Annotated in this window: 40 protein-coding genes and 2 tRNA genes (1 of these 42 only partly in view); 22 read left to right on the forward strand and 20 right to left on the reverse strand. The window is 46.4% G+C overall.

Annotated features, from left to right (window positions below; all coding sequences use genetic code 11):
• Positions 1–851 precede the first annotated feature (851 nt).
• From HMPREF9140_RS06445 to HMPREF9140_RS06460, 4 genes are all read right to left on the reverse strand, one after another.
• A complete protein-coding gene (locus tag HMPREF9140_RS06445; RefSeq protein WP_006952766.1) occupies positions 852–1,958 on the reverse strand; it encodes a UDP-N-acetyl glucosamine 2-epimerase in 1,107 nt (368 codons plus the stop codon).
• A gap of 3 nt (positions 1,959–1,961) precedes the next feature.
• Positions 1,962–2,918, reverse strand: coding sequence for an SPFH domain-containing protein (locus HMPREF9140_RS06450; protein ID WP_026253228.1), 957 nt, complete (start codon positions 2,916–2,918; stop codon positions 1,962–1,964).
• 58 nt (positions 2,919–2,976) lie between these two features.
• Positions 2,977–3,426, reverse strand: a complete 450-nt coding sequence (locus HMPREF9140_RS06455) for an NfeD family protein (protein WP_006952768.1) — start codon at positions 3,424–3,426, stop codon at positions 2,977–2,979.
• 168 nt (positions 3,427–3,594) lie between these two features.
• Complete coding sequence (locus HMPREF9140_RS06460) at positions 3,595–6,477, reverse strand: choice-of-anchor J domain-containing protein (protein WP_006952771.1); 2,883 nt, start codon at positions 6,475–6,477, stop codon at positions 3,595–3,597.
• A gap of 524 nt (positions 6,478–7,001) precedes the next feature.
• Between HMPREF9140_RS06460 and HMPREF9140_RS06465 the strand changes: the two genes are divergently transcribed.
• Positions 7,002–7,088, forward strand: a tRNA-Ser gene (locus HMPREF9140_RS06465).
• Between the two features lie 45 nt (positions 7,089–7,133).
• Positions 7,134–7,205: transfer RNA gene (locus tag HMPREF9140_RS06470), tRNA-Glu, on the forward strand.
• Between the two features lie 283 nt (positions 7,206–7,488).
• Here HMPREF9140_RS06470 and HMPREF9140_RS06475 read toward each other — a convergent pair.
• The 7 genes from HMPREF9140_RS06475 to serS all read right to left on the reverse strand — a co-directional run bounded on the left by HMPREF9140_RS06475 (position 7,489) and on the right by serS (position 15,668).
• A complete protein-coding gene (locus HMPREF9140_RS06475) occupies positions 7,489–7,965 on the reverse strand; it encodes an Lrp/AsnC family transcriptional regulator (RefSeq protein WP_006952773.1) in 477 nt (158 codons plus the stop codon).
• Between the two features lie 98 nt (positions 7,966–8,063).
• Complete coding sequence (locus HMPREF9140_RS06480) at positions 8,064–8,531, reverse strand: ExbD/TolR family protein (protein ID WP_006952774.1); 468 nt, start codon at positions 8,529–8,531, stop codon at positions 8,064–8,066.
• Entirely contained in the window at positions 8,528–9,076 is a 549-nt protein-coding gene (locus HMPREF9140_RS06485) for an ExbD/TolR family protein (protein ID WP_006952777.1), read from the reverse strand. Before HMPREF9140_RS06485 ends, HMPREF9140_RS06480 begins: the two co-directional genes overlap by 4 nt.
• 7 nt (positions 9,077–9,083) lie before the next feature.
• Positions 9,084–9,584 carry a hypothetical protein gene (locus HMPREF9140_RS06490; RefSeq protein WP_006952779.1) on the reverse strand — a complete coding sequence of 167 codons (501 nt, stop codon included), beginning with the start codon at positions 9,582–9,584 and terminating at the stop codon, positions 9,084–9,086.
• A gap of 2 nt (positions 9,585–9,586) precedes the next feature.
• A complete protein-coding gene (locus HMPREF9140_RS06495; protein WP_025073385.1) occupies positions 9,587–10,417 on the reverse strand; it encodes a MotA/TolQ/ExbB proton channel family protein in 831 nt (276 codons plus the stop codon).
• 1,535 nt (positions 10,418–11,952) lie between these two features.
• Positions 11,953–14,304, reverse strand: a complete 2,352-nt coding sequence (locus tag HMPREF9140_RS06505; protein ID WP_018571868.1) for a bifunctional dihydroorotate dehydrogenase B NAD binding subunit/NADPH-dependent glutamate synthase — start codon at positions 14,302–14,304, stop codon at positions 11,953–11,955.
• Positions 14,305–14,378: 74 nt separating this feature from the next.
• Positions 14,379–15,668 carry a serine--tRNA ligase gene (serS, locus tag HMPREF9140_RS06510; protein ID WP_006952783.1) on the reverse strand — a complete coding sequence of 430 codons (1,290 nt, stop codon included), beginning with the start codon at positions 15,666–15,668 and terminating at the stop codon, positions 14,379–14,381.
• A gap of 209 nt (positions 15,669–15,877) precedes the next feature.
• Here serS and HMPREF9140_RS06515 point away from each other — a divergent pair, with 209 nt between their 5' ends.
• The 12 genes from HMPREF9140_RS06515 to HMPREF9140_RS06575 all read left to right on the forward strand — a co-directional run bounded on the left by HMPREF9140_RS06515 (position 15,878) and on the right by HMPREF9140_RS06575 (position 33,647).
• Positions 15,878–16,360 (forward strand): Dps family protein, encoded by a 483-nt coding sequence (locus HMPREF9140_RS06515; protein WP_006952795.1) that lies wholly within the window; start codon positions 15,878–15,880, stop codon positions 16,358–16,360.
• A 113-nt stretch (positions 16,361–16,473) separates the two neighbouring features.
• Positions 16,474–16,695, forward strand: a complete 222-nt coding sequence (locus HMPREF9140_RS06520; protein ID WP_006952798.1) for a DUF4492 domain-containing protein — start codon at positions 16,474–16,476, stop codon at positions 16,693–16,695.
• 13 nt (positions 16,696–16,708) lie between these two features.
• Complete coding sequence (locus HMPREF9140_RS06525; RefSeq protein WP_006952799.1) at positions 16,709–18,244, forward strand: cytochrome ubiquinol oxidase subunit I; 1,536 nt, start codon at positions 16,709–16,711, stop codon at positions 18,242–18,244.
• A complete protein-coding gene (locus HMPREF9140_RS06530; protein WP_006952801.1) occupies positions 18,241–19,380 on the forward strand; it encodes a cytochrome d ubiquinol oxidase subunit II in 1,140 nt (379 codons plus the stop codon). The genes HMPREF9140_RS06525 and HMPREF9140_RS06530 overlap by 4 nt, the downstream gene beginning before the upstream one ends.
• An 11-nt stretch (positions 19,381–19,391) precedes the next feature.
• Complete coding sequence (uvrA, locus tag HMPREF9140_RS06535; RefSeq protein ID WP_006952803.1) at positions 19,392–22,211, forward strand: excinuclease ABC subunit UvrA; 2,820 nt, start codon at positions 19,392–19,394, stop codon at positions 22,209–22,211.
• A 427-nt stretch (positions 22,212–22,638) separates the two neighbouring features.
• Positions 22,639–24,417 (forward strand): signal peptide peptidase SppA, encoded by a 1,779-nt coding sequence (gene sppA / locus HMPREF9140_RS06545; protein ID WP_006952805.1) that lies wholly within the window; start codon positions 22,639–22,641, stop codon positions 24,415–24,417.
• 8 nt (positions 24,418–24,425) lie between these two features.
• Positions 24,426–25,601: a tetraacyldisaccharide 4'-kinase gene (lpxK, locus tag HMPREF9140_RS06550; RefSeq protein ID WP_006952806.1), complete on the forward strand. Its 1,176-nt coding sequence runs from the start codon at positions 24,426–24,428 to the stop codon at positions 25,599–25,601.
• Complete coding sequence (locus HMPREF9140_RS06555; RefSeq protein WP_081474521.1) at positions 25,486–26,295, forward strand: purine-nucleoside phosphorylase; 810 nt, start codon at positions 25,486–25,488, stop codon at positions 26,293–26,295. The genes lpxK and HMPREF9140_RS06555 overlap by 116 nt, the downstream gene beginning before the upstream one ends.
• Positions 26,296–27,393: 1,098 nt before the next feature.
• Positions 27,394–29,979, forward strand: a complete 2,586-nt coding sequence (gene gyrA, locus HMPREF9140_RS06560; RefSeq protein ID WP_006952809.1) for a DNA gyrase subunit A — start codon at positions 27,394–27,396, stop codon at positions 29,977–29,979.
• A 27-nt stretch (positions 29,980–30,006) separates the two neighbouring features.
• Positions 30,007–31,266: a tetratricopeptide repeat protein gene (locus HMPREF9140_RS06565; RefSeq protein ID WP_025073435.1), complete on the forward strand. Its 1,260-nt coding sequence runs from the start codon at positions 30,007–30,009 to the stop codon at positions 31,264–31,266.
• 654 nt (positions 31,267–31,920) lie between these two features.
• Positions 31,921–32,124 carry a hypothetical protein gene (locus HMPREF9140_RS06570; RefSeq protein WP_006952813.1) on the forward strand — a complete coding sequence of 68 codons (204 nt, stop codon included), beginning with the start codon at positions 31,921–31,923 and terminating at the stop codon, positions 32,122–32,124.
• Positions 32,124–33,647 (forward strand): hypothetical protein, encoded by a 1,524-nt coding sequence (locus HMPREF9140_RS06575; RefSeq protein ID WP_018571864.1) that lies wholly within the window; start codon positions 32,124–32,126, stop codon positions 33,645–33,647. Before HMPREF9140_RS06570 ends, HMPREF9140_RS06575 begins: the two co-directional genes overlap by 1 nt.
• Positions 33,648–33,794: 147 nt before the next feature.
• On the opposite strand, the gene HMPREF9140_RS06580 is transcribed toward HMPREF9140_RS06575, so the two are convergent.
• The 3 genes from HMPREF9140_RS06580 to HMPREF9140_RS06595 all read right to left on the reverse strand — a co-directional run bounded on the left by HMPREF9140_RS06580 (position 33,795) and on the right by HMPREF9140_RS06595 (position 41,038).
• Positions 33,795–37,280, reverse strand: coding sequence for a glycosyl hydrolase 2 galactose-binding domain-containing protein (locus HMPREF9140_RS06580; protein ID WP_006952817.1), 3,486 nt, complete (start codon positions 37,278–37,280; stop codon positions 33,795–33,797).
• A 1,588-nt stretch (positions 37,281–38,868) separates the two neighbouring features.
• Complete coding sequence (locus tag HMPREF9140_RS06590) at positions 38,869–40,440, reverse strand: Rne/Rng family ribonuclease (protein WP_006952825.1); 1,572 nt, start codon at positions 40,438–40,440, stop codon at positions 38,869–38,871.
• A 319-nt stretch (positions 40,441–40,759) separates the two neighbouring features.
• Positions 40,760–41,038 (reverse strand): HU family DNA-binding protein, encoded by a 279-nt coding sequence (locus HMPREF9140_RS06595; protein ID WP_006952833.1) that lies wholly within the window; start codon positions 41,036–41,038, stop codon positions 40,760–40,762.
• Positions 41,039–41,215: 177 nt separating this feature from the next.
• On the opposite strand from HMPREF9140_RS06595, the gene coaW reads away from it, so the two are divergent.
• The 5 genes from coaW (at position 41,216) to HMPREF9140_RS06620 (ending at position 47,316) form a co-directional block, all read left to right on the forward strand.
• The gene (gene coaW, locus HMPREF9140_RS06600) at positions 41,216–42,037 is read left to right on the forward strand and encodes a type II pantothenate kinase (protein WP_006952835.1); all 822 of its coding nucleotides are present in this window, start codon (positions 41,216–41,218) and stop codon (positions 42,035–42,037) included.
• 4 nt (positions 42,038–42,041) lie between these two features.
• Positions 42,042–43,457, forward strand: a complete 1,416-nt coding sequence (locus tag HMPREF9140_RS06605; RefSeq protein WP_006952837.1) for a sodium:solute symporter — start codon at positions 42,042–42,044, stop codon at positions 43,455–43,457.
• A 187-nt stretch (positions 43,458–43,644) separates the two neighbouring features.
• A complete protein-coding gene (gene ahpC, locus HMPREF9140_RS06610) occupies positions 43,645–44,211 on the forward strand; it encodes an alkyl hydroperoxide reductase subunit C (protein WP_006952839.1) in 567 nt (188 codons plus the stop codon).
• A gap of 127 nt (positions 44,212–44,338) precedes the next feature.
• Positions 44,339–45,901 (forward strand): alkyl hydroperoxide reductase subunit F, encoded by a 1,563-nt coding sequence (ahpF, locus tag HMPREF9140_RS06615; RefSeq protein ID WP_006952840.1) that lies wholly within the window; start codon positions 44,339–44,341, stop codon positions 45,899–45,901.
• Positions 45,902–47,121: 1,220 nt separating this feature from the next.
• Positions 47,122–47,316: a hypothetical protein gene (locus HMPREF9140_RS06620; RefSeq protein WP_244858984.1), complete on the forward strand. Its 195-nt coding sequence runs from the start codon at positions 47,122–47,124 to the stop codon at positions 47,314–47,316.
• A gap of 69 nt (positions 47,317–47,385) precedes the next feature.
• On the opposite strand, the gene HMPREF9140_RS06625 is transcribed toward HMPREF9140_RS06620, so the two are convergent.
• The 6 genes from HMPREF9140_RS06625 to HMPREF9140_RS06650 are packed head-to-tail and all read right to left on the reverse strand — an operon-like array spanning position 47,386 to position 53,548.
• Complete coding sequence (locus tag HMPREF9140_RS06625) at positions 47,386–48,699, reverse strand: DUF58 domain-containing protein (protein ID WP_006952851.1); 1,314 nt, start codon at positions 48,697–48,699, stop codon at positions 47,386–47,388.
• Position 48,700: 1 nt separating this feature from the next.
• Positions 48,701–49,663, reverse strand: coding sequence for an AAA family ATPase (locus HMPREF9140_RS06630; protein WP_006952854.1), 963 nt, complete (start codon positions 49,661–49,663; stop codon positions 48,701–48,703).
• A 23-nt stretch (positions 49,664–49,686) separates the two neighbouring features.
• Positions 49,687–50,997, reverse strand: coding sequence for a DUF4350 domain-containing protein (locus tag HMPREF9140_RS06635; RefSeq protein ID WP_006952856.1), 1,311 nt, complete (start codon positions 50,995–50,997; stop codon positions 49,687–49,689).
• On the reverse strand, positions 50,994–51,605 hold the full coding sequence (locus HMPREF9140_RS06640) for a DUF4129 domain-containing protein (protein WP_006952857.1): 612 nt from the start codon (positions 51,603–51,605) through the stop codon (positions 50,994–50,996). The genes HMPREF9140_RS06635 and HMPREF9140_RS06640 overlap by 4 nt, the downstream gene beginning before the upstream one ends.
• A 13-nt stretch (positions 51,606–51,618) precedes the next feature.
• Entirely contained in the window at positions 51,619–52,602 is a 984-nt protein-coding gene (locus HMPREF9140_RS06645; RefSeq protein WP_006952859.1) for a hypothetical protein, read from the reverse strand.
• A complete protein-coding gene (locus tag HMPREF9140_RS06650) occupies positions 52,550–53,548 on the reverse strand; it encodes a stage II sporulation protein M (RefSeq protein ID WP_026253225.1) in 999 nt (332 codons plus the stop codon). Before HMPREF9140_RS06650 ends, HMPREF9140_RS06645 begins: the two co-directional genes overlap by 53 nt.
• 108 nt (positions 53,549–53,656) lie before the next feature.
• Here HMPREF9140_RS06650 and HMPREF9140_RS06655 point away from each other — a divergent pair, with 108 nt between their 5' ends.
• From HMPREF9140_RS06655 to HMPREF9140_RS06665, 3 genes are all read left to right on the forward strand, one after another.
• Positions 53,657–54,376: an RDD family protein gene (locus HMPREF9140_RS06655; RefSeq protein ID WP_006952863.1), complete on the forward strand. Its 720-nt coding sequence runs from the start codon at positions 53,657–53,659 to the stop codon at positions 54,374–54,376.
• A gap of 1,064 nt (positions 54,377–55,440) precedes the next feature.
• On the forward strand, positions 55,441–56,724 hold the full coding sequence (locus HMPREF9140_RS06660; RefSeq protein WP_018571860.1) for an acetylxylan esterase: 1,284 nt from the start codon (positions 55,441–55,443) through the stop codon (positions 56,722–56,724).
• A 24-nt stretch (positions 56,725–56,748) separates the two neighbouring features.
• Positions 56,749–57,671 carry the 5' portion of a glycoside hydrolase family 130 protein gene (locus HMPREF9140_RS06665; RefSeq protein ID WP_006952867.1) on the forward strand. It continues 244 nt past the right edge of the window, so 923 of the gene's 1,167 nt are visible here — the first part of the coding sequence; it begins with the start codon at positions 56,749–56,751; its stop codon lies off the right edge, out of view.

A 57,671-nucleotide genomic window follows, 5' to 3' on the forward strand; every position in this document is an offset into this window, starting at 1 on the left:
TTTTTTATACTCCTATATGCCAACTAATATTATTCTTAAACTCATATATCCTATAAAGATTATAAACATACATATATTTCTTATTCGCAGAGATTCGGTAAACATTAAACATATATACGTTTTTAAATTAAAGACACTATATACATGATAACTATATATATTGTTTTAAACCGAAGAAGTTATTTGAATTATAAACACAGGTATGTTTTGCATTAAAGAATATCCTAAATGTTAAAACTGACATATGTTTTTATATCGCAGAGACTCTCCAGATACTAAACGCACATAAGTTTTACACCAAAGAGCCTCTTTAATATTAAATCGTACATATGTTTTTATATCACCGAGGCTCAACGATTGATAAACATACGTGCGTTTTAACCCAAAGAGTTTCTTGAAATGGAAAACGCACATATGTTTTAATATTCCAGAGACTCATTGATACTGAAACACACATGCGATTTAACACTAAAGAGACTCTTCGATGCAAAACACATATCAGTTTTATATTCAAAGAGTCTCTGGAGTTAAAAACACATGTGTGTTTTACTGCCAAATGGATTACATAAGTTAAAACATACATATGTTTATAATTCAAAGAATCGAAATGAACCATAAACATATGCTTGATTATATACTTAAATTATCTGGCACATGATTATACAAATCATGCTATAATTCAAAGTTTGAATTATATAAAAATCGCCTGTATATTTAGTTACTAAATAAATTATTCGGTCTATAGAGCTTTATTAATGGCCTATCTAATAATATCATTAATAATAAAAAGCGGCAGAACAACAATTCCGGATGTGTTCTGCCGCTTTTAAATATGATTGTCTCTTGAGTACTCAAACTCGGTGATGCTCAATTAGAATACTTATAATACGTTCAGCGCTTCTACCATCCCATCTGTCTGGAAGAGAAGATATCTTCCACTCTCCGGAAACCATTTTTCTAAGTTCGGAAGCGAGCTTTTCCGGCGATTCACCAACAAGAACATTAGTGCCTTGCTTCACCGTTTCTATATGCTCGGTATAACTATTTAACGTTATACATGGAACACCATTAAAGGTTGCTTCTTCGGCTACATTTCCCGAATCGGTGACTATCCCGAGTGCATGTTCGGTGATATAACCGAACTCCAAATAGCTTAGCGGATTGATAAATTTAAATCTGTCGCCGAGCTCAATGTCTAACGACTTGATGGTTCGCACAGCTTCTCCACGCAATGGAGCAATTACGATAGTATCGCCCGTAGAGCTAATAAGCGCTGTTAGCATTCGAGTCAGATTTTCCTTGTCGCTTAGTAGCGCTTTGCGGTTTAGGGTGAAAACAATATATCGGTGAGCCTGTAGATTGAGGTGTTTGGTTTCCGTTATGACGTCGAACGACAAATGTTCGCGCCTGCTCTTATTGTATCTAATGTTGTCGATGAGGATGTTTCCTACCATATAAACCTTAGATAACTCTGCGCCCTCCTTGTTAGCGATGCTATTATTGCTGAATCCGGCTGTGAAAAGAATGTCCGACAGTCCGTCAATAACAAGTCTGTTGATTTCTTTAGGCATATTGATATCGAAGGAGCGAGTTCCGGCCGAAATATGAGCCAAAGTTATTGATTGCTTCTTGGTTACGATTGCGGCGGCCATCGTCGAGGCTAAATCATCTACAACTATAACCGTGTCTGTCGGGTGATTTTGCAAATAGAGTTCAAACTTCGACATCACCTGCCCTGTAAGCTCATTGAGGTTCTCGCATTCCACCCCTAGGAAAGTATTCGGAGGAGCAATTTGGAGGTCGTCGAAAAGTTCGGGCTCGAGCGTAGGGTCGGATTGAGTTCCGGCATACACCAGGGAGTAGTGTATGCCGGAGTTTTGCTTGCCTTCGATGGCTCTGATGATAGGCGCAACCTTCATGAAGTTAGGGCGTGCGCCGCAGAAGACACATATATTCATGCTTTACTTGGTTTCTTTGAACATTTCTTTTATCCCGCCGACCGAACCAAGGAGGGATGAGGCCTCGAAAGGAAGGTAAACGGTTTTTTGATTGTTGTTTTTAGCCAATTCAGCAAGCATTTGGATGTATTTCTGTGCGATTAGATAGTTGGCCGGGTTAGTACTTTGCCCAACGGCTTGCGTAATCTTGTCGATTGCCACTGCCTCAGCCTCGGCCTTTCGTATCCTTGCCTGCGCTTGCCCTTCGGCGATAAGAATTTGTTGCTGTTTGTCGGCTTCGGCGCGATTTATCGTGGATGCTTTTTCTCCTTCTGACTTGAGGATGGCAGCTTGCTTCTCTCCTTCACTGGTAAGAATAGTTGCTCTTTTGTTTCGTTCGGCCTGCATCTGCTTCTCCATGGCCTGCGACACGCTTTCCGGAGGGGTGATGTCTTGCAGCTCAACGCGATTCACCTTTATCCCCCATTTGTTGGTTGCATCATCTAGCACGGCGCGGAGCTTAGTGTTGATTGTGTCGCGAGAAGTTAGCGTTTGATCGAGTTCCATCTCCCCGATGATGTTTCGCAGAGTTGTTTGTGTGAGCTTCTCAATAGCATTGGGTAGGTTATTGATTTCATACACGGCCTTGAAAGGGTCAACGATCTGGAAATACAGCAGTGCGTTTATCTGCATCTGTATGTTGTCCTTTGTAATGACGTTCTGCCGGTCGAAATCATAGACCTGCTCTCGTAAATCAATCGTATTTGTGTATGTGTATCGTCCGTTCTTCATCGCCACAATTGTTTTTGCGCGGTCCATAAACGGAATGATTAGATTCACACCCGGTTGCAGGGTTGCATGATAGCGACCAAGTCGCTCAATGATTCTCGTTTCGCTCTGCGAGATGATGACAAGTGCTTTTTTCGCGAAAATAATCACTAAAAGAATGATTGTGATTAGAATAATTGTTGTTACTGGCATTTGAATATGATGTTTGATGCATGGATTCAACAGCGAAACCATGCGATTAATAAATTTGCTATTCTTTTTCAACGGTGAGGATGATTGAATCTATTCGGAGAACGCGAACTTTAGCTCCGACATCGATTCCGTTGTTACCGGAAGCCTGGGCCTTCCATGAATCACCATCTATTTGGACACGTCCAAAGCCGTCGGCGGCAATGGCTTCTGTTACAACCCCTGTTCGACCGACAATCGCATCTGCGTTACTCAATCGTTTATTAACATCGCGATGGAAAAACTTTAGCGCCATAGGTCGAACGTAAAAAACGCTAACTAGCGAAACTATGGCGAAAACTATAACTTGAATTACTATGCTGTCACTGAATGCAGAGGCTATCGCACCACCTACACAACCAGCTCCGAGACTGATGATGAAGAAGTCGCCACTTGTAAGCTCGAGAACCAAGCATAATAAACTAATCAAAGCCCAAATGAGCCACACGTTGTCGGATATGAAACCTATCATATTGTATGTATAAAAGGTGAATTTTGCGGATGTAAAGGTAAGTAGATGTTCGTAATTAATAGCTCCTAAATTTATATGCTTTCCCTAGTAATACTGATACCGGGAATAACAAAAAAAGAGCTCGGCAATTGGGCCGGGCTCTTTTGGATTTATTACAATTACATAGTATCATCGGTTGATGATTACCTTCTTTCCACCTTTTATATATACACCCTTGCGAGGATTGATAACCCGACGTCCTGATAGGTCGTAAATTCGGTCATCGGTTGCCGGATTATTGGCAGATTGAATCTCTTCAATTCCATTGACAACGTTTATCTCAACTTCCTCCGTGCCGCGCGACTCGCCCTTATCATAAACAGCCGTGACCAAGTATCGGTGTTTGCCTACGGCTTGAATATCACGATAATTTGTTTGAGTAATAGGGACGGCGTTAAGCTTCTGGCCGTCACGATAGATGTTATATCCCTTGAGAACTATGTGTTGTTCCGCCAGCGAGTCGGGTACGAATGTTATTTCGTCGAGTAAAGTTGCAAATCCGTCTTCGGATGTGGAAACGATGGCGAAATATTTGGTTCCGTCGGGCAGAGCATATTGTGCCTGACTCCATACAGCGGGTACAACGTGATTTGATTCAAGGATTGTGAAATCTTTTCTTTCGAATCCTGTTGTGGAATACATCACATTGTAGGTTTCGTTCTTGGAGCCTTTGAATGATTTCTCCCAAAGCGTGATAGATTGTTCTGTGCCGGGAAGTTCGGGCGAAACTAGCCAGTTCTCATTGATGCTGTAAGTACCTCCAAAGCTAACAAGGACTTTATTTCCGTCGTAACCCTTCCAAGCTGGATTGCAAGCAGGGGTGGTGGCTGAGTAGTCGAAAACAGTCCATGCCTGTGCTTGTCCCATACCTGGGAAGTCGGTGTTATTGAGTCCGTACACGCTGTGGTTATCTACATCGTAAGTTATCCAATCACCGAATCCTCTAGTTATGAAATTATCGTATTGTTCAAAACTTTCCGTGACTTGTTCGTCGGCTGCCCGTGGTGCTAGAGGGGCTTTCCAGGTAATTATAGTACCCGAGGTATTGTCAGTTCCTAATTCTCGTGGAGCCGGATATGCAGGGTATTTCACAGTCAGCATGATGGTGTCGCTAGTGTTATTAGCTATGTTTTCATCCTTATCGTAGTTGAGTATAAGTGCAACAGGTATCTGAGGTTTGGCGGTGATAGATGGAGTGAACGATATGGCCACACTAGATGTCTCTCCGGCCTCTATGGATGGTCCCTGGATAGATGCCATTTTAGTTTGCCCGCTGTGTAGCTCGAGTGTATAATCAGTAGCACGCTCGGAGCCGTAGTTGGTTATTTTGGCATTAAAGGTCACGGGCTGACCAGTACGCAGACGGACAGGGAATTCTGTCGATTTGAGTTCCAGATCACTACTTTTTCTATCGTATACTCTGATATTATCAATATAGATATTACTGTTTTTGTCAGTTCCCTTATAGTCGAAACTGACTTGGATGAACTTGCTACCTTTATAGTTAGTGAGAGGTATCTCGACTTTTATCCACTGTTTCAGTTTATCGACATCGTCAATATTGATTATTCGTACTTCTTCAGGTGAAGCATATTCCTTGGAGACCATAATTTTAAAGATGTCGGACGTTGGCGTATGTGTACGATAGTAGAATGAAAGAATGGGCTCTGTAGCATTACCTAGATTGATTAGTCCACTTTGTAAGGTGGACCATTCACCAGCTTTCATAGGAGTAAATCCGACGAATCCCTTATCGTTATCCTGTGCAAATTTGGCCGCATCAGATGATACAGTCCAACGGCTTAAGTTATCGTAATCTACCCACCAGAACTTCGACATCTTTCCTCCCTTAAAGGATTCATAAAATGGGAGCGTATAGGGTTTTCCCGTTACAACAACATTAGATGATGTTCGCTTACTATCGCCACCCAAATTGGTTGCATAAACATTATACCAAAGCAGGGTTTGTTCTTCGCCTACGGTTGGAGTATCTTCATAGCTTGTTGCGAACAGATTGCCTGCTATGACTCCTTCTTTATTGCGTTGCAGCGAATAGGTTATCGCAGTAGGGTCTATATAGTTACCAGTTTCACCGGTTGTTACTTTATCCCATGACAGAATAGCTTTCTGTCCGTTATAAACAAGATTCAGACTGTTCACAGCACTAGGTGTATCTACTCCAACAAACAGATCGACACTCATAGCTGTTCCATCACCCGCGGTGTTATATGGAGTTATGATATATGTGTGCTTGCCATTGGCTGGAGAATTATCCACGTAACTTAGTTCCTGTCCCGGTGTCGGTGTCGTAAAAGTATGAATGAGGATACTGTCACGCACAAGTTCGATTTTATCGAGCGATGACAAAGTATGACCAGTCTGGGTCTTTGTTGGTGCCTTAAAACTGATTGTTGCTTGCAGTGCCCCACCACTGGCAGCAACCGCAGTCAAGTCGGTCACCCCCATTGGAGACTGTTTATCATGTCCTTGGGTAACCTTTATATCATAGATTGCTAACGCTCCTGTATTAAGCTCCGAAGTAGTTTTATAGTGCCAACCGATATAGTAATCCCCGTTACGTGTCACGGTGAACGTTTTTTTTATTGTCTGTTCGCTCCCCGATTCCCCCGGTGCAGTTTCTTCACCTACAATTTCCTTAAGCATTCCTGCAACAGTATTCGTAAGCCCCATCTTCACCTCATATTTCTCTTGAACAGATGCAGAATAACCACTTATCGTATAAGTCAGCTCATAAGTCTTTCCAGCCTTTAAAGGCAGTGCGGGAGTAATCAACCAATCGTTTGCATCTTGCGAACGCTCACAATTGGCTGCCTTAAACAATTGGTCTAATGTAAATGTTTCAGAATCTCCATTGTCATCGATAACTGTAAATCTGCTGAAGCCCTCTTCCGTATCGAAGGTCTCCTCGAATGGTAGTTGCACATTTTGTGCATAACTATACATCGGCAATGTCAATAATATTGTCGACAATAATCTTGAAAATGATTTCATATCATGCTTGTTATATTTGAAATTATATTTAGGGTTCTCACTAACATTCTTATCGTGTTTTTTGATGTCGCGCAAAGGTATATTCAAATATCTAGAATTTCAAACTTTTTGTAATTCTTATTCCAAAGAACAAAATGGGATGCTTCTCCAAAAACTTTGAGAAGCATCCCTTAAAACTGCAAAGACATTTTTGTAAAAATATGAGTCAGACCATCTTTGCAGTAGATTTAATCGTTTTATCGATGTCAAAGTTAAGGAAAGTAGTTGTGATATTTATCGGCAATCAGAACGTAAAAACAATTTATACCAATTGTTAAGCCTATACTTGAAAAAAGGCGCCTCTATATCAACAATTCAAAAGTACGGCCGAAAAGATAACATCTCCAATTTGTAAAAAAAGTTACACATACCGCATATAGGTGTACTTTCCGTGTTTTTAAATAAAAACTTGTGAGAACAAACCTAATACTCTACCTTTGCATCGTGTTTGAGTCAGGTTATTCCTAATAACCATATTTTCCTTTGGAAGGATGGGTGAGTGGCTGAAACCAGCAGTTTGCTAAACTGCCGTACGTGTTAACGTACCGGGGGTTCGAATCCCCCTCCTTCCGCTCTTTGAAACTTAATCAAACGCAATGATTTCTTTAAGAATAAATGGTCGGTTCATCTAACGGTTAGGATACAAGATTCTCAATCTTGGCATACGAGTTCGATTCTCGTACCGACTACGAATCAAAAGAGGATGTGATAAAAACAAGCACATCCTCTTTTTGTATATAATACGTTTTTGTACATAACACAATAGGAACTGTGACTGTCCTATACGTGTATTATCAAAAGTCCGATTCTCTTCTTGAGAATCGGACTTTATTATTTCACTGCAAAGAATATTTTATCGGATAATAACAAACTCTGAATAAAATCTTGTGTTCTAAACAATCGTATATAAAAAATCGAGTTAGGAAATGTATAGAGCGATTATGCTATGAGAGCATTAGCTATACATTCATATTACTTTTCGAATGGGCGATCAATTATTGGAAGCGGACGATCGATAACTGCATTATATGAGATTGTACTATCGCTGCGTGATAATCCTAGGGGTTGAAGTTTATCGTGTATAATATTCAACAGATGATGATTGTTAAACGCATATAACTTCACGAATAAATCGTACTGACCTGTAGTATAATGAGCCTCCACGATTTCGGGGATGCGTTTTAGAGCTTCTACTACTTCATCGAATTTTTCAGGATTCCGGAGATTCAAACCAATAAAAGCGCAGGTTTCATAGCCTATCTTCTCAGGGTCTATTACGAATTGGGAACCTTTAATGATTCCTAGATTTACAAGTTTCTGAATGCGCTGATGAATTGCTGCTCCACTGACATTGCAAATACGAGCTACTTCTAGGAATGGGATACGAGCGTCTTCTGCTATTAGACGCAATATTTTCTTATCAAGATTATCTAAACTTCTATGTGCCATTGTTATTACTTTTTTGACGCAAAAATACAATAAACTGACTTTCTTACAGGTTGTGTTTTTTTGTTTTGTTTTAATTTACAACTTTTTAAAAAGTAAATCTATCTTTTTGGCTTTGTCACCGCTGCATAGTTTACGTTGAGGACATTTGCTTCACGGAGGATTTGTTTTAAATCTATTATTAATCCCATGTTTGTGTTTTGGTCGGCTCTGATGCTAACCAGCATTGCTTTGCGTTCTTCAGGGCTCATGGAGTTTCGCTCTCTCACCAAGGACTGTTTGATATCGTTGAGCGAAACCAGCTTGTCGTTGAGTTGTATTTTTGTTTCGCTACTTACGACTTGTCCTGTTTCGCCGAGAGGCTTGCCGATATATATATAGGATACGGTTGATTTCTTTGTGAGATTGGTTAATTCTGTGCCTACGGGGACTTGATATTTAACCTTTATGGAGGCTTTTCGCATGTGCGTGACAAGCATGAAGAAGAAAAGAATAGTGAAAATCAAATCGGGCAATGAGGCGGTGTTCAATGCCGGGATTGCGTGATTGTGGCGACGATAAAGACTCATTGCTTCGGGTTTCCTCCTTTCGATGTTTCATTAGTCGAAGGCTCGTAGACTTCGGATATTCTTATCGGGATTTCGTTATTGATTTGTGCTTGCTGTTCAGGAGAGCACAATTCGTAGGTTTTGCCGAAGGTTCGAGCGGCTCGTTGATTGCGCAAGATGTTATAAGCGGAGATTATTTCGTTCTGGAGTTGGAAATAAGAGTTGTAGGCCGACTTCCGATTGGCTTCGAGCTGGATGATGTGTTTCTTTTCGTTTCTCTGAACGAATTCCTTCACCCGCGGTTTAATTTGCGACAAGGGGATTGGTTTCTCATCGAGCACGAATTTATTATTTTCTGTTATTCGGAAAATCATGATATGCCTGCTGTCAACCATTTGTTGTTCTTTCTTTGTTTTATCGATGGGTGGAAGTTGGTGCGACAATCCTTTGTCGACATCCATCGAGGTTGTAACCAGAAACAGTATCAGCAGCATGAATGAAATATCGGCCGTCGACGAAGTATTCAGTCCCGGAACTGTTTTTCGGTTGTGCTTACGAAACAGCATTTTCTCTTTACCTCCGTTCTTTTCGTTTATATCTTGTTGCTCCGAAAAGCACGGCCAGAATTGCGACGAAAAGCATAACGAGTGAAGAATAGACGAACATATCCGATGTTTTCAGCCAGAATACGTCTGAAAATCCTATGCCATTCACCGTCAGTTTCTCGGAAGAGCCCAACAAAAACGTAGCTACCATACACAGAACCGTTGCAGCACTAACTCCCACGGCGATTTTCCGTTCAGGAACCCCGTTTGTCATTCCATCCGATTGTCCGGTTTTCCTGATAGTCTTAATCAGCGACACAACCGCCGCTACCGTTGCCGCTACCGTCATTATCACCATCAGCCACAGCAGTACGTCGGTGAGTAAAGGCGCGTTGAAAGTAGGATTCCCTGAGAACGGCATTTCGAATCCAACAAGATAGAACGCTATGAAAACCACCGTCACGATTCCCACCATTCCGTAAAGAATCGTTCTGGAGACACGTTCCTCACTCCATTTCTTTTTATCCATTCTCATTTCGAAAGTTTGTATTTCATGATTGAGTCGAGCAGCGATATGGCCGATTCTTCCATCTGTGCTGTTAGGTGTTCGATTTTCGAAAGAATATAATTGTAGAACACCTGCAGAACCAGAGCCACGATGATACCGAAGATGGTTGTTATCAATGCCACTTTCATACCCGCCGCAACGATTGTCGGACTAATATCTCCGGCCTGTTGAATTCTGTCGAAAGCCATAACCATTCCGATAACCGTTCCGAGGAATCCCAACGACGGCGCCATCGCGATGAACAGCGTAATCCACGAGCATCCTTTCTCCAGATTTGCACTCTGAACGCCCCCGTAGGAAGTGACGCTCCGTTCGATATCTTCAATGCTGTCCTCGATTCGAAGCAGACCTTGATAGCATATCGAGGCTACCGGTCCGCGCGTATTTCGGCTTAAATCTTTAGCTCCTTCGATGTCTTGTTTATCGATTTTCGCCTCCAGGTCGTTCATAAATTTCTTTGCGTTTATTTCAGAAAGACTGAGATAGATTATCCGCTCGATGCAAAACGCCAATCCGAGCACCAGCGCCAAGGCTACCAACGACATGAATCCGGCGCTACCTTCGATGAATTTCGTTTTCAGGAACTGGTGTACTCCGGTATTCTCTCCTGCATTGGGTGTCGATTTCGTTTCGGCCTCATCCACTACCCCGGTATCGTCCAGGGCGTCGTCTGCGAGCGTATCGACAACAGTTTTAGTTGCAGCATTTCCTCCCGTTTTTTGAGCAAGCGAGGGGGTGGGCAGCGAAATACCAAAGAGAGTTATCATTGCAAGTGTCGCAATCAGATTCTTCATAAGTGTAAGCTTGTTAGATGTTCTTTTAAAAATAAATAGCAGATAATCCATCTGCCTAAGCAATCATTATTCTAGTCGCAAAGGTAAGTAGATGTTCACAATAAACAACTCCCGGATTTGCACCGCCCGAGTCGAAGTTTATTTTAAACCGAAATCACGTTACAATAGGAGATAAAAACAGATTGAAGATACCCTCACACTTTGCGCCGGGAACCTCCAAGCCGGTTTTATTGCTGATGAACATTACGCCGGGAGCCTCCAAGCCAGTTTTATTGCCGGCGAACTTTGCGACAGGAACCTCCGAGATGTTTTTATAGCCTTCGCAACTTACAACAGCAAATAACAATAGGTTGAGGATGCTTTCGCAGCCCTCGACGAGACATAAAATTAAGTTCCGGACGCTTTTGCAACTTACAATAAGACATAGAACTCGGTTCCGGAACCCTTTGCAACTTACGAAGAGAGTTACAAAGTAGTTTTTATAGCTATCGCACTTTGCAACGAGGATTACAAAACCGGTTTTATAACTATCGCATTTTGCGACAGGACGACGAATACCTTTTCTATCCGATTGAAAAATGTTTTTATATAATAATCTATCAGCTAGCCTATTACATTAATTATGGAAAATATTCGTCACACTGATGAATATTTTCCATAGACTATGGAAAATTATCGTTACTATAAATTATTTATTCCATAACCTATGGAATACTATCGACACTATAGCCAGCTGATTCAATAGTCTATGGAAAAATATAGTTTATATAGATTGTTAATTCCATAGGTTATGGAAAATACTCGTTAGTATAACTAACTAATTCCATAGGCGATGGAAAACACATTCTAGTATGATTAATAATCTCACTATACTATTGAAAAGACATTTCAATAGTATTGATATTTCTAATATTACATTGAAATATCATTTTATATCGGTATTTACAAGAAATATAACATGGAAAATACAATCTGATATAATTTATATATTCAATAATCTATGTAAACATCTAGTCTATATGCTTTTATATAAAAATATTTTTCAATCGGATAGAAAATGTCTTCGTCGTCCCGTTGCAAAGTGCGATAGATATAAAACCGGTTTTTAGATTCCCGTTGCAAAGTGCAATAACTATAAGAACAACTTTGTAACTCTCTTCGTAAGTTGCAAAGGGTTCCGGAACCGAGTTCTATGTCTCATCGAGAGTTGCAAAAGCGTCCGGAACTTAATTTTATGTCTCGTCGAGGGCTGCGAAAGCATCCTCAACCTATTGTTATTTGCTGTTGTAAGTTGCGAAGGCTATAAAAACATCTCGGAGGCTCCTGTCGCAAAGTTCGTCAGCAATGAAACCGGCTTGGAGGCTCCCGGCGTAATGTTCGACAGGTGAGAGAACGGCCTGCCGATAGGAAAAGATTCTTTCGATTGGGAGGAAAATAAAAAAGGGTTGCCGCTCGATTTGTGCGACAACCCTCTGGGATTCTTAAGAGAACTAATTTACCTGTAGAGAATACCTATTTTAGTTCGTTGACCAAATTCAATTAGTTGAAAGAAGATGCTCGGCCATGTTGGCAGCAGCTCGGCGACCGTCGCCCATGGCGAGTATTACGGTTGCGCCACCGCGAACAATGTCGCCGCCGGCATAGATTTCCTGACGCGAACTTTGCATCTGGTCGTTCACGGCTATAGTATTCTTGCGACCGAGTTCCAATCCTTCGATAGAGTTCGGAACGAGCGGATTGGGCGATACGCCGACTGCAACGATGACCTGGTCGCACTCCATGGTTATGGTTCGACCGGTTGTTTGCGGACTTCGACGACCGCTTGCATCGGGTTCGCCAAGTTCCATCACGTCGAGCACGCATGCGCAAACGCGTCCATTCTCATCGGCTTTATATTCTTTCGGATTATGGAGCGTTAGGAAGTTTATTCCTTCTTCCTTGGCATGTTTAACCTCCTCGAGTCGAGCGGGCATTTCGGCTTCAGAGCGACGATAAACCAGGGTTACATCAGCTCCGAGACGCTTGGCGGTTCGGCATGAGTCCATGGCCGTATTTCCGCCGCCCACAACGATTACTTTCTTGCCTATGATGATTGGTGTGTCGGTTTCGGGATTGGCGGCGTCCATGAGGTTCACGCGGGTGAGATATTCGTTGCTCGACATGATGTTGATGCTGTTTTCGCCCGGGATGCCCATGAAGTTGGGAAGACCGGCGCCCGAACCTACGAAAATACCCTTGAAGCCTTTTTGTTTGAGCTCGTCGACGGAGATTGTTTTGCCGATGATTGTATCGGTTTGGAAGTGTACGCCCATCTTGCGGAGGTTATCCACTTCGACTTCGACGATTCTGTTGGGGAGTCGGAATTCGGGGATACCGTATTTAAGTACGCCGCCTATTTCGTGGAGTGCTTCGAAAACATAGACTTCAAATCCGCGCTTCACCATGTCGCCCGCAAAACTCAATCCGGCAGGACCTGAGCCTACAACGGCCACCTTGATTCCGTTAGATGGTTCAACTTCAGGCAGAGCCATCTGTCCGCTCTCGCGCTCATAGTCGGCTGCGAATCGCTCGAGATAGCCTATGGCAACAGCGGGTTCTTTCATCTTGAGGTGTATGCACTGGCTTTCGCATTGCTTTTCCTGTGGGCAAACTCTACCGCATACGGCGGGCAGAGCCGATGTGTTTTTGAGAACTTTGGCAGCCGAGAGGAAGTCGCCCCGTTCGATGTTCTTGATGAAGCTGGGGATGTTGATGTTAACCGGGCAACCTTCAACGCAAGTTGGTTTGGCACAGTCGAGGCATCGTTTGGCCTCAACGATTGCCATTTCGGGCGTCAGTCCTTCGTTTACTTCTTCGAGTCGAGTTGTGGCTCGATATTCGGCATCGAGTTCTGGCATCTGAACGCGTTCTATTTCGGTGCGTTCCTTTGGTTTCATCGATTTACGAAGCTCGGCTCGCCATGGCGCATTGCGGTCGATTAGTTCGGCTATGGCTACGGGAGCTTTGGGTTCTTCGCTTGTGGTCGAGGTCGACTCCGAAGTACTTTCGGTTTGCAATCCGGCTGCGGGGATGGCGCTCTTACGTTCCATCTCTTCGCGCTCAACGCCTTTGAAGGTTCCCATTCGTTTGAACATTTCGTCCCAGTCAACGAGGTCGCCGTTGAATTCAGGACCGTCGATGCAAACGAACTTTGTTTTGCCTCCGATGGTTAGTCGACAGGCGCCGCACATTCCGGTTCCGTCCACCATGATGGTGTTTAGCGAGACGTCGTTCGGGATACCGTATTTCTTGGCGAGCAGGGATGTGAACTTCATCATTATCGGCGGACCGATGGCGAGCACCTTGTCTACGTGTTCGCGCTGGATAACCTCTTCCACTCCCACGGTTATTACACCTTTTTTTCCATACGAGCCGTCGTCGGTCATTATAATAACCTCGTCGGAATATTTGGCCACGTCGTCAACCATTATAACCAGTTCTTTTGTTCGTCCGGCAAGCACGGATATAACCCTGTTGCCTGCTTTCTTGAGAGCTGTTAGGATTGGAAGGATGGCGGCGATGCCTATTCCTCCGCCGGCGCAGATAACCGTACCGTAGTTTTCGATGTGCGATGGGTTTCCCAGCGGCCCTACGATGTCGGCAATTTCGTCGCCTACATTCATCTGGCATAGCTTGGTCGACGAGAGTCCCACTTCCTGAATAACCATCGTCAGAGTTCCTTTTTCGGGATTAGCTTTCGCGATGGTGTAGGGCACTCGTTCGCTGTTCTTGTCCACGCGAACGATGATGAAGTTGCCCGCTCTGCAACTGCTGGCAATAAGCGGTGCTTCCACTTCGATGCAATAAACTTTTTCAGAGAATTGCTCTTTACTAATAATCTTGTTCATGATAGTATTAATTGGATTCCCTCGCCGCACAAACGACTCGGGCTGTTTTTGTTTTTCTTCCGGCAGAGAATTATTTAGAAGTTGTTGCCGTCGAGCATCTCGAAACCACAATAGGGCACCAAAACCTCAGGAACACGAATGCCTTCCGGGGTTTGATTGTTCTCGACGATTGTTGCCACAACACGGGGCAAAGCCAGAGCCGAACCGTTGAGGGTATGGCAGAGCTCTATTTTCTTATCGGCTGTTCGGCGGTATCTGCAATGCAGTCGGTTAGCCTGATAACTCTCAAAATTCGACACGGAACTGATTTCCAACCAGCGTTCCTGGGCTGCACTCCACAACTCAAAATCGTAGCACAGAGCTGATGTAAAGCTCATGTCACCGCCGCAAAGACGCAGAATGTGATAAGGCAGCTCGAGTTTCTGACAAAGACCCTCAACATGCTCGAGCATCTCTCTGAGCGATTCATAGGAATGTTGTGGGGTGTCGATGCGTACGAGTTCCACCTTATCAAATTGATGCAGGCGATTAAGTCCGCGAACATCCTTACCGTAACTGCCTGCTTCGCGACGGAAGCACGATGAGTAAGCGCAACGTTTGATTGGCAAATCCTGTTCGTCGAGAATTTCATCGCGGAAGATGTTCGTTACCGGAACTTCGGCCGTTGGAATGAGATATAAATCGTCGAGTTCGGCATGATACATCTGCCCTTCTTTATCGGGCAACTGACCGGTTCCCAATCCCGACGCCTGGTTTACCACCAACGGCGGTTGCACTTCCAGATAACCACTCTTGCGTGCCTCGTCGAGGAAGAAAGCCTCGAGCGCACGTTGCAAGCGAGCCATCTTGCCAATATAGATTGGAAAACCAGCACCCGTGATTTTCACGCCGAGGTCGAAATCCACTAGATTGAACTTCTTGCACAAATCCCAATGGCAAAGCGCATCGGCCGGCAGTTTGGGCTTCACTCCGCCTTCTTTGACCACCACATTGTCGGCGGCATCTCTTCCTTCAGGCACTTGCTCGCTTGCAATATTCGGAATTGTGAGCAGCAAAGCTGTCATATCGTTCTGCGCCTTCTCCATGGACTGCTGGAGTTCCTTGTCAACCTGTTTCAACGTACCCACGGAGTTTTTCACATCTTCGGCCTCACTACGTTTCCCCTCTTTCATGAGGGCACCTATTTGTTTTGAAAGTTGATTTTGTTTTTGCTTGTTAGCATCGAGTTTCTGTTGGTATTCACGACGGGTTTTATCGAGTTCCAACACCTTATCAATGGTTGCACGTGCATCTGGAAAATGTTTCTTTTCCAAACCTTTCACAACACGTTCTGTTTCCTCACCGATGAGTTTTAATGTGAGCATATTTCTTAATGAATTTATGTTTGTTTTTCGAGAGCAAAGTTACGAAGAACGAATTAATAAAAAACTAGACAACATCTCCTGAGGCTTATAAAACAAAGCATCGGCAAGCTAATATCGACTCGTTCTATACGAGCATAGATATTTCCTTTTGTAGGGCAAGAGTGATATGCATATCTTTGCATCGACTTAATTAAAGAAAGGATCAGAAAATGAAGAATTTAGAAATCTTAGGCCTAGAGCCTGCAAAAGTAGGAAACGTAGTTAAAGGATTGAATCAACTCCTGGCCGACTTCCAGGTTTACTACATGAATCTTCGCGGATTGCACTGGAACGTGAAAGGAAAAGGCTTCTTCACACTCCACGAAAAGTATGAGGAGCTTTATAACGATGCCGCAAATAAGGTAGATGAAATTGCAGAACGCATTCTACAGCTCGACGCAATACCCGAGAATCGTTTCAGCGAATACCTCAAAGTAGCCTCCATTAAGGAAGATGGATTCCAACAGAAAGGCAGCGAAGGCATAGATATCGTGCTCGGAACCCTCAAGAATCTCATCCAGCAAGAGCGCAACCTCATCAAAACGGCCGAAGAAGCCAACGACGAAGTAACAGTTGCAATCATGGACGAGTATCTGCAGCAGCAGGAAAAAACAGTTTGGATGCTGGTTTCTTTCCTCAGCGAACACAAATAAAAAATGAAGTGTAATTGATTGTTTTTTAGTTTTCAACAGGATGCACCGCTTTTCAATCAGAGAAAAGGTGCATCCTTTTTTGTTCCTACACCGACCATATGCACAAAAACATTATGAAAAAACGGGGTTTCCTTTATCGCGTGTTCGACCTCTACTATGACGGTTTCCGTAAAATGACACTCGGCAAGACCCTCTGGACGGTTATTCTCATAAAACTCTTCATCATGTTTGCCGTGTTGAAAATGTTTTTCTTCCCGAACATCATCAAACAAAAATCGAAACCGGGACAAGAAGCTAATTTCATTGAGAAGGAACTCATAGACAGAAACCGATAAAACATTTTATATAATGGGAAATTTATTATTAGCAATTGATCCGGGGACAGTCGATTGGTCGCGAGCCCAGTTTGCACTCACCGCTATCTATCACTGGCTGTTTGTGCCACTTACGCTCGGCCTAGCCGTGGTCATGGGAATCATGGAAACGTGCTACTATCGCACACGTAAAGAATTCTGGCGCTCGGCTGCCCGATTTTGGCAACGCCTCTTTGGAGTAAACTTCGCAATGGGTGTGGCAACCGGAATTATTCTTGAGTTTGAGTTCGGAACCAATTGGAGCAACTATTCCTGGTTCGTAGGCGATATCTTTGGTGCACCGCTGGCAATCGAAGGTATCCTAGCTTTCTTCATGGAATCAACTTTCGTAGCAGTGATGTTTTTCGGATGGAAAAAAGTATCACCCGGATTCCACCTGGCATCGACATGGTTAACCGGACTTGGCGCAACCATATCGGCATGGTGGATTCTTGTGGCAAACGCATGGATGCAATATCCCATCGGATGCACGTTCAACCCCGACACAATGCGCAACGAAATGGCATCGTTCCTTGACGTAGCATTCAGTCCATTCGCAATCGACAAGTTTACACACACCATCACATCGGCCTGGCTGCTTGGCGCAGCATTCACGGTTGGTGTGAGCTCGTGGTATCTGCTCAAAAAGCGTCACACTGAACTGGCCGTGCAAAGTATAAAGATCGGCTCGATGGTAGGTCTCGTTTCAGCCCTACTAGCTGCATTCACAGGCGACAATTCAGCCTATATGGTGGCTAAAACACAGCCCATGAAACTCGCAGCGATGGAAGCACTTTATGAAGGCGGAAAAAGTCAGGGCCTCACAGCCGCGGCTTTCGTTAACCCATTTAAACAGCCTGACTACCAAAACGAAACTGAACCGCCAATGCGAATAGCTGTACCCAACATGCTCTCCCTCCTGGCAACTCATAGCGCCGACGGATATGTGCCCGGAGTGCGCGACATAATTAACGGATATACCAAAGACGACGGCACACGCGAACCATCGCTCAAAGAAAAAATGGAACGCGGACGAAATGCAATCGCAGCACTCAAAGCCTATCGTGGCGGACAGAAAACCAAGACCAACCGACAAATTCTCGAACGTGACATGAAGTATTTCGGCTACGGATACATCAAGAACGCCGAACAAACCGTGCCTTTCATACCGATAAACTTCTGGGCTTTCAGAATTATGGTAGGTATCGGTATGTTTCTAATCCTAGTGTTCGCGGGTATGTTATTCTTCATCTATAGGAAAGACATCACCCGCTCACACTGGCTCCATTGGATTGGCATCGCCCTCATTCCGCTAGCCTATATCGCAAGTGAAAGCGGATGGATTGTAGCCGAACTCGGCCGTCAGCCGTGGACTATTCAAGACATGCTTCCCACTTGGACAGCCGTGAGCGACCTTAGCAGCAGCAACATCGCCCTCACGTTCTTCCTCTTCCTCATTCTATTCACAACAATGCTTGCTGTTGAAATAAACATAATGTGTAAGCAAATAAAGAAAGGACCCGAACTATGACCTACGATTTTCTGCAGCACTATTGGTGGACTATCATCGCCTTGCTAGGTTCACTACTCGTGTTCCTGATGTTCGTTCAGGGAGCAAATTCAATGATATTCCAACTTGGAAAAAACGACGATGAACGCCGACTACTCATTAACTCTACCGGGCGTAAATGGGAGTTCACTTTTACCACGCTAGTTACTTTCGGCGGCGCATTCTTTGCCTCTTTCCCGTTGTTCTATAGTACCAGCTTTGGCAGTGCCTACTGGATATGGCTCATTATCCTTTTCACCTTTATCATTCAGGCCGTGAGCTACGAATTCCAAAACAAAGCCGGCAATCTTCTTGGTACGCGAACTTTTCAAACATGCCTAATCATCAACGGTCTGCTCGGGCCGCTCCTCATTGGTGGAGCTGTGGCAACGTTCTTCACCGGATCGAATTTCATAGTCGAAAAATCCAATCTAATAAACGATTTCCAGCCAGTAATTTCCCACTGGGCTAACTCATCTCGCGGACTCGACGTACTACTCAATCCCTGGGTTGTTGTGTTTGGTTTTTCGGTTGTGTTCCTCGCCCGAATCCTCGGTATGCTCTACATAAACAATAATATAAACGACATCACCATCCGCTCGCGTATTCGCCCACAGTTGCTCATAAACACCGTAGCTTTTCTAGTCTTCTTCCTCGCCTTCCTTATTCGCACACTCCTTAGCGACGGATATGCAGTGCTGGCTGACGGAACGATAGCGATGCAACCAATGAAATATCTCCACAACCTCATCGACATGTGGCCTTTAGCTTTAATGTTCCTCACAGGCGTTTTGCTCCTTCTGTTCGGCATAGTGAAAACTATTCTAAAGACCAACTACATACGCGGAATATGGCCTGCCGGCATAGGCGTTATACTCGTTGTCGTGGTTCTTTTCCTCATTGCGGGCTGGAACTCTACGGCCTATTATCCTTCAACGGCAGATCTTCAGAGCTCGCTCACATTGCAGAATAGTTCCTCAAGTGAGTTCACCCTCCGCACCATGTTCTATGTAAGTTTCCTCGTGCCTTTCGTTCTCGCTTACATTATCTACGCCTGGCGAAGCATAGACAAGAAGAAGCTCGACCGTAAGGAAATAAACGAGGACGACGCATACTAACGAAGTGTTTTATGGAACAGAATTTCATAGAAGTTAAGGGAGCCCGGGTTAATAATCTAAAGAATGTGAGCGTAAATATTCCACGCGAACAAATGGTTGTCATTGCCGGAGTATCAGGGTCGGGAAAGTCGTCGCTGGCCTTCGACACGCTTTACGCCGAGGGGCAGAGGCGATATGTTGAAAGTTTATCGGCCTACGCCCGACAGTTTCTCGGCAGAATGGCCAAGCCGGAAGTTGATTTCATCAAAGGATTGCCGCCCGCAATAGCAATTGAGCAAAGGGTAATTGCGCGAAATCCGCGTTCAACCGTGGGCACATCCACCGAAATCTATGATTATCTCCGACTTCTCTACGCCCGAATCGGCCGAACATTCAGTCCTATTAGCGGTACCGAAGTGAAACGCCACACGCTCGACGACGTTCTGCAATGCGTTTCAACTTTCGCCGACGGAACGAAATTCTGTATCCTGTCGCCTCTCAAAATCGAAAAAACACAAAGTGTAAGACAACAGCTGGAGAAAGAATTTCTCGAAGGGTATTCAAGGATATATGTCGGTGGCGAGATTGTCAGAATAGAGGACTGGATCAATCAGCCAGACAACCAAAAGACAAGCGATACAGCCGACATATTCCTCCTAATCGACCGACTCGCGGCCTCCTCCACTCGCGAAGCTGTGTCGCGGCTCAGCGATTCATGCGAAACAGCATTCTATGAAGGTAACGGCGAGCTGCGACTGCTCGTGATGCCGGCTAAGATAGCATACGATTTCTCCACCCGATTCGAGGCCGATGGAATACGTTTCGAAGAACCATCCGACAACCTTTTCTCCTTTAACTCGCCCCTGGGAGCCTGCGAAAAATGCGAAGGATTCGGAAATATGATTGGAATAGACGAAAGCTTGGTTGTGCCCAATCCATCGCTCTCGGTCTACGACGGATGCGTACAATGCTGGCACGGCGACAAACTCAAAATGTGGCAAACCGAATTCTGCCGAAGAGCCGCCGAAGACGATTTCCCCATATTCAAACCCTACGACGAACTCACCAAACAGCAACGCGACTGGTTGTGGCACGGACTGCCTAGCGACAAGGCTGACGAAAAAGTATGCATCGACTCCTTTTTGCAAATGGTGCAAGAAAACCAATACAAAATTCAATACAGAGTTCTGCTGAGTCGATTCCGTGGAAAAACAATCTGTAGCGAATGTCACGGTACGCGACTGAAGAAACAAGCATCATGGGTGAAGATTGCCGGTCGAGCCATAACCGACCTCGTTGAAATGCCCGTGAACCAGCTGCGGAAGTGGTTCAAACAGTTAAAACTCACTCCGCATGAGGAAAAAATTGCACGCCGACTGCTAATCGAAATTACAAGTCGACTGCAATTTCTCGACAACGTCGGTCTAGGCTACCTCACCCTCAACCGCGCCTCGAACACACTAAGCGGAGGCGAAAGTCAACGAATCAACCTTGCAACCTCGCTTGGTTCGTCGCTCGTTGGATCGCTCTACATCCTCGACGAACCATCCATCGGCCTTCACAGTCGCGACACGCAGCGACTCATCCACGTGCTCAAAGAACTTCAGGCCCTGGGAAACACCGTAGTTGTGGTTGAACACGACGAAGAAATTATGCGCGCAGCCGACTATCTAATTGACGTTGGACCCGACGCTGGACGCCTCGGAGGCGAGATAGTCTACGAAGGAAAAATTCCACAAAGCAACGACGCCGTAGAAAGGCTAATCAAGAAATTCCCACATTCGCATACACTCGCCTATCTCACCGGGCACGAACAAATAGCTATACCAAAGACACGTCGTCCCTGGAACCTAGCAATAAGGCTCACCGGCTGCCGAATGAATAATCTCAAAGGCATCGACGTGACACTTCCGCTCAACGTTCTCACCGTGATAACAGGAGTGAGTGGAAGCGGAAAATCATCGCTCGTGCGCGGCATTCTCTATCCTGCAATGAAGCGTCGACTCGACGAACCGATTGAACTGCCCGGCCATTTCACATCACTCGAAGGAGATGTCGATGCAATAAAACGCATCGAATTCGTAGACCAGAACTCCATCGGTAAAAGCGCACGCTCAAACCCCGCAACCTATGTAAAAGCCTACGAGGAGATTCGTAAACTCTTTGCCGAGCAATCACTTTCCAAGCAACTCGGTTTCACCCCACAACACTTTTCGTTCAATATCGAAGGCGGGCGATGCGAGGAATGCAAAGGTGCCGGAGTCATAACGATTGAAATGCAGTTCATGGCCGACCTCGTGCTCGAATGTGACGAATGTCATGGCAAACGATTCAAGCGTGAAGTACTCAACGTTACCTTCGAAGGCAAAAACATAAACGACATTCTCAACATGACCGTTGCCGAAGCCATTGAATTCTTCGAGAAACATAATCGCCGCGCCATCGTCGAGAAACTCCTTCCGCTTCAAAGCGTAGGCCTTGGCTATATCAAGCTCGGCCAAAGCTCGTCGACCCTTTCCGGAGGCGAAAACCAACGCGTAAAACTCGCCTACTTCCTCGGTCAGGAGCGCCAAGAGCCCACCCTTTTCATTTTCGATGAACCCACCACAGGTCTTCACTTCCACGATATTCGGCTCCTTCTAGAAGCCTTCGGCGCCCTGATAAATCACGGACACACAGTTCTTGTAATAGAGCACAACATGGAAATAATCAAATCGGCCGACTATATAATCGATATGGGCCCCGACGGTGGCGACCGAGGCGGCACCATCATAGCCACCGGCACTCCGGAGCAAGTAGCCGTTTCGGCCGACAGTCCCACCGGTTGCTTCCTCGCCACGAAACTAAAATAGTTGTTTTTGCGAATCGGTTTAAAATAAGTTCCCACTCGGCCGAGAGGCCGCATGTAGGGACAGACCTTGTGTCTGTCCGCCCCCGTCAGCCAAGGACAGGATAAATATCCAAGACAAACAGGCCAGAGAAATAGTATGCGGTCGGTAGACCGAGTTGGCGTGGGTATCGAACAGACACGGGGTTTGTCCCTACGCGAGCTACCGCTCGAATTGGCACAATATCTAACAGCATTAGGCCATTTACTGACAGAACAGAAATACTGTCGTATCTGGCCGTCATTTCACCAGAAGAACAGAAATCAATCTTATTAACCTCGAATCCTCTCCCGAGCTCCTTTACAACAGGGGTGTCTTGTTCGTTAAACCTTTTATGAGTATCTTTGCTGGGCAAACTTCAAAAAGAATCAATTAAATCTTATTCCAAAAAATGAAAGATTTCTTCAAACAGGTTGCCGCCACATTCGTCGGACTCCTAATTTTTAGCATCATATCTTCCATATTCATATTTATCGGTTTGATAGGAATGAGCCTATCCGGCTCGCAGTCGAACACAATAAAAAATAATTCCGTGCTGGTGCTAAACCTCTCAGGAAGCATGAACGAGAGAGTTGAAGACGACTTTCAAGCCAAAATAACTGGGCAGATGACAGGGCAAATCGGACTCGACAACCTCATTTCCGGAATTCGAAAAGCCAAAAACAACGATAATATAAAAGGAATATACATGGAATTCGGAGCCTTCACAGCCGACTCCTACGCATCAATGCAGGCAGCACGAAACGCTCTCGAAGATTTCAAAAAAAGCGGAAAGTGGATTGTAGCCTACGGCGACATCTACACCCAAAGCAACTACTATCTGGCATCGGTGGCAGATAAGATTTATCTTAATCCACAAGGACAAATCGACTGGCGAGGAATATCCGCACAACGCCTCTTCCTAAAAGACCTCCTGGCAAAATTCGGAGTGAAAATGCAAGTGGCCAAAGTAGGAGCCTATAAAAGCGCAACCGAACAATTCACCGGCGACAAAATGAGCGAGGCCGACCGCGAACAAACCACCGCATACATAGGCAGCATCTGGAAAAATATCCTCAAAGAAGTAAGCAAAGCACGCAACCTGTCAACCGGAAAACTCAACGAATATGCAGACAGTTTAATTACGTTCGCAGCAGCCGAGGATTATCTCAAAATGAAACTCATCGACGGAACACTATACACAGACCAAATCAAAAATGAAATAAAAAAACGACTCGAACTCAAAGATTCTGAAGACATCAACCAAGTATCGCTAGCCGATATGGCCGATGAACCCGACGACGAAGCCTATAGCGGCGACGACCAGATTGCCATCTACTACGCCTACGGTGATATAGTAGACGGAGCAGCAGGCGGATTCTTCTCTCGAAAACAAAACATCGACGCACAAACCGTTTGCAAAGACCTCGAAAAGCTCAAAGACGACGAAAAAGTGAAAGCAGTAGTATTCAGAATCAATTCAGGAGGCGGGTCGGCCTACGCATCCGAACAAATTTGGCACTACATAGTAGAACTCCGAAAAGCAAAACCCGTTGTTGTAAGTATGGGCGGAATGGCAGCCTCCGGAGGATATTATGTCTCAGCACCGGCAAACTGGATAATAGCCGAACCGACAACTATCACCGGATCTATCGGAATATTCGGAATGTTTCCCGACGTTAGCGGACTGCTCAAAGAAAAACTCGGTGTGAAATTCGATGAAGTCGGAACAAACGCCAATTCGGGCTTTGGAACACTCTCCCGCCCGTTCAACGCAGAGGAGATAGCCTATCTTGAACGATATATTGACCGGGGCTACAAACTATTTCGGCACAGAGTAGCCGAAGGGCGCGGAATGACCGACCAACAGGTTGAAAAAATAGCACAAGGACACGTTTTCTCGGGCGAAGATGCCCTTAAAATAAAACTAGTCGACCAGCTCGGCGGACTCGATGCAGCCGTAAAAAAAGCCGCATCGCTCGCAAAAACCAAAAGCATCTACACGAAGAGCTATCCAGAGCCTGTAAACTGGCTGGATCAGCTCCTGGGTGAAGTGCGAAACGAAAGCTATCTCGACGATAAGCTACGCGCTGAATTCGGAACATACTATGAGGCCTTCTCGATACTCAAAACAATCAACAAACAATCCGCAATCCAAGCCCGTTTACCCTATATGCTCAAAATAAACTAGGAAAACCAATGGAAGGCGACTTCATCAAAATCAGGAAATGGCTCCTACCCCTAAGCTGGCTCTATCGGCTAGGTGTGAGTTTCAGAAATCAACTCTTCAAACTCGGAATATTGAAGAGCCGAAGTTTTGATGTACCTGTCATATCTGTTGGAAACATAACCGTAGGCGGGTCCGGTAAGACTCCCCACGTGGAATATCTCATAAGACTGCTCAAAGACTCTTTTCAAGTTGCCGTTCTTTCTAGAGGTTACAAGCGCAATAGCCGCGGATATGTCCTAGCCGACTCCGACACACCGATGAAAATAATCGGCGACGAATCATATCAAATCAAACAGAAGTTTCCTGCCATTCACGTGGCCGTCGACAAAGACCGCTGCCACGGAATTGACCGCCTGATGGCCGATAACGAAACGAAAGACACTAACGTAGTTCTGCTTGACGATGCTTTCCAACATCGTTACGTCAAACCAGGAATAAACATCCTGCTCGTCGATTATCACCGCCTCATAATCTACGATAAACTACTCCCCGCCGGACGACTTCGCGAACCGCTAGTTAGTAAGAACCGCGCCGACATCGTTATAATCACCAAATGCCCAAAGGATTTAAACCCGATAGACTTTCGCGTACTCAAAAAAGTAATGAAGCTCTATCCATTCCAACAGATATATTTCACAACCATAAAATATTGCAACCTTCAACCGGTGTTCATTGACGATAATCCGAGCGAGAAACCCCTGAAACACATCAACGGGAAGAACATTTTGTTGATAACCGGAATAGCGTCGCCCAAACAACTAGAAATAGATCTCGAAGACCACACATCGCTCACAACTCTGTCGTTTCCCGACCACCACAACTTCACATCGAAAAACATTTCTCGAATCAACAGAGAATTTGACAAGCTTCCCGAACCGCGACTCATCATAACCACCGAGAAAGACAAAACGCGTCTCGAAAATACAGAAGGATTGAGTCCCGAAGCCCGAAAAAACATATTCGCACTTCCAATAGAAGTACGTTTCATGTTAGGAAAAGAAAAAACGTTTAATGATAAAATACTATCCTATGTACGAAAAAATTCAAGAAACAGCATCCTGGTTAAGGGAAAGAATGACCACAGAACCAGAAACAGCAATCATTTTGGGCACAGGTCTGGGACAATTATCTTCCGAGATAACTGACAGCTACGAATTCTCCTATAAAGACATCCCTAATTTCCCCGTATCCACAGTCGAAGGCCATGCCGGAAGACTGATATTCGGAAAACTCGGCGATAAGAATATCATGGCAATGGAAGGAAGGTTCCATTTCTATGAAGGCTACTCAATGAAAGAAGTAACCTTCCCTGTTCGAGTAATGTACGAACTCGGAATCAAAACCCTCTTTGTGTCGAATGCCGCAGGTGGAATGAATCCCGAATTCAAAATCGGCGATCTGATGATAATTACAGACCACATAAACTTCTTCCCCGAACATCCGCTACATGGCCCCAACTTCCCTACCGGGCCGCGATTCCCAGACATGCACGAGGCCTACGATCATAATCTCATCGCCCTGGCCGACAATATCGCTAAGGAAAAAGGAATCGATATCAAGCACGGTATCTACACCGGCGTCCAAGGTCCAACATTCGAGACGCCGGCTGAATACAGAATGTACAATATTCTCGGAGGCGACGCCGTTGGCATGAGCACCGTTCCTGAAGTTATCGTTGCTTGTCACTGTGGTATAAAAGTGTTCGGAATAAGTGTAATAACCGACCTCGGCGGATTTGATAATCCAGTTAAAGTGAGTCATGAAGAAGTGCAAGAAGCAGCCAACAAAGCCCAACCAGTAATGACCGCAATAATGAGAGAAATGATAAAGCGTTCATAAACTAATCATCCGTCAAATTCCCTCTTCCAAAAGCTGGTTCTCTCACGGGAGCGTAAACCAAACTCTCTTCCGCATAGGTTGCGGAAGAGGGTTTTTAATAATCTAATTCGGGCAATATGTTTATAACCCAGGGCGACATGTTCTATCCTGAGCGATATGTTTGTAACCCAATACGCGATTTCGGTTTAATAGAGACTCTCAATCGGGCGGAACGCCCGCATGTAGGGACAGACCCCGTGTCTGTCCGCACCGGACGACAGGATGAAATATGTTATGCGGTTGTTAGACCGAATTGGCAGAGAGGCGGACAAACAAGGGGTCTATCCGAATCGTCTCTTAGGTTCGCAGAACCGAAGGCATACACGATTCAATAACATCCAGGAGTGCCACGCTCTAGCAATTTTCCAAAAAGAAACAACCAGGAGCGCCACGCTCTAGAGATTTTCCAAAAAGAAACAACCAGGAGTGCCACGCTCTAGCAATTTTCCAAAAAGAAACAACCAGGAGCGCCACGCTCTAGAGATTTTCCAAAAAGAAACAACCAGGAGTGTCACGCTCTAGAGATTTTTCAAAAAGAAACAACCAGGAGTGTCACGCTCTAGAGATTTTTCAAAAAGAAACACCCAGGAGTACCACGCTCTAGCAATTTTTCAAAAAGAAACACCCAGGAATGTCACGCTCTAGAGATTTTTCAAAAAGAAACACCCAGGAGTACCACGCTCCCGGACTTCACAAAAAAGAAAATATGGCAAAGATGACAAGAGAATGACCGGTGACACTAAAAAGAAAACCCAACGACAGAAAAACTCCAAACCTCGGCGCGAAGAAAACCCCGGCAAGTACAAAATATAGGAAACTCGTTTATATATGTTTAAAAAGACCTGCATACTCCAAGACAGACACATGCAGGTTTTGTTTTTAACGGCTTCTTTTATTTTTGTTTTTATTTCTACTTTTACACCTGTTTTTGAGGAGAGCCAAAGAGCTTAGAACGAAATTAAACGCTATTCTCGGGAATTTTATTCTTGAAAGGAGCTCGAACGGCCGACAATCGGAAACTGAGAACGAAAACAATAAGACAAAACATAAAACGCAGTAATGGACGATAATCAAACCATTGATCAGGACAGAATCCTGAAAATAAACATCGAGGAAGAAATGAAAAGCTCGTATATCGACTATTCCATGTCGGTAATCGTAGCTCGAGCACTTCCCGATGTGCGCGACGGATTCAAGCCCGTTCATCGGCGTATTCTCTACGGAATGCGCGGCATCGGAAACTTCAGCAATCAACCTTACAAGAAATGTGCACGCGTTGTAGGCGAAGTGCTCGGAAAATATCATCCGCATGGCGACTCTTCAGTCTACGGAGCTTTGGTTCGCATGGGACAAGAATGGAACATGCGCTACAGGCTCATCGACGGGCAAGGAAACTTCGGTTCCGTAGATGGCGACTCACCAGCAGCTATGCGATACACCGAATGCCGACTCTCAAAGATGGGCGAACACATCATGGACGACATCGAGAAAGAAACAGTCGACATGGTGAACAACTTCGACGACACACTGAAAGAGCCGTCGGTGATGCCCACTAAAATTCCTAATCTACTGGTGAACGGAGGCAACGGAATTGCGGTAGGCATGGCAACGAACATTCCGACACATAACCTTACCGAGGTTATAAATGGATGCTGCGCCTATATCGACAATCCGGATATAACAACCGACGAACTGATGGAATTCATTCCGGCTCCAGATTTCCCAACTGGAGCTTACATATATGGTCTTCAGGGCGTGAAAGACGCCTACGAAACCGGGCGCGGAAAAGTTATCATGCGAGCGAAAGCCGAGATTGAAAGCGACGACCAGCACGACAAAATTGTCGTTACAGAGATTCCTTACGGTGTAAACAAACAGCAACTCATTGAATATATCGCCGAACTGGTGAAAGAAGGACGCCTTGAAGGAATATCGAATGTAAATGATGAAACCGGTCGACAGGGAATGCGAATCGTGGTAGACGTGAAGCGCGACGCCAACGCCAACGTGATTCTCAACAAACTCTTCAAGATGACAGCCCTGCAGAGTTCATTCTCCGTGAACTGTATCGCACTTGTGAAAGGTAGGCCACAACTGCTCAGCTTGCGCGAGTGCATCGGGCATTTTGTTGACCATAGGCGCGACGTGACCATACGTCGTACCCAATTCGACCTCAAGAAAGCACAGGAAAGAGCACACATTCTTGAAGGATTAATCATTGCCTGCGACAACATAGACGAGGTGGTGCACATCATCCGCGCCAGTAAAACACCATCGGAAGCGCAGACCAATCTCGAAAAGCGTTTCGAACTCGACGAGCTACAATCAAAAGCCATCGTTGACATGCGTCTTTCGCAACTCACCGGATTGCGCATGGAACAACTACATCAGGAATTCAACGAACTGATGGAACTCATAAAAGACTTACAGGAGATTCTCGACAATCCGCAGCGCTGCAAAGAAGTGATGAAGCAAGAACTCATCGAAGTGAAAGATAAATATGGCGACGAACGACGCACCGAAATCATCCCCGACGAACACGAATTCAACGCCGAAGATTTTTATCCCAACGACCCGGTAGTTATCACGATAAGTCATCTAGGATACATAAAGCGTACTCCGCTAGCCGACTTCAAAGAACAGGCACGCGGCGGCGTAGGCTCGAAAGGCGCCCGCACCCGCGACAATGACTTCACGGAGTTCATCTATCCAGCAACGATGCATCAAACAATGCTTTTCTTCACCCGAAAAGGACGTTGCTATTGGATGAAATGCTACGACATCCCCGAAGGAGACCGCAACTCGAAAGGCAGAGCCATACAGAACATGCTAGCCCTTGAAGCCGACGACAGTGTGAACGCATTCCTACGCATACGCGGTCTTGACGACGACGAGTTCCTCGACAGTCACAACGTGGTGTTCGTAACCAAGCAGGGAATAGTCAAGAAAACATCGCTCAGAGCCTACTCCCGACCGCGTACCAACGGCGTACTAGCTATTAACATAAAGGAAGGTGACGAGGTTGTTGATGTCCGGCTTACAAACGGACAGAACGAGCTCATAATTGCCGACCGCAATGGACGCGCATGCCGATTCAATGAGAAGCACATTCGCGTAATGGGCCGCGTATCAACTGGCGTACGCGGAATGCGACTCGACGACGACGGGCAGGACGAAGTCGTAGGAATGATTGTCGTGAACGACCCCGAAAACGAAACCGTTATGGTTGTATCGGAGGAAGGCTACGGCAAACGCTCCATGGTCGAAGACTACCGCCTCACTAATCGCGGCGGCAAGGGCGTGAAGACACTCAACATAACCGAGAAAACCGGTAAGCTCGTTGCAATAAAGAGTGTCACCGACGAAAACGACCTTATGATAATCAACAAGAGCGGCGTAGTAATTCGCATGTCGGTTGCCGAATGTCGCGTCATGGGTCGTGCCACGCAAGGTGTTCGCCTCATCAATCTGACAAAGAAAAACGACGTCATTGCCTCCGTTTGCAAAGTAATGAGCTCCGAGCTCGAAGAGCAGGTCGAAGAAGAAAGTCGCGCTCAATGGGCAAAGAAAACAGAGAACATCAAAAACACTTTCTCGGGCGAAGACAAACAGACAGAGCCCGACAACGAGGATGAACAAGAATAGAAATAAACTTTTTAAAAGATAATCAGAATGAAAAAATTAATGTTAGCAGCCTTGATGCTACTAGGTACATCAGCTGCATTTGCCGGCGACAGCGATGCTTTGAAAGCCATCCTGAAGGCCCAAACCTATAGCGAAGCCAAAAGCTTATTGCAGTCAAGCCAGTCGCAATTGGCAAACGATGCTGAAAGAGCCAAGGCTTATAATAAGCTCTACGAGCTCGCCATGAAAAAAGTGAACGCAGAACAAACCGTTCAGCTCCGAAACGAAACCAATGAGAAAATGGGGCAGAAAGGTGGCGAACCCGTGGACGAACAGGGACTCTATCAGGCTGTGGACAATGCGTTCGATGCCGGATTAGAAATGGTTAAGTTCGACAACATGCCAAACGAAAAAGGCAAAGTGAAACCTCGCTTCACCACAGTTATCGACCAGCTTTATTTGCTTCGTGGACAGCTCATCAACGGTGGAATCTTTTTCCAGGGTGCCAAGGACGACAAAACTGCCTATAAGTTCCTCGCACGCTATGTAGACACGGCTGACGACCCCGTATTCGCTAAGTTCGATAAATCAAAGGATACCAACCTCAACGAGATTGCATTCTTCGCAGCCTACTATGCCTACGACAACAAGGACTTCGAAAAGGCCGCACGCTACATTGAATATGCAATGAAGAGCCAGGAGCGCGCTAAGGAAGCCCAGCAACTTCAGTTGGCAATTTTGGGCGCACAACTCAAAACCCGTCAAGATTCCATTGCCTACGCCGAGAAGCTCGAAGCCATCTACTCCCAAGACTCCTCGAACGACGCCATACTAACAACCCTCACCTCGACCTACAGTGGTTTGGGAATGCAGGATAAGGCTGAAAAACTCATCAATGCCCAGCTCGCCAAGAATCCCAACAGCTATGGTGCACTTGTGATGAAAGGTCAGTTCGAAAGTCAGAAGAAGAACTACGACGCTGCAGCCGACTGCCTGTCTAAGGCCCTCGCCCTTGCCAAGGACGACGATTCGCGCATAGCCATCAACGCATCCATTGGGCAATGCTGGTTCTACAAGGCCCAGGAGCGTGTTGCCGAAGTGAAAGGTGTGCTCACCAAGGCCGCCCGCGAGCAGTTCAATGAGGTCTATAACAAGGCCATTCAATATCTCGAGGCTGCTAAGCAGCTCGACGTAACCAAGTCGCATAAGTCCAATTGGGCCTATCCGCTATATGGCTGCTACTATTTCGTGAAGGGTGCTCAAGCCCCCGAGACACAAGCCGCAGCAGCCGACGCCGGCGTTCAATAACTGATAAAATTCTCTTTAAAAAGTGCTGCTCTGTCTTCCCCGACAGAGCAGCATTCTTTTTTGGAAAGTGAAATAGCCGTATAAAGGCCTGAAATGTTGAGGAAAGAGCCATGTGCCGGTTTCCCATAGATTCAAATTCTGATTATACGGCCAACTTACCTTTAGGTATCATATTTTATCCGCAAAGTCTCTCCTTAAGGTTATTCAGTTAGTACGCCAACATATAGAGATTATATGTCCAAGTAATTTTTAACTCGGTCATACAGATAAGAGAGAACTTGCTCTAGGTCAATAAAACCACTGGGACGTTCTGCGTTACGAGCTAAGTGATTAATTTTGCCGCCATGAGTTTCCATCCTACTTTTTATTATAATATCCACGCGTGGGAGGATAATAAACTATATTCTTTCTTTTGTGACATTACGACGCAGAGAAATTTCGATTTCCCTGTGATTTTTTCGTACAATGATTTGCAGGAGTCGGAAAAAACTCCAAATACAGGAGCATCAAGCCTTATAACCTTATTTTACAAACACACGGAAGTTACGTAATCTCTCTAGACAATGGAACTCCGACGAAGTTTTATTGTCTGATATCTCATGTGCCACGAACAGAAAATAAGAACATTTTTAATGATATATAAACGATAAAACAATGACAGAAATCAAACATCAAAACAACCGAAGAGCAGATTATCTGCAACCAGTAACGAAAGTTATCGAGTTAGACATCGAATGGCTTATGCAGACGGTTAGCGGACAGCATAAGCCTATTGGACAAGGCTCCACAGGAGGAGACGCTAAGCAAGCGTTAGACTACGAAGACGAAGAACAAAAAAATAATTTATGGGAGGATTAATGATGAAGATTAACACTTTATCGGCTCTCGTATTGGGTCTCATGATGGCCGCATGCAACGACCCAAACATTGAATCCGGAACCGACAAGAAACCATCTGTCGAACAGGAAGGCATAACCTTCGAAAGCATTGCCCACGAAGCATCGCGAACTACAATAACTCACACGCCCGGTAACGGAGCCTTGGCTTTCTGGGAAACGGGAGATTACATTTTCGTTCGGCCTACCTCGGGCGCATACGAACGGAGCGAGGCCGGAACGCTCAACACCGACAAAACACGTGGCGTGTTCAAGATGCCTAATAATGGACGGAAATATGCCGACCAATGCGAAGTACGCTACACTGGTAAGAACGGGACCTCGGCCAACAGGGTTACAATAGCATCATCACAGAGCCAGTCGACGGCAAACGATTTCAGTCATGCAGGAGAGTCGGGCGACTGTGGTTCAGCCAAAGCCAGCGGTAGCGGACAGTCGTTCAAGTTCAACCTAGAGCACAAGGCTGCCTATCTGTGCTTCCTTCCGCGATGCATGAACACTGCTCTAGGGCCGAACATTCGTCTCACGAAGATTGTGATTACGAGCCAGTCGGGCCCAATTGCGGGAACATACGATTTCTCGTCGGGTAATCTGAGCACGAGTCCAATATCTGGTTCGAGCAATACGATAACGCTTACGACGAATAATTTCCTACTGTCGAACACATCAGCCAATCCCACGATGAACGCATCTTACATGGTCATTGCTCCAAGCAATGCGGCACGCACATTCAAGATTGACTACTACATCAAAGACCCCGTCACAACGGTAGAAGGTGCTATCTCGAAAACACTAACACTAACAACAAAGGCCGGTGAGATTAGCGACGTGACAGCCAATCTTACGCCAGCAGCCGATTACAGTAGTAGCAAATATTATATGTGGGACGCTTATCAGGACTATTGGAGTGGAGTTGCTAATCCTCCAACGCTTAATGATGAATACAACCCTAATTACCCGAATAATTCAGATGCGAACCGTTGGTATAGTGATGTTCATCTTCCATTAGAAGCAGTTAATTCATGTGCAATTACTCCCAATGCTAATGAGATGTTATGGTATGCACAAAAAGGCAATCCAAATTGGGATACTTCTACTCTATGGTCGGGTCACGGGCATCTATATAAAGGCGGGTTATGGTTACTGAAAAGAATTTATATTTCTAATTTCCGTTCTGACTTAGCCCCAGATTTATTCACAGACTACACAGCCCTAGGTGCGCCACATATAGACTACACAATACAACTTTCTCCCAGCGTTCCTACAACATCAGAACAATACAAATATTTCTTCCTGCCATCTCTAGGATATTTATATAATGGTAAACTTAACAAAGTCGGTTTCTATGGCGATTTCTGGTCTAAGACACCTTCGTATCATACAGATCATGATTTAGGTGTCCATTTACTATTTCCTTCAGGAGAACTCATTGTTGCCGATGGTTGTCCGCGAGACTATGGATTCCCAGCATGGGCATTTGATTAATTTTTCACATTGCACATTAATGATGACAATCAAGACCTTGGTTTCTGTATTTCGATTCGGATAGTTTTCTATATGTTATAAAAACCAAGTCGCGGCTCTTGCAAGAAAATTGCAAGAGCCGCGAAATGTATAGGGATTTGTGGAGGCTTATCGAACGTTGAAGCCCGATACGCGGAGATGAGGTTGCGGATTATTCGAGCGGGTATCTTCGGCCCGGAAGGTGATGGAAACTTCGCGACTTTCGCCAGGCATGAGAGAGAAATAATTGTCGCTGTAGCTGATTGGAAGGATCTGCTCGCCGTCGGCTGCACGAAGGTCAAGATGGATAAACAACGCCGGAGTATTGGTGTTGTTAGTAAGCGTGACTTTCCCACTGAATGTGTCGCCCTCGCGGACATAATCCTCACGCAGGTCAAGACGAATGTGACGGAGCAGTTCCAGGCGACGGAAATCTTTCGGCGTACGAGTGCGGACGTAGAAATTTTCTCTTGTTGACTTGCCGTCGTCAAGCGTGAGAACAAGACGCAGGAAGCTGACGGGCTCTCTTATTTCGGGCAGTTCGAAGAGGTTTTGAGTTTGGTCGTTGTCTGTTTCTACGTTCTGTCCTAAAGAAACTATTTCCTTGCCATACATATCGTACTCGTAGGCTATGGCTAATACGCGATGCATGCCGGCCGACGTGTTGACAAGCTGGACGCTGTCGGTTGCCGGATTCCATTGCAAATGCAACGGTTCGCAGGCTTTCTTGATGCCATAAAAGGCGGCCGTTGGGAGAAGATAGTAGTCGTAGGTTTGCCACACCATACTGGGCCATGCCGGGTGACTCATCCACATGAGCAGGCCCATTCGGTTTTGCAGCATACTCTCATACATCGCCCTATGCGAATCGTAGTTCAGCCACTGCGCGAGGGCCGAGAAGTTAGTTGCACCTAAGGGTCGTCCGAAGCGTTCTTCGAATAGTTTCAGGAATTCTTTTCCGCGCTGAGCACCCGATTGTGTGAAGTCGTGCTGCGCCCACGACAATCCGATTGGCCAAAGTTCGTCGTTGGGAATGGAGCGAAGTAAACTTTCAAAAACCATCGGATTCGGCACGCCTCGTTCGGAGTGGAGTTTGCCGGTTTGATTCTTGAAATACCATTCGGTGGGCATTAACCAATAAGGACCGTGCCCGCTTACTCCGTCGTCGGCCGAACTGGGAATATATCCAAGGTCGGGATGTTCCTTCGCTACCAGATTCTCGAGTGCGGTATTAAGCGTTTGTGGCGGATAGCCTTCGTTTCGACCCACGTAGATTCCGAGGCAGGGGTGGCGTCGGATTCGGCGAACATAATCGTAAGCGTTGGTCATGAACATCGTTTCGTCTGTCGGGTCTGGACCGTCCCACGGATTAGCCAGCCAGAAATCTTGCCAAACCATGAGGCCATATTTGTCGCACGCATCATAGAATTCCTTGTCGCCAATCTGTCCTACCCAGTTACGAATCATGTTGAAGTTCATATCGCGGTGGTACTTCACGGCTGCATCATATTCGCGCGCCCTATAGTTTAGATTGGTTTCGGAGAATCCCCAGTTGCCACCCATGGGAATGAACCGGCGGTGGTTAACATATATTTTCAGGGCAGTACTGACATCTTCGTAATCTATTTGTCGTATGCCGGCTTTGTAGTCTATAGAGTCAGAGAGTTCGGGGATGCTAACCGAATATCCGGCGTCGTAAAGATATGGCTCGCCATATCCGTTGGGCCACCAGAGATGAAGATTTTGATTGCACAACTGTGGAAAATCGGCAGGATTGAACGTTACTTCCTGCTCGGATTGAGCGGGCAGAGTAACGGATTGTTCAAAGTGGATCTGCCCTACTCTACCACGCACAAGAGCGTCGACAGACGTTGCGAAATTGTTCCTCACGATAACTGATGGTTTGATTGTAGCCAGTCCTGATGCGCGATCGATACGCGAAACCAGCAGCGGGTCGGCAAGCGAAACGCCACCGTCGGCCGAAAGGAACACATCGTTCCATATTCCGAGTTCGCGACCCGGAGTCGAGGTTATCCAATCCCATCCTACAGACGCGTGGAAGGTTGGATTATCGGCACCGAGCACACCGCCGTTAAGGTCGGTATTGAGTTCGGTTTTGGTTTTCACGGCACCGAAATTGTCGTTACGGAGAATGCGAATCTCCAAAAGATTATTACCCTCTGCGAGCAAGCTGGTCACATTGAATCGGCCGCGTTCGAAAGCACCTCGAATCCATCCGACATGGTGTTTGTTGAGGAATATTTCGGCTTTCCAGTTGATACCATCGAAGTTGAGATATACCTGTCGGCCGCGATATGTTTCCGGGACAGTGAAATGAGTTTTATAATGGAAGTCCGAGCAAAAGAACGACTCTGACGCCTGTCGCAAGTTATTTCCGAACACCAGCTGCGGCAGTGCGCCCGAGTTTTCATAGCTCGCTAGAACCGTGGCCGGAACCGTAGCCGGGATTTCCACATCGTAGCCCTCGCGACGGAGAGTCCAGTCGCCGCCATTCAAACTGTAGTTGCCCGATGTAAAAGCGCGTCTTTCCTGCGGTTGTGCAACAATCCCGCCACGCCCCATAACCTCGACCTCCGTAAGCGCGAAGAGATTAGAATTGTCGGGGCGGCGGAGATATAGCCTAACGAAGCGTGTGCTGACATTGAGCGGAATATTTTCCGTGAGCTCTTTGCCAACCGAAAGTATAGCGGCCTTGCGCCAGTTCCGGCCGTCGTCCGACGTTTGCACCTCTCCAAACAGCGGCCTGTGCAGCCAGTGTATTCGCACTTCGTCTACCGACGCCTCTCGTCCCAAATCGATTGCCAGCCATTGCGCCTTCGAACCATCGGCCAGCCATGCGCTCGAGAAGTATTCGGCCGGCAGTACCCTTTGTTCTTTTCCAGAGTTGTTGAACTGCACCTTTGTGAGTTTCCAATAGGCAGCGCCGGGCATGATGAACTCCACGCGCAGCCTACTGTATGCACTCTTCGGAATGGAAATAGGAATATTAATCTCGCGAAGCGGTAGCCTTTCACGCGCCTCGGCCTTGTTCGGGTCGGAGCTCACCATCTGCTGGGTTGCTTCTCCGGGCAGCGAATTGCCTTTGAGACTGCCGATGGTTTTCCAGCTCATTCCGTCGTCGGATGCCTGGATATTGATTGCATATCCCTTCGTTGCCCGATTAGGATAATAGGCCAGCGACGCCTGAACAATCACCTCGTCGGTTAAGACGTCCTTGCCCGTCCAGCTGTAGGATATGAACGTTTTTCCACCGCGCAAGATGTTCGCCGAGTGAATATTGCCGTCGAACGTTTTCTCCTTGTCGCGCAATGACAGTTTCCCCTCGGGTGTTCGCACTTCGAGCGTCACCGGTGTGGTGGTCGACACGATACCGTCGGTTGCCAACTGCGCCGTCAGATTGTAATCCACCGACGACGAGGCCGTGGCAGCCCTGTTCAATGCCAGATTGCGATACGAATTGTCGGGAACAAGATTAGGCGCAAAATTTTCCGACGGTCGGCCCGGATATTTTCCGATGCCGCGTGTGAACTCCGTTTGCGCCGATGCCGCTAAAACAAAAGCGAGCATAAGCATAAGGAAAGATGTTCTCTTCATAAAAATATTTGATTTGAAATGTTTGTTATCCCTACGGAAACGCTGTTCGGTCGACTGAACTAAACACGTATTGCACGATGTTTTCTCCCGTCCACCCCGAAGAGCTGGCACAAATCTAGTCCTATTTTACTCGTCAACCGCAGTAGAGAGCATTATATTTTTCCCAGCTAACATCTTGCCTCATTTCCACCGCCCCCCACGAGGGGTATTTTCTCGTGCATCTTGATATTCGCCTCCCCCGCTATGGTCAACCCGTGCTCGGCGAACCCGAACTCGCTCAAGTTCCGACAGCAACGGATTAATTTTCTTAATATTCGCCCCCCTCGCCATAGTCAACACGTACTCGGCGAACCCGAAAATGCCCCATGTTGTGGAGCTGCATTCTTTTAAAGCCCTTTATACTCATGATTTTTTATTGCCAGAATGATTTTCTGATGTTCAACACCATCGTATGAGTATAAATATAAAGTTTTATGTCTTTCTTCCATGGCAGAAATACATAATACTAACTTTTTTGTCTTTCTTCCACGGCAGAAATACATCCAACTAACTTTTATGTATTTCTTCCATGGCAGAAATACATCCTACTATCTTTTTTGTATTTCTTCCATGGCAGAAATACATCATACAATCATTTTTGTCTTTATTCCATGGCAGAAATACACACAACTATCTATTTTGTATTTCTTCCATGGCAGAAATACATCCTACTAACTTTTTTGTCTTTCTTCCACGGCAGAAATACATAATACAATCTTTTTTGTCTTTCTTCCATGGCAGAAATACAGAAAACGTGGCGGTCGACCTTTTCTCACGTATAATCAACCTTGTTTTTAATCGTGTTGACCCGAAAAACATCGAGAAATGATAAGACTTGGAAATGGAAGATGATAAAAATCCCATCCGAAGAGGAGCCCGACATCCCGGTATCACAAAATCCTCCGCCACCCAATGCCAATTCAACCCGGATGTTAATTCGGACGATACATTCTAACATGTGCAATGTTCAATATGCCCCTATTCCGGACGATACCATCTACCTCGATTGATGTGTGTTCTACCCCAATTGATGTATTCTAGTCCGATTGGTGTGTGTGCTAGCTCGATTGATGTGTTTGTAATCCAATCAAATCCAACTCGGGCTGCAGGCCCGCATGTAGGGACAGACCCCGTGTCTGTCCGTCTCCACGACCCAACAAGGATGCTCCTCGTTGTCTTTTGTCTGCCACCAACGCCAACTCGGGCTGCCGACTGCATAACACATATTGGATTTATCAAATCGTATATGCCTTCGGTTCTGCGAACCGAAGGGGTGATTTTCGGACAGACACGGGGTCTGTCCCTACATGCGGGCCTGCAGCCCGAGTTGGATTTGGGGTATTGAAATAAAGTCTTGGTTAACGTTGCATTTGAGAACTTACGTGTGGGGGGTGTGAGAACTCACGTGGGGGGGTGTAAAAACTTATGTGGAGATATAAAAAAGAGGACCTGGGCTTTTTGCAAAGCTGGTCCTCTCCTGATTTTAATAACATGATTGTTAACCTTTACTTCATTCATCCTCCGCTGAGGATGTATATCTTTTTTTGACTTAGAGACGGTCATTAGTTTCTTTCATGTCGATAAATTGTTGCTGAGAGTCGTAGAACTCGTATTGCAGGAATCCGAGTTTCTGCGAGGCGATGATGTGCACGCCTAATCCGTATTTGAGTTGCCATCTGCGTTTGAGCGAGAATAGGCCGCGGTTTATGTAGGCTGCAACGTAGGGGTGTACGTGGAGGTAGAATTTCGAAATGCCTATTTTGTGAACCATACGGTCTATTTTGCGTTCGAGCTGGTCGGTGAAGAGTATGCTTGAGCGTATCTTTCCCGAGCCGAAGCATGTGGGGCAGTTTTCGTCGACGTCTACGTCCATCACGGGACGTACTCTTTGTCGGGTGATTTGCATTATTCCGAATTTGCTTAGCGGAAGGATGTTGTGCCTTGCTCTGTCTTTCTGCATGGCTTTGCACATTCGTTCGTAGAGCATTTGTCGGTCTTCAGCGAGATTCATGTCTATGAAATCCACGACGATAATTCCGCCCATGTCTCTCAGTCGAAGCTGGCGTGCAAGTTCTTCGGCAGCTCCGAGGTTTGTGTCGAGGGCATTTTGTTCTTGTGCTTTTTCTTTGGTTCGGTTACCGCTGTTCACGTCGACCACGTGCATGGCTTCGGTGTGCTCTATTATGAGGTAGCATCCGTGGCCGTAGTTTACGGTTTTTCCGAATCCCGATTTAATTTGTTTCGTAACGTCGAAGTTGTCGAATATCGGTACTTTGCCGTTATACTTCTTCACGATTCCCGCTCTTTCGGGCGAGATGAGCGAAACGTAGTGTTTGATGGCCGTACAAATTTCCTCGTCGTTCACATATATGTTTTCGTATGTGGGGTTGAAGAGGTCGCGAATCATTGCGACGGCACGTCCGGTTTCCTCGAAGGCCAACTGGGGGCGTTCCTGGGTTTTTTGCAGTTTGGTTATTGCGTCATTCCATCTGTTGAGAAGAACTTTCAGTTCGGCGTCGAGTTCGGCAACTCGTTTTCCTTCGGCCACTGTTCTGACAATTACTCCGAAGTTATTGGGGCATATGCTTTGTATGAGTTGTTTGAGTCGGGCTCGCTCTTCTCCTCGTTTAATCTTCGAGGATACGGTTATCTTTTCTCCGAATGGAATCAAAACCAAATAGCGACCGGCGAACGAAATCTCGCCCGTCATTCTGGGGCCTTTTGTTGATATAGGCTCCTTTATGATTTGCACCATCACTTCTTGTCCTGCCTGAAGTGTGGTTTGAATGCTGCCGTCTTTGGTTATGTCGGGCAATCGGGTTGCTTTTTGAATCGGATATAGTCGTTTGCGGTCGCTTTGAACTTGCTTGATGTATTTCGCAAACGAGTTGAATTGGCTCCCTAAGTCAAGATAATGAAGAAAGGCATCACGTTCATAACCTACATCTACGAAGCAAGCATTGAGCCCTGGCATGAGCTTCTTTACTTTAGCGACATAGATGTTTCCTACCGAAAAATTGGCTTCTCGAGGTTCGCGTTGATATTCCACCAGGCGCTTATCCTCGAGCAATGCAATCGAAATTTCTTTCGGTTGGGCATCGATAATTACTTCGCTTGTCATTCTTCTTTTGTTATTAATAAATGTCGCTCCAAGGGATAATTTAGTGCTCCACTTATTGCTTTTCGTATAAATATAAAAAAATCGAGACCTGTCATCGCGTTCCCATGGGGAGGAGTAACATGCGAAGACACGCCCCGTGAATCATGAAAGACTTTTCACAAAAGTACTTTCGGCCGGCGGGGGCTTACTTGCTCTTGTGTCTGTTCTTTCTCAGTCTTTTCTTACGCTTGTGCGTAGCCATTTTGTGACCCTTTTTCTTCTTTCCGTTTGGCATTGCTTGTGTTGTTTTAAATTATTATTGATGTTTGTTTGCTATGAATTATTTCCTCATATCTTCAATAAACACCTTTGCTGGTTTGAAGCTGGGAAAATCATGTGCCGGAATCGTAATAGTAGTATTCTTCGAAATATTACGTGCTGTTTTTTCGGCCCGATGTTTTATTATAAAACTACCGAAACCGCGCAGGTATACGTTTTCTTTCTTTTCCAGCAAACTGTCTTTAATAGTTTCCATGAAGGATTCTATAACTGCCGACACATCTTTTTTAGGTATGCCGGTTGACTCTGCTATCTCATTGATGATATCTGCTTTTGTCATTTCGTTTGATGTATTTTATTTTGATGTTTTACTGTGTTGTATAGCCTTTTACGGCGTGCAAAAATAGTCATTTACAAAAGACTTCAAAAATGTTTTTCATTTTTTCTCAATACGCTTTCGGCTCTACTAAAGGCCTTTTCGGTTTTTGTTACCTTTGTGCCGATTAGATAAAATGTGATGAAAATAGCTATTGGAATAGACGTGGGAATTTCCACAACAAAGATTGTTGGGATTTGCGACGGAAAGGTGGTGAAGCCGCTTAGAATAAAGGCGACCGACCCGATTACTTCGCTCTATGGGGCATTTGGGAAATATTTGTATGATAACCGGATTGAGCTTGTCGATGTGAAGAAGGTTATGCTCACGGGAGTCGGGGCGGCATATGTCGATAAGCCTGTCTACGGTTTGCCCACCAAAAAGGCTGAAGAGTTTCTGGCCGATGGTTTGGGTGCACGATTTGAATCGAAACTGCAAAAGATGATAGTCGTTTCGATGGGTACGGGAACATCTCTCGTGCAATGCGACGATAATAATATCAGGCACATCGGTGGAATCGGAATCGGAGGCGGAACCCTAAATGGATTATCGCGACTGCTGCTCAAAACTGACAACATAAACGAGATTGCTGAACTGGCCAAGAAAGGCGATGTGTCGAAGATTAATCTCCTCATTGGTGATATCTCACAGCATCCGCTGCCAGGCCTGCCCAAGAGTGCAACAGCTTCGCTCTTTGCAAATGCGCAAGGCAACGCCAGCCGTGAAGATATTGCTCTTGGACTCATTTGCATGGTGTTGCAATCCATTGGTTCGGCAACTATCCTTAGTTCGCTCAACAGCGGTATACGTGATTTTGTTCTCATTGGAAACCTAACTCTCCTCCCACAATGCGAATATATTTTCCCGATGATGGAGAAGCTTTACGATGTTCGATTTATAATTCCCAAGCATTCCGAATTCTGCACCGCAATAGGTGCTGCGCTGCAGGCCGAAAAGAAATAAACCAATGCTTATCATCGCAACCATAATAATCTACTTTGCTGTTCTGCTATTAATCAGCCGACTAACATCTCGAACCGCTAATAACGACACTTTCTTTCGAGCCAACCGACGCTCGCCCTGGCCGCTCGTAGCTTTCGGAATGATTGGTGCAAGTATTTCGGGAGTAACTTTTGTCAGCGTGCCAGGAATGGTTATAGACCTCAATATGACCTATCTGCAAACGTGCCTCGGTTTCATCGTCGGCTATTTTATAGTGGCATTTCTTCTTCTTCCCGTATACTATCGACTCAACCTAACCACCATCTACTCCTATCTCAAAACCCGACTGGGACATCGAAGCTATAAAACTGGAGCCGCTTTCTTTATCCTATCCAAAATGGCTGGTGCCGCAGTTAGATTCTATGTTGTTTGCATCATTCTGCAGCAATTCGTTCTCCAACCCTACGGTCTTCCATTCCCGCTAACCGTGAGCATAATGGTTGCCCTCATCTGGCTATACACAAGACGCGGCGGAATAAAAACGCTCGTCATAACCGATACTTTCCAAACACTATGCTTGTTCCTCGCCTTAAGCTTGATAATATATAAGGTAACTTCCGCCCTTGACCTAACCATTCCAGAAGCCATCAAAACCATTGCCGACAGCAAACATTCTGAAATATTCGTGTTCAACGATTGGATGAGCAAGCAGAATTTCTGGAAACAATTCATAAGCGGAATATTCATTGTCATTGTGATGACCGGGCTCGACCAAGATATGATGCAAAAGAATCTCACGTGTCGCACTCTGCGAGAGGCACAGAAAGATATGTGCACCTACGGATTTGCCTTCCTACCGGTAAACCTTCTATTCCTTGCTCTCGGTACACTTCTCGTTTCTTTCTTCAGTCGACAATCGCAGCCACTTCCAACGAGTCCCGACGACCTGATGCTTCTTGCAACAGCTGGAGGATGGCTTGGTTCAACTGTCGTCAGTTTGTTCACCATTGGCGTAGTTGCTGCTAGCTTCTCCAGCGCAGATTCCGCTCTGACAGCTCTCACAACAACCTACTGCGTAGACCTTCGTGAACGTCCGAACGATGAACCATTACGTCGCCGGGCCCACCTAGTTATCTCGGTCATATTCGTAATCTTCATTCTTGCTTTCCGTCTTTTCAACTCAACGAGTCTAATTGACGCCGTATACATCATCTGTTCCTATACCTACGGTCCACTACTTGGCCTATTTGCATTCGGCCTCCTCACAAAATATCAAGCGAACGACCGCCTTGTGCCCCATATAGCCATTCTCAGTCCGCTACTTTGTTTCGTCATCGAACAAGCCACCAAAAACCTAACCGACTACCACTTCGGCTACGAACTTCTGATGCTAAACGGTTTTCTCACCTTCGTCGGCCTCTTTATCACCCGCCGGAGGTAGAATCACACATTTATAGCCACATTGTCTCGGGCTACATATGTGCCTTGTTACAAGCCTTTCCCGGCCTTTTATTGATTAGTTCGATTGAGCAATAGAGCGAGACTGTTGTGAACCGAAGAGTGGGCGAATATCTTTGCATCGTCTTTTAGAATCAAACAATTACAAACAATAAAAGCATACTGAATTTATGGAATCAATTATCAATGCACAAGTGCCCGAGTTCAAGGTGCACGCATTTCAAAACGGAGAGTTCAAAGATGTTTCTAACAACGACATCAAAGGCAAATGGGCCATATTCTTCTTCTATCCGGCCGACTTCACTTTTGTGTGTCCCACAGAGCTGGTCGACCTGGCCGAGAAATATGACGAGTTAAAGAAGATGGGCGTAGAAGTGTTCTCTGTTAGCTGCGATACGCATTTCGTGCACAAAGCTTGGCACGATGCTTCAGACAGCATTAAGAAAATCAACTACACCATGCTAGCCGACCCTCTCGGAGTTTTAGCTAAAGGTTTCGGAGTGTTCAAGGAGGATGAAGGCCTGGCCTATCGCGGCACGTTCGTTGTAAATCCTGAAGGTCTCGTAAAATTAGCCGAGGTGCAGGACAACAGCATCGGACGCAACGCTGAAGAACTCGTTCGAAAGGTGAAAGCCGCACAGTTTGTGGAGCAACATCCAGGCGAAGTTTGCCCCGCAAAATGGAACGAAGGACAGCAAACCCTAAGGCCGACCATAGACCTCGTCGGAAAGATTTAAACGAAATAAACCTGAGTTTTTTCATACGATAGACAGAACATTATGAAACTAGAGAGAGGTCTCGAACTGAACCACCCTGTGAAGGAGCATTCAGAACGAGACCTTTCATTTTAAACAGACAAAAGCCATGTTAGATTTAAATATTATCGAGCAAACAAAACAGATTCTTGCAAACCTGGAAGCCGAGTTCACCCTCCGCGCAGAGTACTCCGACAACGATGCGCACGCAACCGAGTTCAAACAATTCGTGACCGATTTTGCCGGCGTTTCCGATAAGATAAACATCCAGTGGCATGAATCTTCCGACGCAAAACTCCTTATAACCATTCTCAAGAATAACCAAGAAACAGGCATAGCATTCAGAGGAATGCCCGAGGGACACGAATATTCGTCACTCCTCCTGGCCTTGCTCAATGCCGACGGGAAAGGAAAGAATCTGCCCGACCCAGCCATCATTGCAAGAATCAAAAACATAAAAGGCACGCTGAAGCTCAAAACATATATGTCGCTCTCGTGCACCAACTGCCCCGACGTGGTTCAGGCACTCAACATCATAGCCCTCAACAACCCCGCTATAACACACGAAACCATCGACGGAGCACTCTTCCAAAACGAAATAAATTCGCTCAACATACAAGGCGTACCGGCCGTATACGCCGAAGGCGAACTACTTCATAGCGGGCGCGGCGATTTAGCTCAGTTACTCCAGAAAATCGAAGACAGATTCGGAGTAGAGAACAATGCCGAAACAGTCGAACATCGATTCGATGTAATCGTGCTCGGAGGTGGACCGGCAGGAGCATCGGCCGCAATATATTCAGCTCGAAAAGGACTCCGAGTAGGCATCGTAGCCGAAAGAATAGGCGGACAGGTGAACGACACCAGCGCGATTCAGAACCTTATATCCGTTACCGAAACAAACGGAACAAAGCTCGCCGCCAACCTGCGCGAACATTTGCAAGCCTACAACGTGCAACTATTTGAACACCGAACCATAACTGCCACACAACTCAAAGGCGGTCAAAAACGAATCACCGCACGAGGAGGCGAAACCTTCATCGCACCAGCCGTAATCATAGCTACCGGAGCAAGCTGGCGCCGACTCAATCTCGAAAACGAGGAAAAATACATCGGACGCGGCGTGCACTTCTGCCCGCATTGCGACGGACCATTCTATAAAGGAAAAGACGTAGTCGTGGTAGGAGGTGGAAACTCCGGACTCGAAGCCGCCATCGACCTCGCCGCCATCTGCCGCAAGGTAACCGTCTTTGAATTTACCGACACATTCCGAGCCGACGAAGTGCTCAAAAACAAAGCACTCCAAACGCCCAACATAAGTCTGCACACCAACACACAAACAACCGGACTCATCGGCGACGACCAAAGTCTGAGCCTCGTCACCTATCGCAACACCGTTACAGCCGAAGAAGACGCCATCGAAGTCGACGGAATATTCATCCAGATAGGCCTCTCGCCCAACAGCAAAATCTTCGCAAACGAATTGCAACTCACCCAGCGTGGCGAAATCGAAATCGACGCCTCATGCCGCACCGGCATCCCCGGCGTTTATGCAGCCGGCGACGTAAGCACCGTGCCCTACAAACAAATCGTCGTAGCGATGGGCGAAGGAGCCAAAGCCGCCCTCTCGGCCTTCGACGACCGCATGCGCGGTATTATTCCCAGCGAATAAAAATTTAAACTAGATAGCTCAAAGCAATTCTTGAAAAAGGTTATTGGTACTTCTTCAAGGTTCGAAGAGTTCTTATGATTAGGTAATTAATTATTTCATTCTCTCATTTTCAGGATCCACCCCTAACACCGACCGTCGATTCCCATAAAAAGGAGTCGGCGGTTTTTATTTTGGTCTGGCGAACCAGAAAATCACGTGAGTTCGATATCAGATAACGGAACGGCACCCCAAAATCCAATCCCAACGCCAACTCGGGCTGCAGCCCGCATGTGTAGGGACAGACCCCGTGTCTGTCCGAGAGAATCACCCCTTCGGTTCTGCGAACCGAAGGCATATGCGATTTGATAAATCCAATATGTGTTATGCAGTCGGTAGCCCGAGTTGGCGTTGGTGGCAGACAAAAGACAACGAGGAGCATCCTTGTTGGGTCATGGAAGCGGACAAAGACAACGAGGAGTGGAGACGGACAGACACGGGGTCTGTCCCTACATGCGGGCCTGCAGCCCGAGTTGGATTGGATTGGGATTACAAACACATCAATTGAGCTAGAAAACATCAATTGGGCTAGCACACGCATTAATTGGACTAGCACACACATCGAATCGAGCTAGAATACATCAATTGGGGTAGATTGTATCGCCCGGAATAGGGGCATATTGAACATTGCACATGTTAGAATGTATCGTCCGAATTAACATCCGGGTTGAATTGGCATTGGGTGGCAGAAGAGTTTGTGATATCGGGATGTCGGGCTCCTCTTCGGATGTGGTTTCTATCATCTTCTGTTTCCAAGTCTTATCATTTCTCGACGTTTTTCGGGTCAACACGATTAAAAACAAGGTTGATTATACGTGGAAAAAGGTCGGCAGCCGTGATTTTTTGTCAATATTCACTTGCATAAAAACATATAGAGAAGTTTTATGTCGATATTCACTTGCATAAAGGCATATAGAGAAGTTTTATGTCAATATTCACTTGCATAAAGACATATAGAGAAGTTTTATGTCAATATTCACTTGCATAAAGACATATAGAGAAGTTTTATGTCGATATTCACTTGCATAAAGACATATAGAGAAGTTTTATGTCGATATTCACTTACATAAAGACATATAGAAAAGTTTTATGTCGATATTCACTTGCATAAAGACATAAAATCTTATTTTTGTATCTGTAGAATAGTTTGTAAATAGATGCTCTTCGACCTTATAAATAGAAATATGAGAATAAAGAATATTAGAATAGGATTGCTCCACAACATGGAGCATTATGAGTTTGCCGGGCACGTGTTGACCATGGCGAGGGAGGCGAACATCAAGAAAATTAATCCGTTGCTGCCAGAACTTGAGCGAGCTATTGCGGCAGAGCAGAAGGCACTCGCTCTGCTCGTGAATTTAGAGGGGACGGAGAAATAAACTGGTAGCGGAAAATAATTAGGAGGGGAAAGGAAGATTCGGGGGCAGGTTACGACACTTCTTGCGTAACTAGGAGAGGATTTGGCGTTGTTTCAGTTCGATATATTTGTTTATTACGTCTACGCTGAGATTCTTCGGGGTGGTGAGCAGGCTAAGGATGCCGTGTTGTTGGAGTGTTGAAACTATAAGGCGTTGTTCGTAAGCGAATTTTTCGGCAATGACGTGCCTATAGTAGTCTTCGGTGGTTTGTTTGTCTGATGAGATGTAGGTTTGTAGTTCGGCGTCTTCGAAAAATACGACCAGAAGGCGGTGCCGGTTGTTGAGGAGTTTGAGATACGCGAGCTGCCGGTGCAACGAACCGAGACCGGAGAAGTTTGTGTAGAGAATGAGCAGACTGCGCTTGCTGATGCTGCGGTTGATATTTGTACACAGGGCGCTAAAATCGGTTTCACCGAACGATGTTTGCTCGGCATAGAGGGCTTCGAGAATGTGTTGCATCTGGGTTGGTCTACTGGAGGGGGCCAGCATTGTATCTACCTTTTCGGCGAAGGTTATTAAGCCTGCTTTGTCGTCTTTTCGGATGGCGATGTGTGAAAGCACAAGGGCGGCGTTGATGCTGTAATCGAGGAGGGTCATTTTATCAAATGCTTGCTGCATGACTCGGCCTTTGTCGATTACCGAATATATTCTTTGCGAACGTTCGTCGCGATACACATTAACCATCAGTTCATGCCTTCGAGCACTGGCTTTCCAGTTTATGGTTCTGTATTCATCGCCCGGAACATAGGCTTTTATTTGTTCGAACTCGGTATTGTTGCCTACCCGACGGATACGTTTTATTCCCATTTCGAGAAGGTTGTTGCTCATTGCAAGAAGCTCGTAGTGGTTGAGCATGAGAAATGAAGGATAGACCTTCACTTCTTTTTCTTCGGCCTGTGTGTAGCGTCGTTCTACGAGGGTGAGTGGAGTTCTGACGAAGATGCGGAGTCGACCGAAATGATATGTTCCGCGAACAACGGGGCGAAGACTGTAGGATGTTTCGCTGGTTGTTTTGGCTGGCAGAGGAAGATGGTATTTAATGTTGCGCCGCTGGAATATGACGGGGGCTTCGTCTATAATTATGGCCGAGAGACGGAGGGCGAAGGAGTTCGATATAATTATTCGTATTGTGTTGTCGTCGCCATTCGAGAATCGGTCGGCACAATCGCGTCGGGCGGTTATTCCTTTTTTGTGGAAAAGCATCAGTATGTCAGCCAGTAGAGCTGCGGCGAGGAGCAACAGCATGAATTTGCCGACCCCGAAGAGGGGTGGGAAAGCGAATCCTAGAGCGGTTACGATTGTGATTGCAGCTAGGACGATGTAGAATCTTCGGGTGAGAAACATTTTATTTCGGAACCTCCACTTTATCGATTAATCGCTCGGCCACTTTGTCGGGCGTGTAGCCTTCCATTTCAGCTTCGGCTGTTAGCAGGAGTCGGTGACGCAGCACGGCAGGCGCAACGGTTTTAATGTCGTCGGGTGCAACGAAGTTTCTTCCGCTCAATATGGCGTAGGCTTTCGAGGTGTTCAGAATAGCCACTGAGGCGCGCGGACTTGCTCCGAGGAATACAGCTCGCGAGGTTCGGGTTTGCTGAATAATTTCGGTAATGTAGCGCAGTAAACTCTCTTCAATGAACACGTCTTTGAGCATGGCTCGCATTTCAAGGAGTTCGCTCACGGTTATTGTGGGTTGTATGGTTTCCAATCTGGTTAGTTCGCGGTTGGCGAGGTGGCGTTTGAGTATGTCGACCTCTTCTTCGGCTGTTGGATAACCCATGGATATTTTGAATATGAAACGGTCGAGCTGTGCTTCCGGCAAGCGGTAGGTTCCTTCCTGTTCAACGGGGTTTTGGGTGGCTATAATTGTGTAGAGTTCACCCATCGGATGGGTTTTTCCGTCGATGGTTGCCTGCCGTTCTTCCATCACCTCGAAGAGAGCAGCTTGTGTCTTTGCAGGTGCACGATTGATTTCGTCGACCAGAATCATATCGGCGAAAACAGGACCGTGATGGAAGTTGAACTCGGATGTTTTCATGTTAAACACAGTTGTTCCGAGAACGTCGCTCGGCATAAGGTCGGGTGTAAACTGAATGCGCGAGAAACGGGCATCAACCAGCTTGGACACCAGTTTGGCCAGAAGTGTCTTTGCCACTCCGGGCACACCTTCGATTAGTACATGACCGTCGGCGAGCATGGCCGTGAGAATAAGGTCTACGGTTTGTTGCTGACCAACGATGACGTTGGCAATCTGCTGGCGCAGTTCGTTTATTTTTCGACTGAAAATCTCGATAGACTCGTTTGTTTCCATAAATATATTTTTTGTTTTGATGTTCAACTTTCGTTCAGCATATCGTCGAGCGCATCGATAACAGTGCGCATTTCTGAATCCGATATTTTACTCTTCTGTGCGAGTAGCGCAGTTATTTGCTGCAAGGTGCCGGCAATCTCTTCCTTGGGTTTGCCGATACGTTTGCTTAGTCGTTCGGCAATATCGGCGCGTCGTTCTGTGTCGTCTACATCTATCATGAATTGCCGGCGAACGGTTTCGCAGAAGAATCTGTATTTCTTTTCGAGCAGGTCGCGGTTGTCGTGCCGTTGATGATAGAGTGTGCCGATGAGCTTAACAAACTCGAGCGATTTATTTTCTGGATCTTTCACCACGGGGATGATGCGTTGTCGGCGTCGGGCGGTGAATACGAAGAAAATAATAAGTCCGATTAGCGCCGTATAGATGGCCCAGCGCAAAGGGGGTTGCTGTAAGAAATATACGAGTGGCGTTTCCTGGTTTATGGCATCTTTCGGCAGATAAGCCTCTGTGCGAACCACAGGCATATTACCAAATTGAGAGAACAGTCGGAAGATGATTGGACGGATTTTGTTATCGAGCATCCCGTAGTTGGTGAATAGCAGTGGACTGGAGCATAAGAATACTTCACTACCATTTTTTTTCATCGAAACAATTAACGGCAAGGCTTCTTCGGTGGGTGAATTCACAACTCCTTCTTCTTTAGCGGGCTCGACGTAGACTCCTTCCGAGGTAACGGTGTCTGAAACGGTTTCGTCTATATAGTTGACACGGGTTAGCAACGTATCTATCTCACGAGCTTTATGAATTTGTATGTACCCTTCGACGAAATAAGAATAAATGCTCGATGCATATTCGGCATACGGCTTTTGCTTGCCCCAACGAAGTTTCGACATGGGTACTTGGCGTTCCTGAATGGTTCTTTGCAAAAGCCGAGGATTGAAATTATCGTTTCCGTAGATACTCACGTTCCAGTCGGGTGGTACGGAATCGTAGTTGAATTTATAGGTAACTATCAACAGCTTGTTTCCCTTTGCCAAGAGTCGATTGATTGCACGCATATCTGTTTGCGATGGCGAGAATCCGGGTGTCTGAACCATTATCACACGCTTTACGTTTGCTTTTTCGGCTGCCATTTGAGGTAGCGTGCGATGCGTCACCGAATATCCTCCCGTCAACGACCGACTCAACAAAGTGTCCATCACCGCACATCCGAAAGGTTGCTCGTCGCGATGACTGTAGGTTGCTTTCCATGAAAACTTCGACGGCGCATTCCATTCAATCAGGAATACAACCAGCAGAGCCAAACCGATTATGAACAAAAACCGACGATTCATTGTACGCCTCCTTCCTCAATTGCAGTTTGCATTGTCTGCATATTCTGTACGTCGGTCTCAACGGCCATGTAATTTCCATAGCGCACTCGCATAAATAACGTGGTGAAACGTACAAATTCGGGATGAAGATATTCGCGGGTATATTGAGTGGGAGTTTTGTAAATCTTCCAACTAATGAGGTTAGCGTCGGCCAATCGGCGGAGCGTTTGCAAGTAAACCACGCAAACAGCTCTACTAAAATCAGCTCGTTCAAATGCTTTGCGCAACTCTTCTTCGAAATCGACACCGTAGATATCGTTAGCCTCAATGCTGTCGGTCTTTATTCGGCCTTCACGTCTGAACAGTTTAGGCTTGTATTTGAAAAGCAAAAATATCAATCCGCCTATCAGCACTAGCGCTAACACAATGTAGATAAATATTCGGATGTCGCCCGGCGATTTAATGCTGAACAAATCGCGTAGCAACTCGCCTACTTGTTGCTGCAACCATTCCCAGATATTTACTTCCGGCATTTCCAACTCGCGAGCATAGTTGAAATTCTCGTCGCTTTGGAAGCGGTTCAGCAACTCTGGGTTGCAGACAACGGTGTCGGTGAGTTGAGGCAGCATGGGGCGTCAATAATTAAAGATTCTCGAAATTGTCGAACTCGTTATCGACTTGCGACATTTCCTCGAAGTGCTCAATATCTTTTTCAACAGACCGTTTCTCGTCTTTTTCGACAATACTTCCGTATACATAGGCTTGTCCTATTGTTGGCAGCGCCATAGACATATATGTGCCCAACGACTGAACGATTGCCAGCAGATAAACTCCGAAACTATACAACGGCGAGCCCACAACCGAGTTTGTAGGGTCGTCAACGAGAAGGAAAGTTTTAACTAGAATCATGATATACCACGGCATCATAACCGTGCTTTGAATAATACTCGACACCATCGACATCACGATGATGAATCCCAAGATTAAACCGAAATGATTAAATCCAAGTTTGAAGCTGCGCTTGATGGAGTCTATGAGGCTTGTTTCGTCTTCGAAAATGTAGATGGGTAGCGAAATCGACAGCGGAACTAGAAACACTATCAGTCCTATCATCATAATACTAATCAACATCAAAAGAGTCGGTGCTATGTAGACTGCCAATACTAAAAGAATCGTAATCAGAATGGTTGCACCGAAGAACAAAGCTCCCAGGGCAAGCGACCGTTTGGCTGCGCCGATGATGAAAGGTTTCAATTCACGAAGACCAATGCCTTCCATCTGTCCATCGTTATCGCTGTAGTGCTTCACCATGGCGTAGCAAAACGACGAGAGAACAAGCGTGCCGAGCATCATGAAAATGAAATAGAGAAGGTAGTAGACTACAGTTCGGATTATAGACGAATAAGGCATCCCTGCACCAGAGCCAGCATTGAGCCCAATCTCAAAAATGAAACTGAAGAATCCGTTCAGCAAGAAAGCCTGGACGAGCGATAGCGGAAGAAGCAGGTAAATACACCCCTTGAACCAAAGTTTGAAGTTCGAACGAATGAAGTCGAAGGTTGCCGTGAAGTTTTCACCGAAGGAGCGAATCTTGTAGAGGGGTATTTGTTTCTTTGCTTTTTGCATGATGATTACGTTTGTAGGGTAAGTAAATGAAATAAAACAATATGAATATAGCCGAGGCGGATATGATTGCTAAACGATAGCCGTCGCCCATCCGGGTGTGACGTGTCAGAAAACTCTCGATGAACCCCGCAACGATGAAGATGGGCACCGTGCCAACAACTATCTTCATTCCGCGACGCGCCCCGCGTTTGAAACTTTCCAGTCGCGAATAGGTTCCCGGGAACAGCCAGCTATTGCCCATAGCCAGACCCGCTGCACCGGCAACAACAATCGACGACAGTTCCAGAGTGCCATGCAGCATCGTTGCCATTAGACTTTCGCCTAAAAGATTATGCTGATAGAAGAAGGTGTCGAAACAACCCACCATTATTCCGTTACTGAACAGCATCCAGCCCGGCGCAAAGCTCGTTAATACGCCCGACACGAAGACATAGAACGAAACCATGATATTATTCAGCGTTATGCCTATGAACATGCTGCTCGGTTCTTCCATGCCGTATATTCCCATTGGTTGTCCGTTGGCAATATTCTCCATCGTGAGGTCCATATAAGAGTCGCCCAGAATTATCCGCGGAAACGACTGGTCGCCCAGCGTCGAAACAACGCCCACCAGCACGCTCAGCGCAAAGAGCAGAAAAGAAACGCCCAGCAATCGTCGTTCGTGCCACATAACGTCGGGAACTTCCTTAGTCCAGAACGTAATGAGCCGCGTCCATTTCTCGCGTTTATTGTGATAAATCTCGTTATGAAGAGCCGACGCCAGATTATTCAGATAAATCGTTATCCTCGAATCGGAATAATGTGTTTGGGCGAAGGCCAGATCGGCAGTCAAGTCGGTGTAAATCTCCGCCAAACGGTCGGGCGATTCTTTAGAAGCTCTACTAATAACCTCTTCTGTTGCGCGCCATTTGTCGATGTTCGAACGAATGAATATAACTTCTTTCATGATTTGCTGCATACCGCGACAGAGAGGGGGGGATAAAAGCGGTATTCGTGAGGCAAAAGTAGCTCTTTATCCCTACATTTGCAAAACGAAAATATAACCAGCAAACCAATGAGCGAATCAAATATAATTACCGGCCAATACGTCCGAATAAGCCAAACCCCTGCCGGCCTAGGCAGCCGAATCGTAGCAACGATTATCGATATATTCGTCATCTTTTTCTATCTCGAAGGTTTATCGCTGCTACTCGGCATAACCAAAATCGACATCGGCCTGCTGGGCATGTTCCTACTCTTCTATCTGCCCACGATATTCTATTCTTTCCTCTTCGAAGTGTTCAACAACGGGCGCTCTCCCGGAAAGATGATAATGAAAACCCGAGTTGTAAAGAAAGACGGTTCAACTCCCGGCCTCGGAGAATATTTTATGCGATGGCTCCTGCAGCTCGTCGACATCGGTTTCGGATTTATAGGCATACTCGTTATCGTTACCACGAAAAACAGTCAGCGACTCGGCGATTTGGCAGCCGGAACAATGGTTATCCAGGTGAATAACTACCGGAAAATACAGGTCTCGCTCGACGAGTTCACCTACCTAGAGCGAAACTACCGACCGGTTTATGCAGCTGCTGAACGACTGACACTAAATCAGGTCGACGTGATTCGACGAACTGTTGACAGCGACTACGGCGACGAACGCGAACGCCGAATCGAAACCCTATCCACTAAAATTCACTCCATGTTCGACATACCGAACGACGGCATACCCCACGAAAAATTCCTCTACACCCTGATGCGCGACTATCAGCACTACGCCCTCGAACTAGTTTAATATTCCCGCTCCCGCACGCCATTCTTTCCGTGGCGCATCCGGGCTAAATTCTCCCGAGCATACACGAGCATACAATAATACGGGGCCATCTCAGCTATGGGATGGCCCTAATCGTGTTGCCTGCACACAAACGCCCACTCGGCCGACAGGCCGCATGTAGGGACAGACCCCGTGTCTGTCCGCCCCCAACGCCGTCCGTCAAGGCCGAGATATGTTATGCGGTGGGGAGACTGAATTGGGGCGGGGATCGGACAGACACGGGGTCTGTCCCTACATGCGGGCTAGAGGCCCGAGTTGGCGCGCGTCGTGATTATGAATTGTTCTGACCGAGTGTCATACGTGTCGCTCACCGTTTCTTCAGAGATTAAGAGGTTTCTTCTCAGGAAATCATGTAATTGAGAGCTATATGACCGTGCGCGAGTGGTATTATCCGGAATTTACCGACGAATCACACAAAGAACTTAAAGAGAGTGTGTGGCAGAGACTATTTCACACAGAGAGTTTATAGAGACTGTGTGACAGAGACTATTTCACACAAAGAACTTACGGAGAGTGTGTGACAGAGACTATTTCACACAAAGAGTTTAAAGAAAGCGTGTGATAGAGACTATTTCACACAAAGAGTTTAAAGAAAGCGTGTAACAGAGACTATTTCACACAAAGAGTTTACAGAGACTGTGTAAAATAGCCTATTTCACACAAAAAGTTTACAGAGACTGTGTGTCAGAGACTATTTCACACAAAGAGTTTACAGAGACTGTGTAAAATAGCCTATTTCGAAGACTCTCTCCTGTAGATACCGGCCGAACTTGAATGTTTTTCCTCATTTCTTCAGCGCATTGCCGTCGGCGCAGTGGAATTTCGGACGAATTTTCATTCCCTCTCAGTCGAAAAGCATGTCGCCCGGGCGAATCGCGAATGAATCTCCCATTCCACCGTGGTCGGACACACTAAAAGGTTGAAGCGTTAGGCCTAGCATCCGCAAAAAAAGTATTATGCTTTTGAAGGAGACGCCGAGTATCTTTGCCGATGTGAATATTCCTAGAAATAAACAAGATAGAACGATGAACAAACGTACATTGACGAGCATCCTCCTACTGGCTGCCGTGCTTCCTACTATGGCGCAAATCAGAGGTCGAGCCGTAGAGGTGAATATCGTGCCCGACAGAATGGATTGGAATTATCGAACCGGTGAAACGGCAGAAATGACGCTAACCGTTCAGCGAAACGGAGTGCCGCTCCGAGGGGCGAAAGTGGAACTCGAAGCGGGAAAGGAACTATTTGCCGATACGCACAAACAAATGGTGCTGAAAGACGGCTCGACGAAGTGGAAAGCGCAACTGAAAGAACCGGGATTCTATAGACTGAAAGCTACGACGCATATCGACGGACGCAAATATTCGGGTATATGCACCGTTGGCTTCTCGCCCGAACAGATTAGGCCTTTCGCGCAGAATCCGGTCGATTTCGACACCTTTTGGAAGCGGGCACTCCAGGAGGCTCGGAAAAACAATCTCGACCCGCGGATGAGACTTCTGCCCGAACGGTCGACCGAACTTGACGATGTGTTCGAAGTGAGCTTCGTAAACAATACTCCCGAGTCGAGAATCTACGGTATTCTAACCGTTCCGAAGCAAACCGGCGAATATCCAGCCCTATTGCGTGTGCCCGGAGCGGGCGTGCGGCCATATTCGGGCGATACCTACACGGCACCGGGTCGATGCATCGTTCTGGAGATTGGAATACACGGCATTCCCGTTACGATGGAACAGAAAGTTTACGACCTCCTCCGAGGCGGTGCGCTCGACAACTACTGGGCCGTGAATCTCGACGAACCCGAACGCAATTACTATAAACGCGTGATTACGGGAGCCGTCCGGGCGGTCGATTTCATTGCCCAGCTGCCGAAGTGGAACCATCGCGTGCTCGGCGTGACAGGCGCATCGCAAGGCGGATTCCTATCCCTCGCCACAGCGGCGCTCGATGACAGAGTTACATTCCTCGCAGCCGTTCACGACGCTATGTGCGACTATGAAGCCGAACTGCACGGCGTGGCCGGCGGATGGCCCCACTATTTCATCGGACAGAAAGATTCGCCGCTCGTGAAGGCACGAATCGAAGGAGCACGATACTACGACGGAGTAAACTTTGCCCGCCGCTGCAAACAACCCGCATGGTTCTCGTTCGGCTACAACGACGAGGCCGTTCCACCCACCTCGAGCTACGGAGTTTATAACATCTACCCCGGCACGAAAACCTTGTCGGTATACCCAACCACGGGGCACTTCTGGCTCCAGGAACAATGGGACGAATGGCAATCATGGATTAAAAAACATCTGGGATTATAAGGATTAACCCAACGAATAAAGATTATGCAAGATTTCAAAGAAAGAGTCAAGGCCCTGCGCACCCGGCACGAAGAGTTAATCGCGCGGCCAAATCGCCCCGAAGAGTGGGACAACGGAATATTCACCCGTTACGAAAATCCCATACTCACGGCCGAACACACGCCACTCGAATGGCGATACGATTTCAATCCCGACACAAATCCCTTCCTTATGCAGCGCATCATGATGAACGCCACGCTCAACAGCGGAGCCATGAAGTGGAACGGTCGCTACCTTCTGGTTGTGCGCGTCGAGGGTGCCGACCGCAAAAGTTTCTTCGCCGTAGCCGAGAGCCCGAACGGTGTGGACAACTTCCGATTCTGGCCCGAACCCATCACGTTGCCGGAGGATACGATTCCGGCCACGAACGTTTACGACATGCGTCTCACAGCCCACGAAGACGGGTGGATTTACGGCGTGTTCTGCGCCGAACGACACGACGATTCGCAGCCCGCCAACCTATCGGCTGCCACCGCAACAGCCGGTATTGCCCGAACCAAGAATTTTGTAGACTGGCAGCGGTTGCCCGACCTTAAAAGTCGTTCGCAGCAGCGCAATGTTGTTCTGCACCCCGAGTTTGTAGGCGGCAAGTACGCCTTCTATACCCGTCCGCAAGACGGATTCATCGACACCGGTTCGGGCGGCGGAATAGGCTGGGCTACGGTTAGCGACATCGAACACGCCGAGATAACCGACGAGCAAATAATCAATCCGCGCCACTATCACACCATCATGGAGGTGAAAAACGGCGAGGGCCCCCACCCCATCAAGACTCCCCAGGGATGGCTACATCTGGCCCACGGCGTTAGGGCCTGCGCTAGCGGATTGCGTTATGTGCTATATCTATATATGACAGCTCTCGACGACCCTACGCGCGTCATCGCTCAGCCGGGCGGATATTTCATGGT

The sequence above is a fragment of the Prevotella micans F0438 genome (genome assembly GCF_000243035.1).
GTDB lineage: Bacteria > Bacteroidota > Bacteroidia > Bacteroidales > Bacteroidaceae > Prevotella > Prevotella micans.

What these genes read in the sequence shown, in the direction of transcription:
- HMPREF9140_RS06555 (WP_081474521.1), top strand. Translation starts at nt 25,486, where the DNA reads ATGTACGAAAAAATTCAAGAAACAGCATCCTGGTTAAGGGAAAGAATG.
- HMPREF9140_RS06495 (WP_025073385.1), bottom strand. Translation starts at nt 10,417, where the DNA reads ATGAAGAATCTGATTGCGACACTTGCAATGATAACTCTCTTTGGTATT.
- HMPREF9140_RS06450 (WP_026253228.1), bottom strand. Translation starts at nt 2,918, where the DNA reads ATGCCAGTAACAACAATTATTCTAATCACAATCATTCTTTTAGTGATT.
- HMPREF9140_RS06480 (WP_006952774.1), bottom strand. Translation starts at nt 8,531, where the DNA reads ATGAGTCTTTATCGTCGCCACAATCACGCAATCCCGGCATTGAACACC.
- sppA (WP_006952805.1), top strand. Translation starts at nt 22,639, where the DNA reads ATGAAAGATTTCTTCAAACAGGTTGCCGCCACATTCGTCGGACTCCTA.
- lpxK (WP_006952806.1), top strand. Translation starts at nt 24,426, where the DNA reads ATGGAAGGCGACTTCATCAAAATCAGGAAATGGCTCCTACCCCTAAGC.
- ahpC (WP_006952839.1), top strand. Translation starts at nt 43,645, where the DNA reads ATGGAATCAATTATCAATGCACAAGTGCCCGAGTTCAAGGTGCACGCA.
- HMPREF9140_RS06485 (WP_006952777.1), bottom strand. Translation starts at nt 9,076, where the DNA reads ATGCTGTTTCGTAAGCACAACCGAAAAACAGTTCCGGGACTGAATACT.
- HMPREF9140_RS06590 (WP_006952825.1), bottom strand. Translation starts at nt 40,440, where the DNA reads ATGACAAGCGAAGTAATTATCGATGCCCAACCGAAAGAAATTTCGATT.
- HMPREF9140_RS06490 (WP_006952779.1), bottom strand. Translation starts at nt 9,584, where the DNA reads ATGGATAAAAAGAAATGGAGTGAGGAACGTGTCTCCAGAACGATTCTT.
- HMPREF9140_RS06570 (WP_006952813.1), top strand. Translation starts at nt 31,921, where the DNA reads ATGACAGAAATCAAACATCAAAACAACCGAAGAGCAGATTATCTGCAA.
- HMPREF9140_RS06505 (WP_018571868.1), bottom strand. Translation starts at nt 14,304, where the DNA reads ATGAACAAGATTATTAGTAAAGAGCAATTCTCTGAAAAAGTTTATTGC.
- HMPREF9140_RS06605 (WP_006952837.1), top strand. Translation starts at nt 42,042, where the DNA reads ATGCTTATCATCGCAACCATAATAATCTACTTTGCTGTTCTGCTATTA.
- HMPREF9140_RS06640 (WP_006952857.1), bottom strand. Translation starts at nt 51,605, where the DNA reads ATGCTGCCTCAACTCACCGACACCGTTGTCTGCAACCCAGAGTTGCTG.
- HMPREF9140_RS06525 (WP_006952799.1), top strand. Translation starts at nt 16,709, where the DNA reads ATGGGAAATTTATTATTAGCAATTGATCCGGGGACAGTCGATTGGTCG.
- HMPREF9140_RS06620 (WP_244858984.1), top strand. Translation starts at nt 47,122, where the DNA reads ATGAGAATAAAGAATATTAGAATAGGATTGCTCCACAACATGGAGCAT.
- gyrA (WP_006952809.1), top strand. Translation starts at nt 27,394, where the DNA reads ATGGACGATAATCAAACCATTGATCAGGACAGAATCCTGAAAATAAAC.
- HMPREF9140_RS06530 (WP_006952801.1), top strand. Translation starts at nt 18,241, where the DNA reads ATGACCTACGATTTTCTGCAGCACTATTGGTGGACTATCATCGCCTTG.
- HMPREF9140_RS06660 (WP_018571860.1), top strand. Translation starts at nt 55,441, where the DNA reads ATGAACAAACGTACATTGACGAGCATCCTCCTACTGGCTGCCGTGCTT.
- HMPREF9140_RS06515 (WP_006952795.1), top strand. Translation starts at nt 15,878, where the DNA reads ATGAAGAATTTAGAAATCTTAGGCCTAGAGCCTGCAAAAGTAGGAAAC.
- HMPREF9140_RS06630 (WP_006952854.1), bottom strand. Translation starts at nt 49,663, where the DNA reads ATGGAAACAAACGAGTCTATCGAGATTTTCAGTCGAAAAATAAACGAA.
- coaW (WP_006952835.1), top strand. Translation starts at nt 41,216, where the DNA reads ATGAAAATAGCTATTGGAATAGACGTGGGAATTTCCACAACAAAGATT.
- HMPREF9140_RS06520 (WP_006952798.1), top strand. Translation starts at nt 16,474, where the DNA reads ATGAAAAAACGGGGTTTCCTTTATCGCGTGTTCGACCTCTACTATGAC.
- serS (WP_006952783.1), bottom strand. Translation starts at nt 15,668, where the DNA reads ATGCTCACATTAAAACTCATCGGTGAGGAAACAGAACGTGTTGTGAAA.
- HMPREF9140_RS06575 (WP_018571864.1), top strand. Translation starts at nt 32,124, where the DNA reads ATGATGAAGATTAACACTTTATCGGCTCTCGTATTGGGTCTCATGATG.
- uvrA (WP_006952803.1), top strand. Translation starts at nt 19,392, where the DNA reads ATGGAACAGAATTTCATAGAAGTTAAGGGAGCCCGGGTTAATAATCTA.
- HMPREF9140_RS06650 (WP_026253225.1), bottom strand. Translation starts at nt 53,548, where the DNA reads ATGAAAGAAGTTATATTCATTCGTTCGAACATCGACAAATGGCGCGCA.
- HMPREF9140_RS06445 (WP_006952766.1), bottom strand. Translation starts at nt 1,958, where the DNA reads ATGAATATATGTGTCTTCTGCGGCGCACGCCCTAACTTCATGAAGGTT.
- HMPREF9140_RS06475 (WP_006952773.1), bottom strand. Translation starts at nt 7,965, where the DNA reads ATGGCACATAGAAGTTTAGATAATCTTGATAAGAAAATATTGCGTCTA.
- HMPREF9140_RS06635 (WP_006952856.1), bottom strand. Translation starts at nt 50,997, where the DNA reads ATGAATCGTCGGTTTTTGTTCATAATCGGTTTGGCTCTGCTGGTTGTA.
- HMPREF9140_RS06655 (WP_006952863.1), top strand. Translation starts at nt 53,657, where the DNA reads ATGAGCGAATCAAATATAATTACCGGCCAATACGTCCGAATAAGCCAA.
- HMPREF9140_RS06625 (WP_006952851.1), bottom strand. Translation starts at nt 48,699, where the DNA reads ATGTTTCTCACCCGAAGATTCTACATCGTCCTAGCTGCAATCACAATC.
- HMPREF9140_RS06595 (WP_006952833.1), bottom strand. Translation starts at nt 41,038, where the DNA reads ATGACAAAAGCAGATATCATCAATGAGATAGCAGAGTCAACCGGCATA.
- HMPREF9140_RS06455 (WP_006952768.1), bottom strand. Translation starts at nt 3,426, where the DNA reads ATGATAGGTTTCATATCCGACAACGTGTGGCTCATTTGGGCTTTGATT.
- ahpF (WP_006952840.1), top strand. Translation starts at nt 44,339, where the DNA reads ATGTTAGATTTAAATATTATCGAGCAAACAAAACAGATTCTTGCAAAC.
- HMPREF9140_RS06645 (WP_006952859.1), bottom strand. Translation starts at nt 52,602, where the DNA reads ATGCAAAAAGCAAAGAAACAAATACCCCTCTACAAGATTCGCTCCTTC.
- HMPREF9140_RS06460 (WP_006952771.1), bottom strand. Translation starts at nt 6,477, where the DNA reads ATGAAATCATTTTCAAGATTATTGTCGACAATATTATTGACATTGCCG.
- HMPREF9140_RS06565 (WP_025073435.1), top strand. Translation starts at nt 30,007, where the DNA reads ATGAAAAAATTAATGTTAGCAGCCTTGATGCTACTAGGTACATCAGCT.
- HMPREF9140_RS06580 (WP_006952817.1), bottom strand. Translation starts at nt 37,280, where the DNA reads ATGAAGAGAACATCTTTCCTTATGCTTATGCTCGCTTTTGTTTTAGCG.